The 42760-nt window shown below is 50.8% G+C and carries 36 protein-coding genes and 3 pseudogenes; 19 read left to right on the top strand and 20 right to left on the bottom strand.

Annotation, left to right across the window (positions count from 1 at the left end; all coding sequences use genetic code 11):
* The 10 genes and pseudogenes from BZG81_RS13535 to rpoC form a co-directional block, all read left to right on the top strand.
* Nucleotides 1–601: pseudogene (locus BZG81_RS13535) on the top strand (EF-Tu/IF-2/RF-3 family GTPase); the annotation flags it as partial.
* A gap of 137 nt (nt 602–738) precedes the next feature.
* The gene (locus tag BZG81_RS15950; protein WP_443216222.1) at nt 739–912 is read left to right on the top strand and encodes a hypothetical protein; all 174 of its coding nucleotides are present in this window, start codon (nt 739–741) and stop codon (nt 910–912) included.
* 222 nt (nt 913–1134) lie between these two features.
* Entirely contained in the window at nt 1135–1506 is a 372-nt protein-coding gene (secE, locus tag BZG81_RS13525; RefSeq protein ID WP_025744448.1) for a preprotein translocase subunit SecE, read from the top strand.
* A gap of 11 nt (nt 1507–1517) precedes the next feature.
* Entirely contained in the window at nt 1518–2063 is a 546-nt protein-coding gene (gene nusG, locus BZG81_RS13520) for a transcription termination/antitermination protein NusG (RefSeq protein ID WP_025744447.1), read from the top strand.
* A 122-nt stretch (nt 2064–2185) separates the two neighbouring features.
* On the top strand, nt 2186–2614 hold the full coding sequence (gene rplK, locus BZG81_RS13515; RefSeq protein ID WP_025674743.1) for a 50S ribosomal protein L11: 429 nt from the start codon (nt 2186–2188) through the stop codon (nt 2612–2614).
* A 4-nt stretch (nt 2615–2618) separates the two neighbouring features.
* Nucleotides 2619–3323 (top strand): 50S ribosomal protein L1, encoded by a 705-nt coding sequence (rplA, locus tag BZG81_RS13510; protein ID WP_025744446.1) that lies wholly within the window; start codon nt 2619–2621, stop codon nt 3321–3323.
* Between the two features lie 227 nt (nt 3324–3550).
* Entirely contained in the window at nt 3551–4039 is a 489-nt protein-coding gene (gene rplJ, locus BZG81_RS13505; RefSeq protein ID WP_025744445.1) for a 50S ribosomal protein L10, read from the top strand.
* Between the two features lie 57 nt (nt 4040–4096).
* Nucleotides 4097–4465, top strand: a complete 369-nt coding sequence (rplL, locus tag BZG81_RS13500; protein WP_025744444.1) for a 50S ribosomal protein L7/L12 — start codon at nt 4097–4099, stop codon at nt 4463–4465.
* 231 nt (nt 4466–4696) lie between these two features.
* Nucleotides 4697–8722 (top strand): DNA-directed RNA polymerase subunit beta, encoded by a 4026-nt coding sequence (rpoB, locus tag BZG81_RS13495; protein ID WP_025744443.1) that lies wholly within the window; start codon nt 4697–4699, stop codon nt 8720–8722.
* Nucleotides 8723–8805: 83 nt separating this feature from the next.
* The gene (rpoC, locus tag BZG81_RS13490) at nt 8806–13020 is read left to right on the top strand and encodes a DNA-directed RNA polymerase subunit beta' (protein ID WP_077461881.1); all 4215 of its coding nucleotides are present in this window, start codon (nt 8806–8808) and stop codon (nt 13018–13020) included.
* 143 nt (nt 13021–13163) lie between these two features.
* Here the strand turns inward: rpoC and BZG81_RS13485 are convergent, their stop codons facing one another.
* Nucleotides 13164–13649: an Rsd/AlgQ family anti-sigma factor gene (locus BZG81_RS13485; protein ID WP_025744442.1), complete on the bottom strand. Its 486-nt coding sequence runs from the start codon at nt 13647–13649 to the stop codon at nt 13164–13166.
* Nucleotides 13650–13793: 144 nt separating this feature from the next.
* On the opposite strand from BZG81_RS13485, the gene nudC reads away from it, so the two are divergent.
* Together nudC and hemE are read left to right on the top strand one after the other, a co-directional pair.
* Nucleotides 13794–14564 carry an NAD(+) diphosphatase gene (nudC, locus tag BZG81_RS13480; RefSeq protein WP_077677623.1) on the top strand — a complete coding sequence of 257 codons (771 nt, stop codon included), beginning with the start codon at nt 13794–13796 and terminating at the stop codon, nt 14562–14564.
* 235 nt (nt 14565–14799) lie between these two features.
* Complete coding sequence (gene hemE, locus BZG81_RS13475; RefSeq protein ID WP_077677622.1) at nt 14800–15864, top strand: uroporphyrinogen decarboxylase; 1065 nt, start codon at nt 14800–14802, stop codon at nt 15862–15864.
* 30 nt (nt 15865–15894) lie between these two features.
* On the opposite strand, the gene BZG81_RS13470 is transcribed toward hemE, so the two are convergent.
* Both BZG81_RS13470 and BZG81_RS13465 read right to left on the bottom strand, forming a co-directional pair.
* Nucleotides 15895–16509 carry a uracil-DNA glycosylase family protein gene (locus BZG81_RS13470; RefSeq protein WP_077677621.1) on the bottom strand — a complete coding sequence of 205 codons (615 nt, stop codon included), beginning with the start codon at nt 16507–16509 and terminating at the stop codon, nt 15895–15897.
* Nucleotides 16510–17415, bottom strand: coding sequence for a D-2-hydroxyacid dehydrogenase (locus BZG81_RS13465; RefSeq protein ID WP_077677620.1), 906 nt, complete (start codon nt 17413–17415; stop codon nt 16510–16512). It abuts the gene before it with no gap.
* A 91-nt stretch (nt 17416–17506) separates the two neighbouring features.
* Between BZG81_RS13465 and BZG81_RS13460 the strand changes: the two genes are divergently transcribed.
* On the top strand, nt 17507–18097 hold the full coding sequence (locus BZG81_RS13460) for a YjaG family protein (RefSeq protein WP_077461884.1): 591 nt from the start codon (nt 17507–17509) through the stop codon (nt 18095–18097).
* A gap of 58 nt (nt 18098–18155) precedes the next feature.
* Here BZG81_RS13460 and BZG81_RS13455 read toward each other — a convergent pair whose 3' ends face one another.
* Nucleotides 18156–19244: a CNNM domain-containing protein gene (locus tag BZG81_RS13455; protein WP_077646924.1), complete on the bottom strand. Its 1089-nt coding sequence runs from the start codon at nt 19242–19244 to the stop codon at nt 18156–18158.
* Nucleotides 19245–19467: 223 nt separating this feature from the next.
* Here BZG81_RS13455 and hupA point away from each other — a divergent pair, with 223 nt between their 5' ends.
* Both hupA and BZG81_RS13445 read left to right on the top strand, forming a co-directional pair.
* Entirely contained in the window at nt 19468–19740 is a 273-nt protein-coding gene (gene hupA, locus BZG81_RS13450; RefSeq protein ID WP_021024119.1) for a nucleoid-associated protein HU-alpha, read from the top strand.
* Nucleotides 19741–19800: 60 nt separating this feature from the next.
* The gene (locus BZG81_RS13445; protein ID WP_077677619.1) at nt 19801–20475 is read left to right on the top strand and encodes a DUF1481 domain-containing protein; all 675 of its coding nucleotides are present in this window, start codon (nt 19801–19803) and stop codon (nt 20473–20475) included.
* 147 nt (nt 20476–20622) lie between these two features.
* On the opposite strand, the gene purD is transcribed toward BZG81_RS13445, so the two are convergent.
* Complete coding sequence (purD, locus tag BZG81_RS13440) at nt 20623–21918, bottom strand: phosphoribosylamine--glycine ligase (protein WP_077677618.1); 1296 nt, start codon at nt 21916–21918, stop codon at nt 20623–20625.
* 21 nt (nt 21919–21939) lie between these two features.
* Nucleotides 21940–23529, bottom strand: a complete 1590-nt coding sequence (gene purH, locus BZG81_RS13435; protein ID WP_077677617.1) for a bifunctional phosphoribosylaminoimidazolecarboxamide formyltransferase/IMP cyclohydrolase — start codon at nt 23527–23529, stop codon at nt 21940–21942.
* A 270-nt stretch (nt 23530–23799) separates the two neighbouring features.
* Between purH and zntR the strand changes: the two genes are divergently transcribed.
* On the top strand, nt 23800–24225 hold the full coding sequence (zntR, locus tag BZG81_RS13430; protein ID WP_394329759.1) for a Zn(2+)-responsive transcriptional regulator: 426 nt from the start codon (nt 23800–23802) through the stop codon (nt 24223–24225).
* An 89-nt stretch (nt 24226–24314) separates the two neighbouring features.
* Here the strand turns inward: zntR and fis are convergent, their stop codons facing one another.
* The 9 genes from fis to BZG81_RS13385 form a co-directional block, all read right to left on the bottom strand.
* Nucleotides 24315–24611, bottom strand: a complete 297-nt coding sequence (gene fis, locus BZG81_RS13425; protein ID WP_021024113.1) for a DNA-binding transcriptional regulator Fis — start codon at nt 24609–24611, stop codon at nt 24315–24317.
* A 22-nt stretch (nt 24612–24633) separates the two neighbouring features.
* The gene (gene dusB, locus BZG81_RS13420) at nt 24634–25599 is read right to left on the bottom strand and encodes a tRNA dihydrouridine synthase DusB (RefSeq protein ID WP_021024112.1); all 966 of its coding nucleotides are present in this window, start codon (nt 25597–25599) and stop codon (nt 24634–24636) included.
* A 229-nt stretch (nt 25600–25828) separates the two neighbouring features.
* Nucleotides 25829–26716, bottom strand: a complete 888-nt coding sequence (gene prmA / locus BZG81_RS13415; protein WP_077677616.1) for a 50S ribosomal protein L11 methyltransferase — start codon at nt 26714–26716, stop codon at nt 25829–25831.
* A gap of 127 nt (nt 26717–26843) precedes the next feature.
* Nucleotides 26844–28187 carry an acetyl-CoA carboxylase biotin carboxylase subunit gene (gene accC / locus BZG81_RS13410; RefSeq protein ID WP_021024109.1) on the bottom strand — a complete coding sequence of 448 codons (1344 nt, stop codon included), beginning with the start codon at nt 28185–28187 and terminating at the stop codon, nt 26844–26846.
* 10 nt (nt 28188–28197) lie between these two features.
* Complete coding sequence (accB, locus tag BZG81_RS13405; RefSeq protein WP_077461891.1) at nt 28198–28665, bottom strand: acetyl-CoA carboxylase biotin carboxyl carrier protein; 468 nt, start codon at nt 28663–28665, stop codon at nt 28198–28200.
* Nucleotides 28666–28690: 25 nt separating this feature from the next.
* The gene (gene aroQ, locus BZG81_RS13400; RefSeq protein WP_077461892.1) at nt 28691–29146 is read right to left on the bottom strand and encodes a type II 3-dehydroquinate dehydratase; all 456 of its coding nucleotides are present in this window, start codon (nt 29144–29146) and stop codon (nt 28691–28693) included.
* A gap of 270 nt (nt 29147–29416) precedes the next feature.
* Nucleotides 29417–31366 carry an acetate--CoA ligase gene (acs, locus tag BZG81_RS13395; protein ID WP_077677615.1) on the bottom strand — a complete coding sequence of 650 codons (1950 nt, stop codon included), beginning with the start codon at nt 31364–31366 and terminating at the stop codon, nt 29417–29419.
* A 229-nt stretch (nt 31367–31595) separates the two neighbouring features.
* The gene (locus BZG81_RS13390; RefSeq protein WP_021024105.1) at nt 31596–32219 is read right to left on the bottom strand and encodes a 3'-5' exonuclease; all 624 of its coding nucleotides are present in this window, start codon (nt 32217–32219) and stop codon (nt 31596–31598) included.
* Nucleotide 32220: 1 nt separating this feature from the next.
* The gene (locus BZG81_RS13385) at nt 32221–34017 is read right to left on the bottom strand and encodes a DUF294 nucleotidyltransferase-like domain-containing protein (protein ID WP_077677614.1); all 1797 of its coding nucleotides are present in this window, start codon (nt 34015–34017) and stop codon (nt 32221–32223) included.
* Nucleotides 34018–34214: 197 nt separating this feature from the next.
* On the opposite strand from BZG81_RS13385, the gene BZG81_RS13380 reads away from it, so the two are divergent.
* From BZG81_RS13380 to BZG81_RS13370, 3 genes are all read left to right on the top strand, one after another.
* A complete protein-coding gene (locus BZG81_RS13380; protein ID WP_021024103.1) occupies nt 34215–35390 on the top strand; it encodes a 3-phenylpropionate MFS transporter in 1176 nt (391 codons plus the stop codon).
* A gap of 130 nt (nt 35391–35520) precedes the next feature.
* Entirely contained in the window at nt 35521–38970 is a 3450-nt protein-coding gene (locus tag BZG81_RS13375) for a hybrid sensor histidine kinase/response regulator (RefSeq protein WP_077677613.1), read from the top strand.
* Complete coding sequence (locus BZG81_RS13370; RefSeq protein ID WP_077461897.1) at nt 38970–39194, top strand: hypothetical protein; 225 nt, start codon at nt 38970–38972, stop codon at nt 39192–39194. Before BZG81_RS13375 ends, BZG81_RS13370 begins: the two co-directional genes overlap by 1 nt.
* Nucleotides 39195–39252: 58 nt before the next feature.
* On the opposite strand, the gene BZG81_RS13365 is transcribed toward BZG81_RS13370, so the two are convergent.
* From BZG81_RS13365 to BZG81_RS15725, 5 genes and pseudogenes are all read right to left on the bottom strand, one after another.
* Nucleotides 39253–39765 carry a hypothetical protein gene (locus tag BZG81_RS13365; protein WP_236719544.1) on the bottom strand — a complete coding sequence of 171 codons (513 nt, stop codon included), beginning with the start codon at nt 39763–39765 and terminating at the stop codon, nt 39253–39255.
* Between the two features lie 69 nt (nt 39766–39834).
* Complete coding sequence (locus BZG81_RS13360; protein ID WP_021024099.1) at nt 39835–41562, bottom strand: sodium:solute symporter family protein; 1728 nt, start codon at nt 41560–41562, stop codon at nt 39835–39837.
* Between the two features lie 12 nt (nt 41563–41574).
* Nucleotides 41575–41841, bottom strand: a complete 267-nt coding sequence (locus tag BZG81_RS13355; protein ID WP_021024098.1) for a DUF4212 domain-containing protein — start codon at nt 41839–41841, stop codon at nt 41575–41577.
* 180 nt (nt 41842–42021) lie between these two features.
* Nucleotides 42022–42561, bottom strand: a pseudogene (locus BZG81_RS13350) (MarC family protein); the annotation flags it as partial.
* Between the two features lie 27 nt (nt 42562–42588).
* Nucleotides 42589–42760, bottom strand: a pseudogene (locus BZG81_RS15725) (ISAs1 family transposase); the annotation flags it as partial.

The following is a 42760-nucleotide window of genomic DNA, read 5'->3' as shown; positions in this document are numbered from 1 at the left end:
GGTTGAAATGGAAGTCCGTGAGCTACTTTCAGAGTATGACTTCTCCCAGGTGACGACTGCCCAGTAATTCAAGGTTGCACTGGGTGCATTGAACGGTGAAGAGCAGTGGGAGCAGAAGATTGTTGAACTTGCTGAAGCCCTGGATTCTTACATCCCAGAGCCAGAGCGTGCGATCGACAAGCCGTTCATCCTACCAATCGAAGACGTATTCTCAATCCAAGGCCGTGGTACTGTTGTAACTGGTCGTGTTGAGCAAGGCATCATCACCGTGGGTGACGACGTTGAAATCGTAGGCATGAAAGACACCACCAAGACCACTTGTACTGGTGTTGAAATGTTCCGTAAGCTTCTAGACGAAGGCCGTGCGGGTGAGAACGTTGGTGTTCTTTTGCGTGGTACTAAGCGTGACGAAGTTGAGCGTGGTCAAGTACTGGCGAAGCCTGGTTCAATCACTCCGCACACCAAGTTCGAATCAGAAGTATACGTACTAGGTAAAGACGAAGGCGGCCGTCATACGCCGTTCTTCAAAGGTTATCGTCCACAGTTCTACTTCCGTACAACTGACGTGACCGGTACTATCGAACTGCCAGAAGGCGTCAAGTACTGGCGAAGCCTGGTTCAATCACTCCGCACACCAAGTTCGAATCAGAAGTATACGTACTAGGTAAAGACGAAGGCGGCCGTCATACGCCGTTCTTCAAAGGTTATCGTCCACAGTTCTACTTCCGTACAACTGACGTGACCGGTACTATCGAACTGCCAGAAGGCGTTGAGATGGTTATGCCTGGTGACAATATTAAGATGGTTGTAACGCTTATCGCGCCAATCGCGATGGATGAAGGCCTACGTTTCGCTATCCGTGAAGGTGGCCGTACTGTAGGCGCTGGTGTTGTTGCCAACATCGTTGAATAATGATTTGACGAAACACTAGTAAAAAGGGCATCATTTGATGCCCTTTTTCTGCGTTTGACACTCCTATTGGCGTAATTTTCGCCACTAGTGGTCGGTCAGCGCGGACTTTAGTGATCGTATCACCCTCTAACGAGAGATAAGATCACCACGTGCCTTGCAGAATACGGACCGTATGCTGTTATAGGCACTGCCGTCTATGTAGACTTGTTACAGGTAGAATGTATGAAAGCGAACGCTGAGACCCAATCCGGTTCGATGGACATCCTCAAGTGGGGTGTTGTTTTTGTCCTATTGGCCGCAGCCGTGGTAGGGAATAGCCTGTACAGTGATGTGTCTGTAGTAGTGCGAGCTGCTGCTGTAGTGGTGCTGGTTGCCGCTGCTGGCGGTGTGGCTGCACTCACGATGAAAGGAAAAGCTGCGATCACGTTTGCACGCGAATCGCGTATGGAAGTGCGTAAAGTCATTTGGCCTACGCGCCAAGAGACTTTGCAAACCTCTCTCATCGTTCTGGCTGTTACTGTCGTTATGGCGCTCATCTTGTGGGGCGTTGACGGAATCATGGTCCGTCTAGTCCGCCTAATCACTGGCGTGTGAGGTAAAAGTACATGAGCGAAGCTCCCAAAAAACGTTGGTATGTGGTTCAGGCTTTCTCTGGTTTTGAAAGCCGTGTGGCGCAATCATTGCGCGAACATATCAAGATGCACGAAATGGAAGACTATTTCGGGGAAGTATTGGTGCCAACCGAAGAAGTGGTTGAAATGCGCCAAGGTCAACGTCGTAAAAGCGAACGTAAATTCTTCCCAGGTTATGTGCTCGTCCAAATGGTGATGAACGATGAGTCGTGGCACCTAGTACGTGGTGTGCCACGTGTGATGGGCTTTATCGGCGGCACCTCTGATCGCCCAGCTCCAATTTCTGATAAAGAAGCGGACTCTATCCTCAATCGCCTTGAAAAAGCGAGCGAGTCTCCGGTGCATAAAACCGTATTTGAAGCAGGTGAAGTGGTACGCGTTACTGAAGGCCCATTTGCAGACTTTAACGGCGTAGTTGAACAAGTCGACTACGATAAAAACCGCCTTAAAGTTTCAGTGTCTATCTTCGGCCGTGCAACACCGGTAGAGCTTGAATTTGGCCAGGTAGAAAAAACCTGATCAAAAAAGCACCGCTAACGGTTGGCAAGGGCGCGAAATTTGACTATAATTTCGCGCCCTTTTGTTAAACGGGAAGTCTGTCACAAGATAGACGTTAGTACCCAAAATTAGGTAATTGAATAATGGCTAAGAAAGTACAAGCTTACATCAAGCTGCAGGTTGCAGCGGGTGCAGCTAACCCATCGCCACCGGTTGGTCCTGCTCTAGGTCAACACGGTGTAAACATCATGGAGTTCTGTAAAGCGTTTAACGCGAAGACTGAATCTATCGAGAAAGGTCTACCAACTCCTGTTGTTATCACTGTATATAGTGACCGTTCTTTCACCTTCGTAACCAAGACCCCACCAGCGGCGATTCTGCTTAAGAAAGCAGCCGGTGTTAAGTCTGGTTCAGGTCGTCCGAACACTGAAAAAGTGGGTACCGTTACTGACGCTCAGATCCAAGAGATCGCAGAAACCAAAGCGGCAGACATGACGGGTGCGGACGTCGAAGCGATGAAACGCTCCATTGCGGGTACTGCCCGTTCAATGGGCCTGAACGTAGAGGGTTAAGACAATGGCTAAAATGACTAAGCGCATGCGCGTAATCCGCGAAAAAGTTGATGTGACCAAAGAGTACGACATCAACGAAGCCGTTGCTCTACTTAAGGAACTGGCGACTGCAAAATTTGTTGAAAGTGTTGATGTTTCTGTCAACCTTGGCATCGATGCACGTAAATCAGACCAAAACGTTCGTGGTGCAACTGTACTGCCGAACGGTACTGGCCGTGATATCCGTGTTGCAGTATTCACCCAAGGTGCGAATGCAGACGCTGCGAAAGAAGCGGGTGCAGATATCGTGGGTATGGAAGATCTTGCTGAGCAAGTGAAGAAAGGCGAAATGAACTTTGACGTTGTCGTCGCTTCACCAGACGCAATGCGCGTTGTTGGCCAGCTAGGTACTATCCTAGGTCCACGCGGCCTGATGCCAAACCCGAAAGTAGGTACTGTAACGCCTAACGTTGCTGAAGCGGTTAAGAACGCGAAAGCAGGTCAGGTTCGTTATCGTAACGATAAGAACGGTATCGTTCATACTACTATCGGTAAAGTAGACTTTGACGCTGACAGCCTAAAAGAGAACCTTGAAGCGCTGTTGGTTGCACTGAAGAAGGCGAAGCCAACTTCAGCAAAAGGTACTTTCATTAAGAAAGTTAGCCTGTCGACCACTATGGGTGCTGGTGTTTCATTAGACCAGAACTCTTTGGACGCAAGCGTTAACTAATTGCGACAAGCGAGCGAGTAGTTTATACTCTCTCGCTTGGCAATTTTATGGCTGAGTTTGCTGCGGCAAACTTCGTCCAAGACCGTAGGTGTTCATAGCGAACTTAATCTCTCCTACGTAGACGGTGCCAGAACATGATAGATTTTCGTCTTTCTTGGATCTGCACCGTAAAAGCTCTCTCTACGCTATGTGGGGAGTGGTGTTAAACAATCCAGGAGCAAATCCAAATGGCTTTAAACCTTCAAGACAAAAAAGCAATTGTTGCTGAAGTCAACGAAGCTGCCAGTGGTGCCCTGTCTGCAGTAGTTGCTGATTCTCGCGGTGTAACCGTGGATGCGATGACTTCTCTACGTAAACAAGCGCGTGAAGCGGGCGTTTTCATGAAAGTTGTTCGTAATACACTGGCTCGCCGTGCAGTTGAAGGCACAGACTACGAGTGTCTGAAAGACACTTTTGTTGGCCCAACTCTGATTGCGTTTTCTAACGAGCACCCAGGTGCTGCTGCGCGTCTTTTTAAAGACTTCGCTAAAGAAAACAACGAGTTTGAGGTTAAATCTGCTGCATTCGAAGGCGTGATCACTGACCCAGAGGTATTGGCGACACTGCCAACGTACGACGAAGCAATTGCACGCCTAATGATGGGCTTGAAAGAAGCTTCTGCCGGCAAGCTGGTTCGTACTATCGCCGCTGTTCGCGACCAAAAAGACGCGGCCTAATTGCCCGCTTAATCTGGTTGCTTAATCCTTTTATTGTTGACTTTAAAGAGAATTGTTATGTCTATCACTAACGAGCAAATCCTAGACGCAATTGCAGACATGTCTGTAATGCAAGTTGTTGAGCTTATCGAAGCTATGGAAGAAAAATTCGGCGTATCAGCTGCAGCAGCAGTTGTTGCTGGTGGTGCTGGCGAAGGCGCTGCTGTTGAAGAGCAAACCGAATTTGACGTTATCCTAACTGAAGCTGGTGCGAACAAAGTATCAGTAATCAAAGCGGTACGTGGCGCAACTGGTCTAGGCCTGAAAGAAGCGAAAGCGCTTGTTGACGGCGCGCCAGCACCTCTGAAAGAAGGTGTTGAGAAAGAAGAAGCTGAAGCGCTTAAAGCTCAGCTAGAAGAAGCTGGTGCTTCTGTTGAAGTTAAGTAATTTATACTTAATTTCCTAGCCTGAAAGGGCATTGGCTGGTGGCTAGAAAGCCACCGGCCTTTTTGCGCTGTAGGGCAGTAGTGAAATTTCCACCCCGTTTTATCACTGCTGACCATGCAAAAAAGATCAAAGCACGCGCTTTGATTTTCCTACACTAAACGGTGGTTGTTTAGTCACTGTCCTTGTTTTATCGGACAGTTTGGGTCACTTATCAGCGAGCTGAGGAACCCTATGGTTTACTCTTATACCGAGAAAAAGCGTATCCGTAAGGATTTTGGTAAGCGTCCTCAAGTTCTGGACGTGCCATACTTGCTGTCGATCCAGCTTGAATCTTTTAAGAACTTTATCGAGCAGGATCCAGAAGGGCAATACGGTCTTGAAGCTGCCTTTCGCTCTGTTTTTCCAATTCAGAGCTACAACGGCAATTCCGAGCTGCAATACGTTAGCTATCGTCTCGGTGAGCCAGTTTTCGATGTCAAAGAATGCCAAATTCGTGGCGTAACCTATTCGGCCCCACTGCGCGTGAAACTGCGCTTGGTGATGTTTGATAAGGAAGCCCCGGCTGGTACCGTAAAAGACATCAAAGAACAAGAAGTCTATATGGGCGAAATTCCGCTCATGACTGAAAATGGTACCTTTGTCATCAATGGTACTGAGAGGGTTATCGTATCCCAGCTGCACCGTAGTCCGGGCGTCTTTTTCGACAGCGATAAGGGTAAAACCCACTCCTCAGGAAAAGTGCTATATAACGCACGCGTGATCCCATACCGTGGTTCATGGTTGGATTTCGAATTTGATCCTAAGGATATCGTATACGTTCGTATCGATCGTCGTCGTAAGCTGCCGGCTTCTATTATTCTGCGTGCGCTGGAATACACAACTGAAGAGATCTTGGATCTATTCTTCGAAAAAGTCGTTTTCGAAGTGAAGGGCAAATCTCTGGTGATGGAGTTGGTGCCTGATCGTCTACGTGGCGAAACGGCAAATTTCGACATTGAAGCCGACGGTAAAGTTTACGTTGAGCAAGGCCGTCGAATTACCGCGCGTCATATCCGTCAGTTGACGAAAGATAACGTTGATCACATCGAAGTGCCGGTGGAGTATATTGCGGGCAAGATTTCTGCACGTGAATATATCAACCAGGAAACTGGCGAAGTGATTGTCTCGGCTAACCAAGAGTTAAGTCTGGAGACACTGGCGCAGTTGTCGCAAGCAGGTCACAAACGTATCGAAACCCTGTTCACTAATGACCTGGATCACGGCCCGTACATGTCAGATACCCTGCGTATCGACAATACAACGGATCGCTTGACGGCGTTAGTTGAAATTTACCGCATGATGCGTCCTGGTGAGCCACCAACGCGTGAAGCGGCAGAGCAACTGTTCGAAAGTCTGTTCTTCTCAGACGATCGCTACGACCTATCATCTGTGGGTCGTATGAAGTTTAACAGCTCTCTGGGTCGTGATGATCTGACTGGCCCAGGCGTTCTGAGCAAAGAAGACATTATCGAGGTGATGCGTAAACTCATCCATATCCGAAATGGTATTGGTGAAGTTGATGACATTGATCACCTGGGTAACCGCCGTATTCGCTCTGTGGGCGAAATGGCAGAAAACCAGTTCCGTGTAGGTCTAGTACGTGTAGAGCGTGCAGTAAAAGAGCGTTTGAGCTTGGGCGATCTCGACAGTGTGATGCCACAAGACTTAATTAACGCTAAGCCTATCTCTGCGGCAGTTAAAGAGTTCTTTGGCTCTTCACAGCTGTCACAGTTTATGGACCAAAATAACCCGTTGTCAGAAGTGACGCACAAACGTCGTATTTCTGCATTGGGTCCAGGCGGTCTGACGCGTGAGCGTGCAGGTTTCGAAGTGCGTGACGTTCATGCCACCCACTACGGTCGTCTGTGTCCGATTGAAACACCGGAAGGACCGAACATCGGTCTGATTAACTCACTGTCTGCCTTTGCACGTTGTAATGGCTACGGCTTCCTAGAAACACCTTACCGTAAAGTCGTTGACGGTAAAGTGACCGATCAAATTGATTATTTGTCAGCGATCGAAGAAGGTCACTACGTGATTGCGCAGGCGAACGCTGCGTTGAACGAAGATGGCTCCTTCACTGATGAACTGATCACCGCGCGTGAAACCGGTGAGTCAGGCTTGCACCCACGTGATCATGTCCAGTACATGGACGTTGCGACCAACCAGGTCGTATCGGTGGCAGCCTCACTGATCCCGTTCCTTGAGCATGATGATGCTAACCGTGCCTTGATGGGCGCGAACATGCAACGTCAGGCGGTGCCGACACTGCGCGCGCAAAAGCCGCTCGTGGGAACAGGTATCGAGCGTAATGTGGCGGTTGACTCGGGTGTGACAGCGGTAGCGAAACGCGGTGGTACCATTCAGTCGGTCGACGCATCACGTATCGTGGTGAAAGTGAATGAAGATGAGTTGGTATCAGGCGAAGCGGGTATCGATATCTACAGCTTGGTGAAATACACACGTTCAAACCAGAACACCTGTATTAATCAGCGTCCAACTGTGATGCCAGGCCATGAAGTCGCCAAAGGTGACGTCTTGGCTGATGGACCATCAACCGATTTGGGTGAACTGGCACTCGGCCAGAACATGCGCATCGCGTTTATGCCGTGGAATGGTTATAACTTTGAGGATTCCATCCTTATTTCTGAGCGTGTGGCTCAGGAAGATCGTTTAACCACTATTCACATTCAAGAGCTTTCTTGTGTGGCGCGTGATACCAAGCTGGGCAGTGAAGAAATTACCGCGGATATTCCAAACGTGGGTGAAGCGGCACTGTCTAAGCTGGATGAATCTGGGGTTGTGTATATCGGGGCCGAAGTCAAAGGCGGCGATATCATGGTCGGTAAAGTGACGCCAAAAGGCGAAACACAACTGACGCCAGAGGAGAAGCTACTACGAGCAATCTTTGGCGAAAAAGCCTCTGACGTAAAAGATTCATCATTGCGTGTTCCTAATGGTGTATCTGGTACGGTTATCGATGTGCAAGTCTTTACTCGCGATGGCGTTGAAAAAGACAAACGTGCACTCGAAATCGAAGAAATGCAGCTGAAAGAAGCCAAAAAAGACCTAACCGAGGAGTTCTCTATCCTTGAAGGTGGTCTGATGGCACGTGTTCGCACACTGCTTTCTCAAGCCGGTTACACTGATAGTCAATTAGCCAGCATGGATCGTCAGACCATGTTGACGCAGACACTAGACGACGAAGCACAGCAAACGCAGCTAGAGCAGCTTGCCGAGCAGTACGACGAAATCAAAGCTGACTTTGACAAGAAATTTGACACCAAACGTCGCAAGATCACCCAAGGTGATGACCTTGCGCCAGGCGTGTTGAAGATCGTTAAAGTGTACCTTGCGGTTAAACGTCGCATCCAGCCAGGTGATAAAATGGCTGGTCGTCACGGTAACAAAGGTGTTATCTCGAAGATCAACCCGATCGAAGATATGCCTTACGACGAATCTGGTGAACCCGTCGACTTAGTGCTGAACCCGTTGGGTGTACCTTCGCGTATGAACATCGGTCAGATCCTAGAAACACACTTGGGTCTGGCAGCGAAAGGGATTGGTGACAAGATCAACCGCATGCTCAAAGAGCAGCAAGAACTAGCGAAATTCCGTGAGTTCTTGCAGAAGGTTTACGATCTCGGTGATACCCGTCAGAAAGTGGACATTAGCCAACTGACTGACGAAGAAGTACGCACCTTAATCGGAAACCTGCGTGATGGTCTGCCGACAGCGTCTCCTGTCTTTGACGGTGCGCCTGAACCAATTGTTAAAGAACTACTGAAATTGGGCGATCTGCCTGAGTCTGGTCAGCTTGACTTGTACGATGGCCGCACTGGTGAGAAGTTTGAGCGTCCGGTAACCGTGGGTTACATGTACATGCTGAAACTGAACCACTTGGTTGACGACAAGATGCACGCCCGTTCAACCGGTTCTTACAGCTTGGTGACGCAGCAACCGTTGGGTGGTAAGGCACAGTTCGGTGGTCAGCGCTTCGGTGAGATGGAAGTTTGGGCTCTGGAAGCATACGGTGCTGCCTATACCCTACAAGAAATGCTCACCGTGAAGTCGGATGACGTTAATGGCCGTACTAAGATGTATAAAAACATCGTAGATGGCGACCATCGTATGGAGCCGGGCATGCCGGAATCTTTCAACGTATTGCTGAAAGAAATCCGCTCGTTGGGTATCAACATCGAGCTGGAAGACGAGTAAGCCTCGAGCTACTCTCTCCGGTAAGAATATGAAGGCGCTGCCTGTCAGCGCCTTTATGGGTCAACTCCTCACAGGAGCCGATTGTGAAAGACTTACTTAAGTTTCTGAAAGCACAACATAAGACCGAAGAATTTGACTCGATCAAAATCGGTCTTGCCTCACCGGACATGATTCGTTCATGGTCGTTTGGTGAAGTGAAAAAGCCAGAAACCATCAACTACCGTACCTTTAAGCCTGAACGTGACGGTTTGTTCTGTGCACGTATCTTTGGCCCGGTCAAAGACTATGAGTGTCTTTGTGGTAAGTATAAGCGCCTCAAGCACCGCGGCGTCATTTGTGAAAAATGTGGCGTTGAAGTCACTCAGACCAAAGTGCGCCGTGAGCGCATGGGTCACATTGAGCTTGCTTCTCCTGTTGCCCACATTTGGTTCCTGAAGTCGCTGCCATCGCGCATCGGCTTGTTGATGGACATGCCACTGCGTGACATCGAACGTGTGCTTTACTTTGAGTCGTATATTGTTATTGAACCAGGCATGACCAGCCTAGAGCGCGGTCAGATGATGTCTGAAGAACAATATTTAGACGCACTCGAAGAGTGGGGCGACGAATTTGACGCGCGCATGGGCGCAGAAGCAGTCAAAGCACTGCTCGCGAACATGGATCTGTCGGTTGAGACAGAGCAAATGCGTGAACAGCTCGAAGAGACGAACTCTGAGACCAAGCGTAAGAAGATCACCAAGCGTTTGAAGCTGGTTGAGTCCTTCTTACAATCAGGTAACAACCCTGAGTGGATGATTTTGACCGTGCTGCCTGTGTTGCCGCCCGATCTGCGTCCATTGGTCCCGTTGGATGGTGGTCGTTTTGCGACCTCGGATCTCAACGACCTGTACCGCCGTGTGATTAACCGTAACAACCGCTTGAAGCGTCTACTTGATCTTGCTGCGCCAGATATCATCGTGCGTAACGAAAAGCGTATGCTGCAAGAGTCTGTCGATGCCATGCTGGATAACGGCCGTCGTGGTCGTGCCATTACCGGCTCGAACAAGCGTCCGCTGAAATCACTGGCCGACATGATCAAAGGTAAGCAGGGGCGTTTCCGTCAGAACCTGCTGGGTAAACGTGTTGATTACTCTGGCCGTTCGGTGATTACCGTGGGTCCATACTTGCGTCTGCATCAGTGTGGCCTGCCAAAGAAAATGGCACTAGAGCTGTTTAAACCGTTTATCTACGGCAAGCTTGAGACTCGTGGTCTAGCGACTACTATCAAAGCCGCTAAGAAGATGGTTGAGCGCGAAGAAGCGGTCGTATGGGATATCTTGGATGATGTCATCCGTGAACACCCAGTGATGCTTAACCGTGCACCAACACTTCACCGTTTGGGTATCCAAGCGTTTGAACCTGTGCTTATCGAAGGTAAAGCGATCCAGCTGCACCCGTTGGTGTGTGCGGCGTATAACGCTGACTTCGATGGTGACCAAATGGCTGTTCACGTGCCGCTAACGCTGGAAGCTCAGCTGGAAGCGCGTGCGTTGATGATGTCAACCAACAACATTCTGTCGCCAGCGTCTGGTGACCCTATCATCGTTCCGTCGCAGGACGTGGTATTGGGTCTCTATTATATGACCCGTGAAAAGGTCAACGGCAAAGGCGAAGGCATGTACCTGGCTGGTCCAGGTGAAGCAGAAAAAGTATACCGTACCGGTCATGCTGAACTGCACAGCCGTGTAAAAGTACGTATCAAGCAAATCGACATCGATGAGATGGGTACACGCACGGAAAAAGTGTCCTTGGTGGATACCACCGTGGGCCGTGCCATGCTGTGGACCATTGTTCCTAACGGCTTGCCGTATGACTTGGTGAACCAGCCATTAGGTAAAAAGCAAATTTCTAACTTGCTAAACACCTGCTACCGCAAGCTGGGTCTGAAAGATACCGTTATCTTCGCTGACCAAATTATGTACACAGGTTTTGCGTATTCAGCGCTGTCGGGCACGTCTGTCGGTATCGACGACATGGTGATCCCACAAGCGAAGTACGACTTGATCGAAGCTGCTGAAGCTGAAGTCGCGGAAATTCAAGAGCAGTTCCAGTCAGGCCTAGTGACGGCCGGCGAGCGCTATAACAAAGTGATCGATATCTGGGCGGCCGCGAACGAACAAGTTGCCAAAGCGATGATGGATAACCTGTCTACCGAGACAGTGATTAACCGTGATGGCGAAGAAGAAACGCAAACATCGTTTAACAGCGTCTACATGATGGCTGACTCAGGTGCACGTGGTTCTGCCGCGCAGATCCGTCAGCTAGCGGGTATGCGTGGTCTGATGGCGAAGCCGGATGGCTCCATCATCGAAACGCCAATCACGGCGAACTTCCGTGAAGGTCTGAACGTACTTCAGTACTTTATTTCAACGCACGGTGCCCGTAAGGGTCTGGCGGATACGGCACTGAAGACCGCGAACTCAGGTTATCTGACGCGTCGCCTGGTCGATGTCGCGCAAGACGTGGTTGTGACCGAAACCGATTGTGGTACCCAAGGCGGTATCCACATGATGGCGGTTATCGAAGGTGGTGACGTTAAAGAAGCCCTGCGTGAGCGTGTTCTAGGCCGTGTTGTGGCAGAAGATGTGCTCAAGCCTGGCTCGGAAGAAGTCCTGGCACCACGCAACACGCTGTTGGACGAAAAATGGTGTGACATTCTTGAGCATCATTCCGTCGATAAAGTGAAAGTGCGTTCTGTTGTAACCTGTGAAACCGACTTTGGTTGTTGTGCCAACTGTTATGGTCGTGACCTGGCACGTGGTCACCTGGTTAATCACGGTGAGTCTGTCGGTGTTATCGCAGCACAGTCTATCGGTGAGCCTGGTACACAGCTGACCATGCGTACGTTCCACATCGGTGGTGCAGCATCGCGTGCAGCGGCAGAAAACAACATCCAGGTGAAGAACAAAGGTTCTATGCACCTGCACAATGCTAAATCTGTTACCAACAGCGACGGTAAGCTCGTGATTACCTCGCGTGCGACAGAAATGACCATTGTTGATGAGTTTGGCCGTACCAAAGAAAGCTACAAAGTGCCTTATGGTGCAATCCTTGGCAAGCAAGACGGCGAAGCCGTGGTAGCCGGTGACGTAGTCGCTAACTGGGACCCACACACCATGCCAATCATCACTGAGGTAGAAGGTAGCCTTCGCTTCGTTGATATGATTGATGGCGCGACCATGCAACGTCAAACTGACGAGCTAACGGGTCTGTCTTCTATCGTGGTCATGGATGCCTCGGAGCGTCCAACATCCGGTAAAGACAAGCGTCCTGCGGTGAAGCTGGTGGATGCGCAAGGTAATGATGTGATGGTACCGGGTACTGATATGCCGGTTCAATACTTCTTGCCAGGTAAAGCCATCGTGCAACTGGATGACGGTGCGAGTGTTGGCATTGGTGACACCCTAGCGCGTATCCCGCAAGAAAGCGGCGGTACCAAGGATATCACCGGTGGTTTGCCTCGCGTTGCTGACCTGTTTGAAGCGCGTAAGCCGAAAGAGCCAGCGATTCTGGCAGAGATCACCGGTACGGTGTCCTTTGGTAAAGAAACCAAAGGCAAGCGTCGTCTGGTTATCACACCAGAAGAAGGTAAAGCGTACGAAGAGATGATTCCAAAGTGGCGTCAGCTCAACGTCTTCGAAGGTGAAAAAGTCGAGAAAGGTGATGTGATCGCAGATGGTCCAGAATCACCACACGACATCCTACGTCTGCGTGGTATCCATGCGGTGGCGGAATACATCACCAACGAAGTACAAGACGTTTACCGTCTGCAAGGCGTTAAGATCAACGATAAGCACATTGAGACGATTGTTCGTCAGATGCTGCGTAAGGTGACGATTAAGTCTGCAGGTGATACTGAGTTCTTGGAAGGCGAGCAGGTTGAATACTCTCGTGTCATGATTGCTAACCGTGATCTTGAAATCGACGGTAAGCAGCCGGCTACATTTGGCCGTGATCTCTTGGGTATTACCAAAGCATCGTTGGCGACTGAGTCCTTTATCTCAGCGGCTTCGTTCCAAGAAACCACGCGTGTGCTGACAGAAGCCGCGGTGGCAGGTAAGCGTGATGACTTGCGCGGTCTGAAAGAAAACGTGATCGTGGGTCGTCTGATCCCAGCCGGTACTGGCTTCGCGTATCACAAAGACCGTCAAGCTAAGCGTGCAGAGCCAGAACAGCCAGTCGCTCCTCAGGTCGATGCAGAGCAAGCATCACAAGACCTAGCGGCGTTGCTTAATGCGGGCTTGAACGACGACAGCTAAGCGAGTGAAATAATTAGCGCGATAAGCTAAGTCGAATAAAAAGGCATCTCTTCGGAGATGCCTTTTGTTTTTGTGTTCATTCAGCGCACAAAAAACGCCGCATCTCAAGAGGCGGCGTTTCTATTGATATTAGGTGATGCGTTTTAGGCGCCCGGCGGGTGAGCCAGACTGTCAGCAATCAATCGAATTAAAGTATCTTCCAACTCAAAACGTTGCTCAAGCCACTCACCAATTGCAGACATATCTTGGTCAAAATCGGTGGCGTCATAATCTTCGTCGTCCAAGTCTACCGCACTGAATTTATCATTAAAGTCTAACAGAGGGTCTGTCGTATCAACGATGCGATAATAAAGGTTATCGGTCTCTTTCGTCGCCGCGAACCCTGTTGACTGCCAACGCTCCATGACCATGTTGTAGATCTTGAAGTGGCCGGTCGAAATATAGTCGACAAGATGATCACAAAAATTATCGAGTTCTGCTTTCGTTGGCAGCGATTGTTTTTTTTTGGCGGCCACGCCGGCCACATTGTAATACTCCACCAATAATTGGCGGCGTAACTCAAGCCAGTAATCAATAACCTCGTCGTAACCGCTCCATTGGGCTTTGGTACGTTCAAGTTTTCTCAGCATGATCGGTGTCCTCGTGATCGATCAGCGAATGAATGGCACTATATAAGGCCGGCTGAAAATTAACGGGCTGCTCAATCCTTTGCATCACGTTATGAAACTAGATTGCCAGTATTCAAGTGTAGCTGCAAGGCTAAGGAAGTGACCATGTCTCAGAATCAAAAAGCCGTCTATGTATGTGTAGTTAGCAAGAGCAAACTTTGGCTGCCAGGTGGTCAATTGCCATGTATGCCCTTGTCGCAGCTGCCGTTTGCTGGTGGTGATACAGTGACTGTCGGTGACTATCAGCAGACACCGGTGGTGGGGGTATTTAATTGTAACGCCATGCTTCCCGATGACGAGATGGCAGGCTTTCGGGACTTACTCCCCTATCTGTCAGCGGACTTATTTGCGTTAGTCGGGCGGGTCGTCCAGCTCGATCATATGCGCCATCAGCAAGCATTTTGTGGTCGCTGTGGTCAGCGTACGGAATTTAACGTGCAGGCGATAGCGATGTGGTGCTCAAGCTGCCAGCGTCATGATTATCCACGCGTATCGCCGTGTGTGATTGTTGCCGTGCGCGATGGTAAACGTTTGTTGCTTGCTCAGCACCCTCGTCATAAAACGGGCATGTATACCGTGATTGCGGGGTTTGTTGAGCCTGGCGAAACGCTCGAGCAATGTGTGGCGCGTGAGGTGAAAGAAGAAACGGGCCTATCGATAACCAATATTCGTTACATGGAAAGCCAGCCCTGGGCGTTTCCTTCTAATGTGATGATGGGGTTTCTCGCCGATTATGCCGGAGGGGATCTAAACCCCGACTATGAGGAGCTCACCGATGCACAATGGTTTGATATGGACCAGTTACCGTTAGTCGCACCAACAGGAACGATTGCTCGACGCTTGATTGAGGCCAGCTGTACCTTGACACAGGCATAAAAAAACCCGGCCGTAGGGGAGCCGGGGTAAGATGCGAACATGTTGTCTTTTGTAGACCTATGTCTTTTGTAGATCTATTGTCGTTATAGGATGGTTTTACCATGCGGTTAAATCACCAGCAATCGTTCGTGGTCCTTGGGTGGCCGTTTTATGATCCTGTTAACAAAGCTTCGCTTTTGTTGCCATTTTACAGTGATACAATGGCGGCCACTTTTCGCACACAGGTTTAAACACAATGACCGAATTGAAAAACGATCGTTATTTACGCGCCCTTTATAAGCAACCGGTAGATTGCACGCCCGTGTGGATGATGCGCCAAGCGGGTCGCTACCTTCCTGAATATCGTGAATTACGTGCGCAGGCGGGTGACTTTTTGTCGTTGTGTAAAAATGCTGAATTGGCCTGTGAAGTGACCATGCAGCCGTTGCGTCGCTTTGATTTGGATGCCGCTATCTTATTTTCAGATATTCTCACTATTCCTGATGCAATGGGATTAGGGCTGTACTTTGAAACGGGAGAAGGCCCCAAGTTTTCTCGTCCCATCACCTGTAAAGCGGATGTCGATAAAATCGGTATGCCTGACCCTGAGGGGGAATTGCAATACGTGATGAATGCGGTGCGCACTATCCGCAAAGAATTGGCGGGTGAAGTTCCCTTGATTGGCTTCTCTGGCAGTCCATGGACACTGGCAACTTACATGGTAGAAGGTGGCACCTCGAAAGCCTTTACCAAGATCAAAAAGATGATGTATGCCGAGCCGCAGACGTTACACGCCTTACTCGACAAGCTCGCCGACAGTGTGATTAGTTATCTAAACGCGCAGGTTAAGGCGGGTGCGCAATCTGTCATGGTCTTTGATACCTGGGGTGGCGTGCTAACGCCGCGCGATTACAATGACTTCTCTTTGCAGTATATGCAGAAAATTGTCGACGGTCTGATCCGAGAGCATGACGGGCGCCGCGTGCCAGTGACCTTGTTTACTAAAAATGCGGGTATGTGGTTGGAACGCATTGCCGCGACCGGGTGTGATGGTGTTGGGCTTGATTGGACCATTAACATGGCTGATGCCAAAGCACGGATTGGCGACAATGTTGCTCTACAAGGTAATATGGATCCGTCGATGTTATATGCCAGCCCTGAGCGCATTCGCCAAGAAGTCTCGACGATTTTGGAAGGTTTCGGTGAAGGGACTGGCCATGTGTTTAACCTCGGCCATGGCATTCACTTGGATGTCCCACCTGAGAATGCAGGCGTCTTTATTGATGCGGTACATGAATTATCTAAGCCTTATCATCGCTAACGATCACGCTCGCCAATCGGCGAGCGTTTTTTATTTTAGGCGACCCTTACAACGGGGAGCGTCTCGTAAAGCCTGCTGAACTCGGTGTCGCATTGCGGGCACTACCTGCTCTTCAAACCACGGATTGCGGCGTAGCCAACGTGTGTTTCTGGGAGAAGGATGAGGCAGCGAAAAGGCATGAGGCGCCCACTGTTGCCATTGCTTGACGGTCTCGGTCAGTGTCTTAGGCTTGTTGGCTAAGTAGTACTGCTGAGCATATTGACCAATCAGCAAGGTCACCGCAACGTTAGGGAGATGTGCTTTGATTGCCTGGTGCCACACGGGGGCGCAGATACGCGCCGGCGGCAGATCGCCCGATTTACTTTTGCCGGGATAACAAAAGCCCATGGGCATGATGGCAAATAAATCTGGCTGGTAAAACTGCTCACGTGTGACCCCCAGCCATTCACGCAGGCGATCGCCACTAGGGTCGTTAAACGGCAGACCACTTTCATGCACCCGTCGCCCTGGCGCTTGACCGATAATCAGCACTCTAGAATCTGTACTCGCTTGGATAATTGGGTGGGGGCCGTTCGCCAGCCAGTGTTGGCATAGGTGGCACTCACGAGCGGTTACTAAGGCGGTCTCTAAATCGGAGAAAACCATTTAATACCCTTTGTTAAAATCGACCTGATGAGCCAGCGGCTTACCGGCATGCCAACGGCGATAATTGTCTGCAAAAAGGTCAAAAACTTGTTCGGGAAAACTAACGGCAGCAATATGTGGGGTAATGCAAACACGAGGATGCGCCCAAAAAGGATGCGCTTGAGGTAACGGCTCTTGTTGCATCACGTCCAATACTGCCAAGCGCAGTTTTTTCTCGTCCAGGGCCTTAATGAGCGCAGATTCATCGACCGTTGCGCCGCGACCGACATTAATAAACAAGAGGTCTTGTGCGTATTGCCAAAAATCAGCATTCACGTATTGGGCCGTTTCCGCTGTTGCGGGCAGTGTACTGACTAACACATCGACCTCGCCTAGCCGCTGACGCAGCACAGTCAGCGTCATGGTGTGCTCAAACCCCTCGACAGCACGCCCATCTTGGTTGGTGCCCAGCACGTGCATCCCAAACGCATGAGCCACGGTGGCAATATGCTGACCAATGGCGCCCGTCCCCAGAATAGCCAGTGTTTTTCCACGTAACGACGTGTAGTCGTGCGGTTGCCAAAGACGTTGCGCTTGCTGGTCTGCATATTGAGTAATATGTCGTGTTTCGTTGAGCAAATAGCCGAAGACGTATTCGGCCATTAAGTCACCAAAAATGCCTCTCACATTGGTTAATTGATAGCGTCGATAAGGTGCGTTGATCAGGGCGTCGATACCGGCGAATGTTGATTGTAACCAGCGGAGCTGATCGCCATAGCATAATTGAGGCGCCGCCAGTGGCGGATCGGCGAGCCAGATAGTGGCTTGATCGGGGCGATCCACGACGGTGAGTTCAGGTAGTGTGGCGTTATGCAGTAACCGGAGATAGGTCTCGGCATGCTCGCTGATAACGTAAACTTTATCCACAAAGGCTCCTTTTTATGCTGGGGGGAATCGAGTACACTGCCCTCATTGACCGAGGACGTTTGTCCTTCCCGCTATTAAAGATCAATTAGCTATGTTACGAAACCCTTTACAACTGCGTTTGGAAAAATGTGAGAATTGGCAACATATTAGTTTTATGGCTGCGCTGGTGGAGCGTATGGTGCCAAACTACGCGCTTTTCTGTGCGCAAACAGAATTTGCCGACCCGCAAGCGTTTCGCAATATTCTCGATGCGGTTTGGGAATCGCAAACGGTCAAAACGGCTAAAATTGACTTTGAGCGTCAATTAGAAAAGCTCGAGCCATTGATCCCTGTGGCTGATGACGATGCCATCTATCTGACGTATCCGGCGATTGATGCCTGTATTGCCTTGTCTCAGCTTCTTCACGCTTTGTTAGATCGTGATGAAATCTTGCCCATTACATTAAAAGTTTCTCAGCAGTCGGTCCTCAGTGTTGCCCAGCTTGAAGAAGCACAAACCGGTGAAACGGTAACCGATGACAATCAAAAGGCGTTTGAGGCGGTTTGTGAGGAATGGGATGCCCAGTGGGCAATCTTCCGTGTGCTGAAAAGTGCCGAAAGTCGTGATGTGGAGATGCTCAAAGGCATCCGACAAGAGCTTCGAGAAGCTGGCGTGAGTAATCTAGGGTTGCGTGCAGAGTAAGCGTAAATTGCCAAAACGTCAGTAAGAACAGAAAGGCGGCCTAGGCCGCCTTTTCGAGTTATGACTCATCGGTATGTCGTTGTACCGGAGGCTCGTCATCGTCTTGGCTTTCAATCATATTATGCTGCTTCTTCCAGGCGTCCCAGCGCTGATAAGCCAGTTGTTGCATGTCCGTCACGGTGTCCGCCTCATCAATGATTTCTCTTCCGGTGAGATACTCAAAAATGTCTTCGAGCGTGATAATCCCTTGTACCGTGCCGTATTCGTCGACAATCATCGCCAACTGAGCGCGGCGAATCATTAAAATATCAAATGCTTGTAAGACCGTATTACCGGGTAAGATCACCGCGAGTGGACGCATCAAGTTGCCTAACTGTGTTTGTCCTGCCCCTTCGGTTTTGACTTCATAGATATTGGATTTGTGGACAAACCCCAAAATATCGTCACGCTGCTCACCGTAGACAAGAGGACGTGAGAAGGGGCAATCGCCATGTTCCTTGAGAAAGGTGTTAACATCCATATCGGCGGGAACACGAAATAATACGGGACGTGGCGTCATAAGCTGAGTGGCAGGAAGATCGCGTAATTTAAGCATGTTATTGAGCATTTGCGTTTCATCTTCGCCCATTTCGCCACTTTCAGATGCCAGCATTGCCATCGCTGAAATTTCGTCACGCAGTTTGACATGCGTGGTATCTGCGCTCAGCCGCTTGGTGATTTGTTCGGACAGCCAAACAAACGGCGTTAATGCCCAGACCATCCACTTTAGAATGACGGCGGCACTGGGTGCCAGTTGAGGCCAGAAATTGGCGCCAATGGTTTTAGGAATGATTTCTGATAAAAGAAGAATCGCCAGTGTAAGAACGGCGGAGAATACCCCGACCCAAGCATCACCAAACACATGGGCAGCTTGCGCGCCTGCACCGGCGGCTCCAACGGTATGCGCAATGGTATTCAGTGTCAGAATGGATGCGAGTGGCCGATCAATATCTTTTTTAAGTGCGTTGAGCCGCTCTGCGGCTGGGTGACCTTGGTTTCTTAGATTGGCAATATAGCTCGGTGTGATGCTCAGCAAAATCGCTTCCAGTACTGAGCAGATGAAAGACACACCAATTGAAAGCGAGATAAAAAGGATCAGAATGAGCATAAATTTCCGAAGTTAAAAGTCAGTCAACACTCTAAAGATCAGGCCATTGGCGGGCGTTTACAACCTTTCAACTGAGAAAAAACGCAACAAATTGTGAGTTCGCGCTCAGTTTGTGGTTAAAGAGCCTCCATACAGCCACACAGAGCGCCACAAACCTTTGCCAGCCGGGCTTCTTTTGAATTAGAGTGACTTCGTCTCTAAAAAACCTAGAAGGGAAGACATAATGAACAAGACCCAACTGATCGACCTGATCGCAGAAAAAGCAGAACTTTCAAAAGCACAAGCGAAAACCGCTTTGGAAGCGACTTTAGGCGGTATTGAAGGCGCTTTGAAAGAAGGCGAGCAGGTACAACTGATTGGCTTCGGTACGTTTAAATTGAACCACCGTGCAGCACGCACAGGTCGCAACCCACAAACGGGTCAAGAAATTCAAATTGCGGCAGCAAACGTACCTGCGTTTGTCGCGGGTAAAGCGTTAAAAGACGCGGTTAAATAAGCGTTACTGCTCATGTCGCCATAGCCTTCTCGCTATGGCGTTTTTGTATGTGGACTCGTGATGCGTTCTAAATTTTGGATAGTCGCGTTGATGGCCATCCTGGTTGGGTGCTCAAGTGGGCAGCCTTCCAAGCCGGTTACGCATATGACCGCCGCTTCCGCCGGCGATTATCGCGCTGTTTACTGGTTGGATAGTCAGCAAGGGCAGGTAATTGGTTTAGCCGAGCAGGTGTGGCAGGGCGATTATGGTCGTTATCGTAGCGAGTATGTCTGGCGAGACGGCAGCTTGCGTGCAATCAAACGAGAGGGCACACAGCTGGCGGGCGCCGCATTAGCTCCCTTCTCTATCTATGTTCGATTTGATGCCAGAGGTGAGCCTGTCTTTCAGCGCTATCAGCAAGATGAAACCTTACTCCCCTTGAGTAGCGCGACACTGACCCGCCTTTATCAAGAAGCCAATCAAGTACAGCAGCAAGCAAAAACGCAGTTGTCACGTGATGTATCAGTGTGGCAAGCGCAGCGTCAGGGCGACCGTTGGGTCGATTGTCGTGGCGATACCCAGCGTTGGACATTTTCTGACACGATTGATCCCAGCGTGGTTTCGCAGATAAGTCAGCCCGGCACCTTTGTGGTAGCAGGTGGCGATTCAGGTATCCTACGCGATAACATCGACTTTCTTGTATATGTCGATAATAACAAAGCCTGTTTGCAGCGCCCTCGCTTACTTGACGAATAAAAGCTCGATGAATAGACGCTCGATGAACAAAACCCTATCGAAGCAAAAAAGCTCGTCGATACGTAAAAACCGCGGATATAAAAAATGCGCCTTGGTGGCGCATTTATCGGGTCTGGCTTGCTGGATGCGGCATGCCGCGATGTAACATTAAGTCGATAAATCGGCCTTTTCGCGAGATACCGCGCGGTGGGCGATGTCACTGCGATAAAAGCAGCCTGGCCAGTAAATCATAGCGGCAAGCGCGTCAGCGCCTTGTTTGGCGGCTGTTACCGTCTCTCCCAGTGCCGTTGCACAGAGTACACGCCCGCCAGATGTGACAATGCCGCCGTTGTTGAGCGCAGTACCGGCATGAAACACTTTGGCGGTATCGCTATCGGTAGGCAGCCCAGTAATACGATCGCCCTTACGATAGTCTCCTGGATAGCCACCTGCGGCTAAAACCACGCCGACGGCTGCACGTGGATCCCACTGAGAATCGACTTTATTGAGGCGTCCTTGCGTGCCAGCCAGGCAAAGCTCCACCAAGTCAGATTGCAAACGCATCATAATCGGTTGAGTTTCCGGATCGCCAAAGCGACAGTTAAACTCAATGACTTTTGGCGTCCCATCGGCGGCGATCATCAATCCTGCGTATAAAAAGCCGGTATAGGGCGCACCATCCGCATACATCCCTTTGACGGTGGGCATAATCACCTCGTCCATCACGCGTTGGTGAATGGCGTCGGTGACCACAGGGGCGGGCGAGTATGCACCCATACCGCCGGTGTTGAGGCCGGTATCGCCTTCACCTGCGCGTTTATGGTCTTGGCTGGTGGCCATTGGCAACACATGCTCACCATCCACCATGACGATAAAGCTTGCTTCTTCGCCTTGCAGAAATTCCTCGATGACCACGCGGTGGCCCGCTTCACCAAAGACATTGCCCGAGAGCATATCGCGCACGGCCTCAGTCGCTTCTTGCTCGGTCATCGCCACAATGACCCCTTTGCCAGCGGCAAGGCCGTCGGCTTTGACCACAATGGGCGCGCCTTTTTCCGCGATATAGGCTAATGCAGGCTCCACCTTGGCAAAGGTTTGGTAGTCAGCGGTGGGAATGCCGTGGCGCGCTAAAAAGTCTTTGCTGAACGCTTTAGACCCCTCAAGTTGCGCGGCCGCTTGGGTAGGACCAAAGATGGCTAAGCCGTGCTCACGGAAGGCATCGACCACGCCCAACACCAAGGGCGCTTCAGGACCGACGATGGTTAAATCAATCTGTTGCTCGCGGGCAAAGGCCAGCAACCCTTCAACGTCATCAGCTGCGATCGCAATGTTACTCAACTTGTTTTCATGCGCGGTGCCGGCGTTTCCCGGCGCGCAATATACGATCTCAACGTTGGATGATTGCGCGGCTTTCCACGCTAGCGCATGCTCGCGGCCACCGCCACCAATTACTAATACCTTCATGTCTTCTCCTTCATCGCCCACTTAGTGGCGGAAATGGCGCATACCGGTAAAGACCATCGCCATGCCATGCTCATTGGCGGCGGCAATCACTTCGTCATCACGCATCGAACCACCCGGCTGGATCACGCAGGTGATCCCAGCTTTTGCCGCAGCATCAATGCCGTCACGGAAAGGGAAGAAGGCATCAGAGGCCATTACACTACCGGCCACTTCGAGCTGCTCATCGGCCGCTTTGATGCCGGCTATTTTCGCCGAGTAGACGCGGCTCATTTGGCCGGCGCCGACGCCGATGGTCATGCTGTCTTTGGCATACACAATCGCGTTCGATTTTACGTATTTTGCCACTTTCCAGCAAAATAGGGCATCGCTTAGCTCTTTGTCTGTGGGCTGACGCTCAGTGACAATGCGCAAATCGTCTAAACCGACCATGCCTTGGTCGCGTGCTTGAACTAACAAGCCGCCATTGACGCGCTTGCTATCCCAACCTGTGGTGCGTGCTTGCCATTGGCCACACTCGAGAAGACGGACATTTTTCTTCGCCGCGACTACCGCTTTGGCGGCGTCACTGACGCGCGGCGCGATGATCACTTCGACAAATTGACGCTCAACAATGGCGTGTGCCGTGTCGCCGTCCAGCTCACGGTTAAAGGCAATAATGCCACCAAATGCTGAGGTAGGATCGGTTTGATAAGCGCGCTGATAGGCACTGAGTAAGTCTTCACCGATAGCAACGCCACAGGGGTTGGCGTGTTTTACAATCACGCAGGTAGGTTGTTCAAACTCTTTCACGCACTCTAATGCCGCATCGGTGTCAGCGATATTGTTATAAGACAGCGCCTTGCCCTGCAGTTGGGTAGCCGTGGCCACCGAGGCTTCTTGCGGGTGGGCTTCAGTATAAAAGGCGCCCGCCTGGTGGCTGTTCTCGCCATAGCGCATGTCTTGCTTTTTAACCCAATGTTGGGTCAGGGTGCGTGGGAATGGCGACTCTTGGCTGTCTTCTGCGTGATGATAGGCAGGCACTTGGGTACCAAAGTAATTCGCAATCATGGCATCGTAGGCCGCGGTGTGCTCAAACGCGGCAATCGCTAAATCAAAGCGCGTGGCATGTGTCAAAGACTGCTGGTGCTGATCCATCTCGGTGAGCACGCGATCATAGTCTTGGCTGTTTACCACAATGGTGACATCAGCATGGTTTTTCGCCGCTGAGCGCACCATGGTTGGGCCGCCGATATCGATATTCTCGATGGTTTGATCACGTGTGCAATCTGGGTTGGCAACGGTTTGTGCGAACGGGTAGAGGTTCACTACTACCATATCAATCGGTGCGATCTGATGCTGTTCCATCACCGCATCATCTTGACCGCGCCGGCCCAGAATACCACCGTGAATTTTCGGGTGGAGGGTTTTCACGCGGCCATCCATCATTTCTGGGAAGCCGGTATGCTCGGAGACTTCGGTGACCGCAAGGCCGTTTTCTGCGAGCAAACGGGCCGTGCCGCCGGTCGATAGCAGTTCGACACCGCGTTGGGCGAGTGCTTGGGCAAACTCGACCACACCGGTTTTATCAGACACGCTCAGTAACGCGCGACGAATAGGACGCAGATTTTCCATGGCTTAGTTCTCTTCACTGACAGATTGAATGCTTATCAAAGCCCACCATGGCTAACCACATAGGTAAACTTTATTAAACGGCCAATTGTCAAAGCGGCGCCATTCTATCTGATTTTATTTGCGCAATCGATTGCTATTTGCTGATGGCGACATTTTTATTGTTTTTATCGGGCTGTCGTTGCTTGCCTTGATGCAACGCTGGTCATAAGGGCCCGCCTTTGTTACAAAAAGAGAGTTCATCCAACATGAAAAGGAGCGGTGATGACCAAGTTGCTGCAAATAGGTGAGCTAGCCAAGCACTGTGGTGTCTCCACCGATACGCTGCGTTTTTATGAAAAGTCCGGTCTACTGGCCCCGAGTGCGCGTACAGAGGGTGGATACCGGCTTTATGCCGATGATGCCATTAGCCAAGTCATGTTCATTTTGCGCGGCAAAGAAATGGGATTATCGCTTGATGAAATTCACGAGCTGTCTGACATTCGCGAAGAAGCGACGTTACACACCTGTGCAGAAGTGAAAGGGATCACCCAGCGGCGCCTGAATGAGGTCTCAGAGAAGATAGCCGCGCTAGAGCGGGTCAAGCATGCCCTGACACGTTTAAATGCCGCCTGCTGCGGTATGGACGACGATGACGCGACCCATTGCTCAATATTGGAAACCCTAGCGGACAGTGAAGATTCCAACTCATGCTGTTAAGGAAAGGTGCGTTGCACCATCAGAGAAAACAAAAACGGGCTAACCGATTGACGGCTAGCCCGTTTTATAACAGCCAAACCAATGATTGATTAGTTCATGCCGTATTTTTTCAGTTTCTTACGCAATGTACCGCGGTTGATGCCCATCATGGTGGCTGCGCGGGTTTGGTTACCGCGGGTGTATTGCATGATGGTATCCAGCAGTGGCTGCTCAACTTCTGCGAGGACAAGCTCATACAGATCGTTGACTTCCTGGCCATTCAATTGCGCGAGGTAGTTCTTCAAGGACGCTTTTACAGAGTCACGAAGTGGCTTTTGCGTAATTTGATCTTGTGAAGTTACAGTTGTTACTGTCAATGTTTCGGAAGTCAGGTTTTGTTCGAACATATTCTGTCAGCTCTTCTCGTATTTATGCAACGTTGTCGAAGTAGCCTTGCAGCGCATCGATCTGCTGTTGTGCATCTTCGATTGCGTTGAAGGTGCGGCGAAAGTCGCCAATTTGATCATGCTCTTTGAGGTACCAGCCCACGTGCTTTCGGGCAATACGTAATCCTTTGAGCTCCCCATAAAATTGATGAAGCTCTTGAACATGACCCAACAAAATCGTCCTAACCTCTTCTAATGAAGGGGCAGGCAAGTGCTCACCTGTGGTGAGATAGTGGTGGATTTCGCGAAAAATCCACGGGCGTCCCTGAGCAGGGCGACCAATCATTACGGCATCTGCCCCTGTATAGTCGAGAACATACTGGGCCTTTTCTGGTGAATCAATGTCGCCATTGGCTATCACCGGAATCGATACCGCTGCTTTCGCAGCTTTAATGCTGTCGTACTCTGCCTCACCTTTGTACATGCAAGCACGCGTGCGGCCATGCAGTGCAAGGGCTTGGATACCACAATCTTCCGCCATCCGGGCGATCGTTACACAGTTCTTATTGTCCGGATCCCAGCCTGTACGCGTTTTAAGCGTCACGGGAACATCCACCGCGTTTACCGTGGCTGTTAGGATTTGCTCAATCAGATCGGGTCGAGTTAGCAATGCAGAGCCTGCTAGCTTTTTATTGACCTTTTTCATTGGGCAACCCATGTTGATGTCAATCACTTGCGCCCCGTTCTCGACACAAAATCGCGCCGCCTCAGCCATAAGCTCGGGTTCAGCCCCCGCGATTTGCACTGAGCGTAGACCGGATTCGTCAATATGAACCATGCGCTTTTGCGATTTGTTCGTCCGCCACAATGCTGGATTGGATGACATCATTTCACTGATAGCCATACCGGCACCATGCGCAAGGCATAGCTCACGAAATGGTCGGTCCGTCACGCCGGCCATTGGGGCGACGATCAAAGGGACATCCAGGGTGTAAGGTCCGATACGCAAAAGCTCTAAATCCTCTTCAGCCGCTCTGAGTCAGCAAGGGCGCGCATTTTACGCATTTTTGCTGCGTCTGAAAAGGACAATATTTGAGCATTGATGGCTTGATTTTTCTCGCACTTTTTGTATCAGCCGCGTTTCGCTGATTAATCAAGCATTTCAAGTAGCACGTCAACCATGGCTTACCGACAAAAGTTACTTGTGCGGCAAGCTCATAGCGCGACGATCTGACCGATTAAGTGAGCAACTGGCCGCTTATCCGGCACCACTCTTCACGTTCGACGATCGGGTTAATATCGAGACGATCGCGATAGTGATTAGCAACGTCTTCGGCTTGAGAATCGAGAACGCCAGACATCGCTAGTTGACCATTTGGTTTGATCAGCCCTTTGATCACGCCAGAAAGCTCACGGAGTGGGCCAGCGAGAATATTGGCCACGACCACATCTGCTTTCAGATCGGCCGGTTGGTCTTTCGGGAGATACAGGTGCAGTTGATCGGCAACACCATTACGCTCAGCGTTGTCCTTGGAGGCGAGCAGGGCTTGGGGATCGATATCAATGCCAATGACCCGCTCAGCGCCCAGCTTGATAGCCGCAATGGCTAGAATGCCTGAGCCACAGCCAAAATCAATCACGGTTTTTCCGTTTAGATCCAAGCTATCAAGCCATTCCAAACAAAGGGCCGTGGTTGGGTGAGAGCCGGTGCCAAAGGCGAGTCCAGGATCCAGCATCACGTTGACTGCCGTGTCATCGGGGACCTCACACCAGGTCGGACAGATCCACAGCCGCTCGCCAAATTGAATCGGCTTAAAGTTATCCATCCATGCCCGTTCCCAGTCTTTGTCTTCGAGCTGCTCGATCTTGTGGGCAAAGTTGTCAGCCAGCAATGGGCTCGTGTTTAATACCGCTAATACGGTATCCATATCGGCTTGTGCATCATACAACGCCATGATGTCAGTTTCGCCCCACAAGCGGGTTTCGCCGGGTAAAGGCTCAAAAACCGGGGTGTCTTTGGCATCAAGGAAGGTCACAGACAACGCGCCGGCTTCTTCCATCAGTAGATCGCCAAGTGCTTCAGCATTGTCGGCATTGGCGTTCAGTTTTAATTGGATCCAAGGCATGGTGAGTCTCGTGTCAGGATAAGGAATACTGAAGATTTTATCAGATCAACACTGTGCATGCTGCAAACAAAAAGCGGCCTACTAATATGCAGGCCGCTTTGCGTCTATTTATCGTTCTACGCTCTGGTCATGACAAGCCGAGCTTCTTCTCGAGGTAATGAATGTTGGCACCACCGCGTTGGAAGTGCTCGTCATTCATAATGTCGATCTGGAGTGGGATATTGGTTTTTATGCCGTCGATCACCGTCTCAGCGAGCGCATTTCTCATGCGAGCAATCGCAACGTCGCGGTTTTCCCCATAACAAATAAGCTTGCCGACCATGGAGTCGTAATGGGGAGGCACGTGATAGCCCGTATAGACATGGGACTCCCAGCGTACACCCATGCCACCTGGCGAATGAAAGCGTTGGATTTGTCCCGGGCTGGGGATAAAGCGCTCTGGATCTTCGGCGTTTATCCGGCACTCGACCGCATGACCACGAATCTGAATATCGTCTTGCGTAAACGACAGCGGCTGACCGGCAGCGATACGCAGTTGCTCTTTAACCAAATCGATACCCGTGACCATTTCTGTCACAGGGTGCTCAACTTGAATACGTGTATTCATCTCGATAAAGAAGAACTCGCCGTTTTCATACAAGAATTCAAAGGTACCGGCGCCGCGATAGCCAATTTCAACACACGCGCGGCAGCAACGTTCACCAATAAACTTACGCATTTCTGCAGTGATCCCTGGTGCAGGGGCTTCTTCGACCACTTTTTGATGGCGGCGTTGCATTGAGCAATCGCGTTCACCGAGATGAATGGCACCACCTTGACCGTCTGCGAGTACCTGCACTTCAACATGACGTGGGTTTTCAAGGAATTTTTCCATGTAAACCATGTCGTTGCTGAACGCGGATTTTGCTTCAGAACGCGTCATGGCAATGGCGTCAATCAGTTCCGATTCGGCACGAACCACACGCATACCACGGCCACCGCCGCCGCCAGACGCTTTGATAATGACGGGATACCCGATACGCTTGGCGATCGCTTTGTTTTTCTCTTGATCGCTACCCAGAGGGCCATCTGAACCTGGCACACAGGGCACGCCCGCTTTTTTCATCGACTCGATCGCGGAGACCTTGTCCCCCATCAGACGAATGGTTTCTGCTCTAGGGCCAACAAACACAAACCCTGAGCGTTCAACTTGCTCGGCGAAATCGGCATTTTCTGATAAGAAGCCGTAGCCAGGATGAATGGCAACAGCACCGGTGATTTCAGCGGCACTGATAATGCGAGGAATGTTCAAGTAGCTTTGATTGCTTGGCGCGGGGCCAATACAGACGGTTTCGTCGGCTAACAAGACATGCTTAAGATCGCGATCTGCGGTGGAATGCACCGCCACGGTTTTAATGCCGAGCTCTTTACAAGCACGCAAAATCCGCAGTGCAATTTCACCACGGTTAGCAATTACAATTTTATCTAACATGCGCCCTCGCTTATTCGATGATCACGAGTGGTTCGTCGAATTCAATGGGCTGGCCGTCTTCACACAGAATCGCTTTCACCACCCCGCTCTTATCGGCTTGGATTTGGTTCATCATTTTCATGGCTTCAACGATACACAAGGCGTCGCCTTCTTTCACTTGGCTGCCGACTTCGACAAATGCTGCCGACTCTGGGCTCGGTGCACGGTAGAAGGTGCCAACCATGGGTGACAGAACCTGATGGCCAGTCGGTTTAGGTGCGCTTGCTGGCTCTGCGGCAGAAGCCTCGGGGGCAGGCGCGGGTGCTGGCGCAGCCGGTGCTGCGTATTGTGGTGCGTACTGTGGCGCAGCCATTTGGGCTGGCGCTGCGGGTGCTGAGCGACTGATTCGTACTGACTCTTCACCTTCGGCAATCTCGAGTTCGGAGATGCCCGACTCTTCGACAAGTTCGATCAGTTTTTTAATCTTGCGGATATCCATGATACGTCTCTTCTTATGTTTTGTTTTACTGGGCCGCAAACGCGAGGTGGCGTGCGGCAGCTGTTAAGGCGAATTCGTAACCATCAGCCCCTAGGCCACTGATCACGCCGACCGCTTTATCCGACAAATAGGAATGATGTCGGAAGGGTTCGCGGGCGTGAACATTAGATAAATGCACTTCAATAAAGGGAATGTTGACCCCGAGCAGTGCATCGCGCAATGCAACCGAGGTGTGCGTCAAAGCGGCTGGGTTAATAATAATAAAATCCACGCTTTCCATCGCTTGGTGGATTTTATCAATGAGGCTAGCTTCACTGTTGGATTGAAAGTGCTCAAGGGTCAATGCCAACCCTGTGGCTTGGGCCTCTAACGCGGCCATGATTTGCGCGAGGGTCTGAGAGCCATAGTGTTCAGGCTCACGGCGTCCGAGCAAGTTAAGGTTCGGGCCGTTTAAGACTAAAATGTGGTTTCTTGTCGGCATCTTGAGGCTTACTTCTCCTATTCGCTAACATCGTGTCAGCTTAGTGTGAATTCCTGCTGGTACGCATGCTGTGATGGTACGCTACATGCGATTTTATCCTTTGTGATAGCAATTATAGAGAATTCACCGCAAATCGCAGCAAAATACTGGTCTAATCAGCACACTTCGTCCTGTTGGTGTTGAAAAAATGCGCGCTAAAGCAGGTTTAGCGGCAAGAATAAAAAAGCCGCCCGTGGGCGGCAAAGGTTGCTAAGCAATCTTTCGTTAGGGTTACACCACACTCTCTTTTTCTGCAATAAGCTTATCCACCACACTCGGGTCGGCAAGGGTAGACGTATCTCCCAAGCTTCCGGTTTCGCCTGTGGCAATTTTACGCAGAATTCGGCGCATGATTTTACCGGAACGTGTTTTAGGGAGCGCATCGGTCCAATGAATGAAATCTGGCGTGGCGATCGGTCCGATTTCTTTTCGCACCCATTCTTTCACTTCTTTATGCAACTCGGCGCTCGGCACTTCACCGGCGTTGAGGGTGATATAGGCATAAATGGCTTGGCCTTTGATATCATGAGGTACCCCAACAATTGCGGCTTCGGCAATTTTATCGAATGCGACGAGCGCGGATTCGACTTCGGCGGTGCCCATTCGGTGCCCGGATATATTGAGTACATCATCAACCCGGCCGGTGATCCAGTAATAGCCGTCTTGATCGCGGCGCGCGCCGTCACCGGTAAAATACATGCCTTTAAAGGTGGAGAAGTAAGTCTGCTCGAAGCGATCGTGGTCACCAAATACGGTCCGCATTTGACCGGGCCATGAGTCCAGCATCACCAAGTTACCTTCTGTCGCGCCATCAAGAAGATTGCCCATGTTGTCCACCAGCGCTGGCTGAACACCAAAGAAAGGACGCGTCGCTGAGCCCGGTTTAAGTGGCGTGGCGCCAGGGAGGGGCGTAATCAAAATCCCGCCCGTCTCTGTTTGCCACCAAGTATCGACAATTGGACAGGCTTGATTACCGATGGTGCTGTGATACCACTCCCAGGCCTCGGGGTTAATAGGCTCGCCGACCGATCCCATGATCCGTAGCGAATTACGTTGGGTGCCGGCAACGGCTTCATTGCCTTTGGCCATCAGTGCGCGAATCGCGGTGGGGGCGGTGTAGAGGATATTGACCTGGTGCTTATCGACCACTTCACTCATTCGCGCCGTGGTCGGGTAGGTGGGGACACCTTCGAATAAAAGGGTTTTTGCCCCGTTCGCGAGCGGGCCATACACCAGATAGCTGTGACCGGTAATCCAGCCGACATCGGCCGTACACCAGAACACCTCGCCGTCTTGATAATCGAAAACATATTTAAAGGTCATTGCGGCGTAAACTAAGTATCCGCCTGTGGTGTGGAGAACGCCTTTGGGGGTGCCGGTGGAGCCGGAGGTGTAGAGAATGAAAAGGGGATCTTCAGCCTGCATTTCTTCTGCGGGGCAATCCACCGATGCGTTTTCCGTGACGTCATGCCACCAAACATCGCGGTGATTATGCCAATCAATGTCGCCACCTGTGCGCTGGTAGACCACCACTTTTTCGATTGATTTCACGTCGGGGTGGGTTAGCGCTTCATCGACATTTTGCTTTAATGGGACGGCACGGCCACCGCGTACCCCTTCATCCGCAGTCACCACCACTTTCGCGTTAGAGTCAATGATGCGGCCTGCAAGCGCTTCAGGGGAGAAGCCACCGAATACGACGGTATGCACCGCCCCAATGCGCGCACAAGCAAGCATCGCGATGGCCGCTTCCATGACCATCGGCATATACAAGCAAACCACATCGCCTTTTTTAACCCCTTGCGCTTTTAGGGCGTTAGCAAAGCGACCCACGTGCTCGTAAAGGGCTTGGTAAGTCAGGGTCGCATCGTCGTTGGGATCATCGCCTTCCCAAATCAACGCGATTTGATCGCCTTTGTCTTTTAGGTGGCGATCAATACAGTTGGCCGCCACGTTGAGTGTGCCATCTTCAAACCAGCGAATATCGACATGCCCCGTATCAAATGACGTGTGCTTGACGTTGCTGTAAGGTTTTATCCAATCAATTATCTGGCCTTGTTCTCGCCAAAATCCCTCAGGGTCGGTAATTGACTGCTGATAGAGAGCTTGATATTTGGCCTCATCAGCGTGTGCCTTTTGTGCAATTGAAGGCATGACGGGATATACGTGACTATCGCTCATCCTGTTTCTCCTCGTGTCCGCGATGCTCCGCGCGGCGCTTCCATGTCGTGAGATGTCAGGCGTTACCGCGGCCTGGCAAACGTAAACCATGCAGTAAAGGTGTGACAGATAAGGCTATCCGGCAATTAGACTTTAGGATGAGCCCCTTGATTTTTAAGTGGATTGTGGTGTTGTCGGGCCAGTTACTGGGCGCTGGATCGCACTTTTATTGCGATTCAAGGGCGCTGGATTACCGAGATTGAGGGATTGGCATCTCGCCTTGCGTCAGGCGAACATAAATCAGGGCCGCTGCTAAGGCATCGTCTAAAGCATCATGGCGAGCAGGAAGGGGAATCTCTAGATGGCGACTGATCGCTTCCATGCTGATGTCATGATAAGCATTAGGGAGTAGGCGCTCTAATTTGCGTTGATAAATGTCGCTGACTTCAATCAGTGGGTTGGGCAGCGGGAAACCAAGATATTGACGGGCATAGCGATCCAAAATGCTTTTGTCGTAGCGGATATGGTAGCCAACCAAAGGATGATTACCGATGAAGTGGATCAGTGAGGTCATGGCCTGCTTGGCACTGACACCATGGACAAGATCTTGATGACGCAATTGATGAATGCGCACGGAGCTGGCGCTTAAACTTTCGGGCGCGGCAAGAGTGAGTGTCAGCGATTGACTGGTCAGAATACGATTGCCTTTGATCGGTGTCGCCGCAATCGTGACTAACTCGGCATGAGCTGGGTCAAGGCTGGTGGTTTCACAATCCAGTGATATCAGGGTACGTTTATCTGGCGGTAAAAAGAGCGCGCGATAAGGAGAGTGGCGCAACCGATAGCGATACCAATAGCGAGCTAGCTCGTTCACGTTAATCCCTCACATGATAGTGGAATGCGAGGGATTGTTTAAACTTTTTCACCACGTGCAACCCGTGGCGCAACAGATCGCGTTCACTCGACGGTAAGTCGGCCACATCCAGACGGTTACTTTGCTGCTCACCACGAAGTTGTTGGCGTAGACGAAGACGAATAAACAGTTTTAGCGCCTCTGACAGGTTTTCTGCCGTCTCGTCGGCAAGTGTGCCTAACTGGGCCAGTTGCGCGAGCCTCTCAAAGGTATTGGTCTCGGTGATCCCTTTTTCTAAGCTCATGGTGCGAACACCGTGGACGATCGGGAAAATGCCGCCTTTTTTAATATCTAGCCCTTCTTTACTGCTTTTAAGCGAGCCAAACACGGTCAAAGGAACCCGGAAGGCCAGCGCGGGACGCACAAAGGTATTAAGCGCCAACATATTGTCACTTAACGCCTCGTGAAGTGGTGTTTGGATCGCATTAATCAAGCTGAGATCCCCAGCAATCGCCTGGCTATCGGCTAAGATGGCCAAATCCATCACGCTTTGTTCATTGGCACTTTGGACGAGGTTGCGCACGGTTTGTTGCCATTGCGAGGCGGTTTTTACCCATTTGGGGTTGCTGACCATCACATTGCCGGGGCAGGGCGGGTAGCCCAGTTGATAAAGCGTGTGTGAAAAGGTCGCCATGACTTGCTGACAATCCGGCCAGTCCAGGTCATCGGCGAGAATAAGCGCATTATCTTGATCGGTTTTAAGTACTTGCTCGCCCCGTCCTTCTGAGCCCATCACCACCATGCAGCACTGGTTTTGATAGTTCTCGGGCACCAACAAGCGAAAGGCTTTTTCCATGATTTGTTCATTCACGGTAGCGATGAGTTGCATCACAAAGCGGGTATGGATGCCGTTATTAAATAGGGTATGCACCAGTTTGCTCTGGCTATTGGCGGCGATAACTAACTCATCAATGGTTTGGGCGCGCGCAATTTGCAAGTTGAGCACGTGTGAGTGGGTTGAAAATAGGCTCAGCACTTGCGGCAGGTCAAGCATCCCCGCGGTTTGCCCTTGCTGGTCGACCACACGCACACGCTTCACGCGCTGGCGCGTCATACTGATCATGGCGTGAAAAAGAAAGTCACCGCGCTCAACACTGACCACAGGGCGCGTGGCCACCTCGCCAACGGGGGCAGATTGATCATAGCCATCGAGCACCAAAGCGTGTAATAAGTTCGTCCGGGTAATGATCCCGCAGTCTCCATCATCAAACGTCACCAATGCACAGTCACAGCGTTCGGCTTTCATTTGCGCGGTCGCGGCTTTTATCGTCAGCGTTGGGGAAATACATAACGCAGGTTGAATATTACTATCATCAATCCTGGTGAGCATAAATTCGGCGAGGTTTTGTTGCTGACGTGCCTGGACCATTAACGCTTGTCGGCGTTGTAAGTTGGTCTCAAAGTAATCGCGGAAGTCTTGATTACTATGGTATATCGCAAGAAACACCTCGGCCGGTAGTAGGTGACAAAGCGTATCTTCTAGGGCGCGGTATTGATGTTTGGCGGTGCCGTGCACGAGCGTGGGGACGTCAAATAAATCCTCAGACGTATAGTGAGAAAACACTTCTTTGCCGTCTTCTGAGACTTCTTCGACACTGCCTTTAATAATGATAAACAGCTGCTCACCCGTATCGCCTGCATGGATCAGGCTGTCACCACGTCGAAAATAGCCAACATCCAGCGCTTGTCGACATTGTTTGGCTTGTGCGGGCGTTAGGCAATCAAACGGTGGCTGCGAGGTGTCAAAAGGTTCAGGCATAATCGCACTCCTCACTATGATAGCCTCAGTGTGTCCTAGCCCTCGCGATCCTGCTAGCCGACTTTAGTCTAGCCAGTTACGACGGTTTCATCGACGAGATCAATGTTTTGCCATCAATAAGCGCCGCTTGTGTCTTTTTTTCCCGTCCTATTACTGCGACACTTAGCGCCGTATGTCTCTTAATATGAAGTAATGATATGGCATTAACCCAATGTTCCCCCTTTCGTTGGTTGTCAGAATATTTTGGCGGCTTCTTTTTTTCGTATGGCGTGTATTTGCCGTTTTGGGCGATATGGTTTGAGTCTCTAGGCCTTAATTCGGGTGTGATCGGGACCTTGATTGGGCTTGGTTTTGCTACCCGATGTGTCGCCAACTTAGTGTTTACTCCGCGTGTGCAACAGGTTGAAGCTTTGTTGCCGGCTCTGCGGGCGTTGACCTTGATGGCGTTGGTGACCTGTGCCTTGCATCCTATGATGGGCGCCAATGTGTGGTGGCTAGCTTTCGTCACTGTGTTGTTTAATTTAGCCATTGGTCCAGCGGTGCCCTTGTCTGATGCGTTAGCGAACTATTACGCGCGTCATCGGTATATCGACTATGGTCGTACGCGTCTTTGGGGGTCGATTGCCTTTATTGTCGGTTCGAGCTTAACGGGCTGGTTGGTGACCGAGCAATCGGCGGCAATTATTCCTTGGGTGGCAATCGGTGGCTTATCGGCATGTTTACTGCTGACCTTGCGTCGTCCGACCATCATGCCGCAAAGCGAGCATGATATGACAGGCAGCAAAGTGTCGATGCGTCAGCTATTCCGTGATCGTCAGGTCATTGTATTTTTGCTGATCGCCTCTTTGTTGCAGGGCAGTCATGCCGCCTATTACAGCTTTAGTGCGATTTATTGGAAGCAGGCCGGTTACAGCGAGAGTATCGTCGGCTATTTATGGAGCTTGGGCGTCGTATCAGAAGTGGCCGTATTTGCTCTCGGCGCCCGGCTTTTTAGCGGTTGGTCGTCCAAGTCGTTATTCCAATTGGCTGCGTTAGGCGTATTGATCCGTTGGGGGATAACAGGCACCACCACCGCAGCCATTCCCGTTGTGTTGGTTCAGTTACTCCATGGCGTCACCTTTGCCGGTGCGCACTTGGGTGCCATGCAGTATATTCAGCGTGAATGCGGAACGCGGTTGGTCGCTGCACAAGCTGCTTATAACGCGTTGCCGATGGGCGCGGTGGTCGCGGCTCTTACTACTACAAGTGGGTGGATTTATGCGGTTTCGCCATCGGGAACCTTTTACGCAATGGCGCTGCTTGCGTTGCCTGTTTTTGTGCTCCCATTACGTGAGCCCGAATTTCGACGCGCCAAGCATGCCAGTGTGCAATAAACGGCTTACCGGCTTGCAATAAAGTTAGCTAGAGCGCCCACAAAGCCAGCATTGCATGATTGAGTGGGCGCCGTTGCCGTGGTACACCCAGCCAAAGGATTTGGCACATTATGGCGTCAGGAAGGGAGTCATGACACAAGGCTGGGTAATTGTCTCTGTTTCACTGCTCTATATGGGGGCATTATTTGCCATTGCCTGGTATGGCGATCGCCAGCCGCGCTGGCTTCACAAATGGCGGCCTTGGATTTATAGCCTTTCCATTGCCGTTTATTGCACCTCTTGGACCTTTTTTGGCACCGTCGGCCAAGCGTCCAGCTCTCCATGGTCCTTTTTGCCGATTTACCTGGCGCCGATGTTGGTGTTTACCCTCGGATGGCGCTTTCTCGCTCGTCTCATTCTGATTGCCAAACGCGAACATATCACTTCGATCGCTGACTTTATTGCGGCGCGATATGGCAAGTCTCAGGGACTGGCTGTGATGGTGACGCTGATCGCTGTGGTGGGGGTGCTCCCTTATATTGCGTTGCAACTACGCGGCATTGCCATGGGCCTTGACGTGCTCTCGCCGGAAATGGGGCGGAGTGTTGGCTTAGAACAAACGCAAATTGCGTGGTTGGTGTGTGTCGTTCTCGCCGTTTTTACGGTGTTATTTGGTACTCGACACATTGATAGCACCGAACATCATCGCGGTATGATGATGGCAGTGGCGTTTGAATCTGTCATTAAGCTGGTGGCTTTTCTCGGGGTTGGCGTGTTTGTTGTTGCGCTGTTATTCCAAGCGCCGACGTTGCCAATAACGCTTGAAGCATCAGGCGTTATCGGTGAGCCCGATGTCGGTAGTTTAATCATTCACACCTTTTTAACGGGCGCCGCGATTATTTGTCTGCCGCGCCAGTTTCATACCATGGTGGTGGAAAACACGCGTGCAAGCGATTTGAACATGGCACGTAAAGTCTTCCCAACCTATCTACTCCTGATGCTAATTTTTGTCCTTCCCATGGCTTATGCCGGGCAAGCGTTATTGCCCGGTACACCGGCGGATGCCTATGTGATCCGCTTGCCCTTATCTGTGGGCGCGGAAGGCATGGCATTACTGGCGTTTATGGGCGGTGCCTCGGCAGCCAGTGGCATGGTGATTGTTTCTACCATTGCGCTGGCCATTATGGTCTCCAATGATCTTGTTATGCCGCTGCTGTTACGGCGTATGAAAATGGCCTCTCGCAATTTCGCGCAATTTTCTGGTTTATTACTCAACGTCCGTCGCGCGCTGATTTTCTTGATTTTGATTGCCGCTTGGGGCTTCTATCATTTGATTTTAACTGTCCCAACCTTGTCAGAAATTGGCTTTCTGTCTTTTGCTGCCATCGCGCAATTTGCACCTGCCATGGTTGGCGCCTTGTATTGGCGGCAAGGTAATAAAAAAGGGGTGTACGCTGGGCTAACGGTCGGATTTTCGCTTTGGTTGGTGACCATGATGGTCCAAACCGGGATGCTGGCAGGGGATGGGCAATCCAATATGCTTATCTGGCTGATTACGCCACCATCATTACCTCCACTCGCCGGGCTTAATATCATTGATTGGGGGTTGGCCTTTAGCGTATTGATGAATGCCGTCAGCTTTATCTTTGTGTCTTTATTAACACGACCGTCACTGAGTGAGCGCTTGCAAGCCGCCGCATTTGTCGGCATGCCATTACCCGAAAACGATGGTGCGCGCTTGTATCAAAGCCGAGTCACGGTCGCAGAGCTTGAGATGCTGGCGTCACGTTTCGTGGGGCGTCGACGCATGCGCCAGGCTTTTAGCCAATTTGCTGAGCAGCGCGGTGAGGAGTTAATGCCACAGCAACAGGCCAGCGCCCCTTTAATTCGTCATACCGAGCGGGTGCTGGCGGGCGTGTTTGGATCGTCATCCGCTCGGCTGGTGCTGTCTTCTGCACTACAAGGACGAAATATGCAGCTGGAGGAAATTGCCACCATCGTGGATGAAGCCTCTGAGTTGTTTGATTTTTCTCGCGGTCTTTTGCAAGGCGCCATTGAGCATATCAATCAAGGGATATCGGTGGTGGATAAACAATTACGGCTAGTGGCGTGGAATCAGCGTTATATCGATATGTTCCAATTCCCACCTGGGCTTATTCAAGTCGGACGACCGGTCGCAGACTTAATCCGGTTCAATGCTCAGCGGGGATTGTGTGGGCCGGGCGATCCGGAGGATCATGTGAGCAAACGAGTGATGCACTTAACGCGACGAAAGCCGCATACGTCCTCGCGTGTTCATCCCGACGGGCGCGTGATTGAATTGCAAGGTAATCCGATGCCGGGCGGGGGCTTTGTCATGACCTTTACCGATATCACCGCGTTCCGCGATGCCGAAGCCGCGCTCAAACAGTCAAACGAAACCTTGGAAGCGCGTGTGACTGAGCGAACCCAGGAATTGGAGCGCTTGAATAGCCGTTTAATCGACGCCACCCGTAAAGCGGAATCTGCCTCGCAGTCAAAAAGCCGTTTTTTAGCCGCAGTGAGTCACGACTTAATGCAACCGCTCAATGCGGCGCGCTTGTTTGCCTCATCACTGAGTGAAATGGCGGTCAACCGTGAAACAGAAACCGCCGCGCAGCATATCGAAAGTGCGCTCGAAAGTGCTGAGGTATTGATTGGAGACTTATTGGACATTTCTCGTCTTGAATCGGGCAAGATGAAAGCCCGGATTGAATCCTTTCCATTGAGTGAAGTCTTTGATGCGCTTGAAGCGGAATTTGGAGTGTTAGCACATCGACAAGGCCTCGATTTTCATGTCTGCCGCAGCCGGGCCATTGTCCGCTCGGATAAAACCCTCCTGCGGCGAGTATTGCAAAACTTCTTAACCAATGCCTTTCGCTACAACCCAGACGGACGGGTGTTATTTGGCGTGCGCCGTACCGGCCATGATTATCGAATCGAGGTTTGGGATGATGGGGATGGGATCCCGTTGGCTCGCCAGCAAGATATTTTTCAAGAGTTCACTCGGATTGAGCGCCAAGGTGCAGAGCAGGGGCTGGGACTGGGGCTGGCTATCGCGAAAGGCATTAGCCAAATCTTGTCTCAACCGTTGGGACTGAAGTCATGGCCAGGCAAGGGGACTGTTTTTTCCATCACTGTTGATGGCAGTGATATCCGCCAAGTGAATGCTATTCCGAAAGGCGCCACACCAACGCTGCACAGCGCCCAGGTGTTGGAAGGGTGCCGAGTATTATGCGTTGATAATGAACAAGATATTTTGACCGGAATGACCCAGCTTTTATCACGTTGGGGCTGTGATGTGCGGTGCGCGCAAGATGTTGGCGAGGCAATGCAGCAAATCAGTGAACAATGGCAACCTGAATTTGTGCTGAGTGACTATCATTTAGCCAACCAACAAACGGGCCTACAAGTATTACAGCAATGCCAGCTAAAGTTGGGCGCTTGTTTTCATGGCGTAATGATCAGCGCTGACCGCAGTACTGAAACACAACAGGCGGTAACTGGACTAGGCTTTACGTATCTGTCTAAGCCCGTGAAGCCGCTGAAGCTACGGACCCTATTACAACAGCGAGGAAAATAATGACGCCGTTTGCATTCGCGCGCCTTGAAACCGATATCGGTACCGTCAAGGTCGAAGGACGATTTGATCCTATTGATGGCCATATTGAAGTCGATGAACTTGCTCACTTGGATGGCGACGGATGGGCCGATGTGAACCATTGGCTTGCTGAACAAGCTTATGAACACAAAATCGCTGTGATTATTGCCGCGATTCGACCTGCCGTGATGTCGCTGAATAGCTAGTGGCTCCCTTCGCTGGGGTCATCATGGTATCATCAATTATGACGCATTTTGTCGTCGACTATGATGCGTCTTGGGCTTGCTGGTGTTCGGTGTAAAAGGTCTTGTGCTCGATAAACGTAGCAGGCGTTTGCGCAAAATAATGGCTACCCGCCATGCTCACCGCGACGCGGATTTGTGCATCATTACTCTTTGGTGCCGGCAGTGATACGAGCCAGTGGGTACCTTTATTACCGGTGGCTTGCATTGCTTGGGGCGAGGTCTGTGCCAGGCCAATACGAACACCTTCTAAAGGCAACTCACTGATCAGCCGCAACGTCAGCTGATTATCCTCGATCCCTTGTGACTCCAGTTTGAGTTTCATATCACCATTTTCGAGCTGACAAAATCCGCTGGTATAGCGACAGTTGGAACGGACAGCAAGCGGGTAGCTTTTCCCCGGTTGGGCCGCCTTGGGCGCTTCAGACACACTGGCATCGACCGCAAAATAGGCTATCACTGCGAGCACCGGCGCGACTAGCATCGCGATAACTACATGCTTGTTGGTTAATAAACGCGTTATCGTTGACATCATGCCTCTCCTTGGCTGGACATAATCGGTCGTTTAAAAGCCCCCGAAGGGGCTTGATAGTTTAACACTGTATCAATGTGATTGCGCATCACCCGCACCCGATGGCATGCGAACGTGTTCGACTAAGTCTTGCACCTCTTGCGGTGTTTCCTTCGTCATGCGTGACACAATGATAGCGACGACAAAGTTGCAGACTGCCCCGACTGCACCAAAGGCATTGGGTTCAATCCCTAAGATCCAGTTGCTGCCTAAGCCTTCGAAGTAGGTCCAATCAGCGACAAACAGAATCCCTTTATGTTGGAAGACATAGAACAGGGTGACACTGATCCCCGCTACCATACCCGCAATTGCGCCCTCTTTATTGATGGTTTTGGTGAAGATCCCCATCATCAGTACCGGGAATATCGATGACGCGGCCAAACCAAAGGCAAGTGCCACTGTCCCGGCCGCAAAGCCTGGTGGATTGAGCCCCAAGTATCCAGCGCCGGCAATCGCTAATGCCATGGATATCCGGCTCGCCATCAGCTCGCCTTTTTCACTGATATTCGGATTGACGACCCCTTTAATCAGATCATGGGATATCGCGGACGATATAGCCAATAATAACCCGGCTGCGGTCGATAAAGCGGCCGCCAGGCCACCGGCGGCAATCAAGGCGATCACCCAGTTAGGCAGTTTGGCGATTTCGGGGTTGGCCAGGACAATAATATCGCGGTCAACGCGTAATTCGTTGGTTGCCGGATCCGACGTGTACTGAATTTTTTGATCGCCGTTTTTATCATCAAAACCAAGTAGCCCGGTTTTTTCCCAGTTTTTGAACCAGTCTGGACGCTCGTCATAGACAAGATTGTCGCCATTAGGCAGATTCACAGTGTCCATTAAGTTCAAGCGCGCCATTGCCGCGACCGCAGGTGCTGAGGTGTACAAAATCGCGATAAAGAACAGCGCCCAACCCGCAGAAGCCCGAGCATCACGTACCTTAGGCACGGTAAAGAAACGGATAATGACGTGGGGTAAGCCAGCAGTACCAATCATCAGTGACATGGTGTAGGCAAACATATTGAGCGTACTGCCACGCACTGCGGTGGTGTATTCCACAAAGCCAAGTTCGGTGACCACCTGATCCAGTCGATCGAGCAGATACTGATCGGTGCCCGCCATGGTGCTACCGAGACCCAGTTGTGGGAACGGATTACCAGTCAAGTTAAGGGAAATAAAGATTGCGGGAATGGTGTAAGCTAAAATGAGTACGCAATATTGAGCAATTTGGGTGTAAGTAATGCCTTTCATCCCGCCCATCACGGAATACATAAAGACGATTACCATACCGATTAATAGCCCGGTGGAGTAATCCACTTCTAAAAAGCGACCAAAAGCCACCCCAACCCCTTTCATCTGACCGATAACATACGTCACTGAGGCGATGATTAAGCAGATGACAGCGACGATACGTGCGGTTTTTGAATAAAAGCGCTCACCGACAAACTCTGGCACGGTAAATTTGCCAAACTTACGGAGATAAGGCGCGAGCAGCAATGCAAGAAGCACGAAGCCGCCAGTCCAACCCATTAAAAACACCGAACCGCCATAACCCATAAAGGCAATTAAGCCGGCCATTGAAATAAAGGAAGCGGCTGACATCCAGTCTGCAGCGGTGGCCATCCCGTTTGCGATGGGGTTGACCCCGCCGCCCGCGACGTAAAACTCCTTGGTGGAGCCTGCGCGTGCCCAAATTGCAATCCCGATGTAGAGTGCGAATGTGAACCCGACAACAATATAAGTAATGGTTCTTAAATCCATGTGTTTATCCTCTTACTCGTCGTCAACACCGAACTCGCGATCGAGTTTGCGCATTTGTTTGGTATACACAAAAATGATGCCGAGGAAGGTATAAATCGATCCCTGCTGAGCAAACCAGAATCCTAATTTGTAGCCGCCAATTTGAATGGTATTGAGAGCATCAACGAATAAGATCCCGCAGCCAAATGAGACCACAAACCAGACAATCAGTAAGCTGATCATCAGTTTTACGTTTCTGTCCCAGTAGGCTTTTGCGTGTTCCTTGCTTTGAAACGCCATCGCCTTCTCCTTGTTTATTACGTTAATGGAATGTTACGTAATGACGATAGCAGGGGTTAGGCAAAGCGACATTGCAACTTTAGTCGAGCTTAGTTGTAGGCAATCGCAGGAAAAATCAGGTGTTTTGTGAGGTAGGTTGGGCTGGCTCCGTGTGAGCCAGCCAAGGCTTTCGCCAAAGGTCTAACTTAAGTGGTAAAACTTTTGGACCCCTTCGAGTAAATTAGCCACTGCCACCGAGGCGAGAATCAGCCCCATTACGCGACTGATAATAGAAGCGCCCACATTACCAATCACCTTGTGAATCACATTGGCCCCGAGGAGTAAAGCCAAGGTCGCGAGCAGAACTAAAAACATCACTCCCGCTGTGATCGCTTGTTCAGCAATGGCATAGCGGTTGTTATCGGTGAGCATCACAATGGCCATCATGGCGCCAGGGGAGGCAATGGAAGGCACAGCCAAGGGGTAAACGGCCGTTGCCGCTATCTCGGCTTTATCCACGTTTTCGCTCAGCATTTTGGCCTCTTGGCTGGGTTTGCCTTCGCCGAAAATCATGGTCAGAGCAAAAAGAAGGAGTACTAAACCGCCCGCGGCTTGAAATGCGGGCAGTGGAATTTGCATCGCTTCTAACAAAATCTGACCAATAATGAGAAAGAAAAGCAAAATCGCAAAGGAAATAGTGACGGCTTTAATCGCAACGCGGCGTTTTTGTTTCGCTGTCATATCACGGAAAACGCATGAACATCCCCGTCATGAAAGGCTTCCCAGCACGGTCGCTAAGTACTCTTGGTCCATCGCACACATCATTCGCTTGCGTTGAATGCCGGCTTTGAAACTCTTCTCTTGCTTTAATAAATTCAAAACCATTTGCCTTATTCGTGCAAAAACTTCAGCTCGGTCATCTACCCTAATTCTCGGCATG

Origin of the sequence: Salinivibrio sp. MA607 (assembly GCF_001996245.1) — a bacterium.
GTDB classification, from domain to species: domain Bacteria; phylum Pseudomonadota; class Gammaproteobacteria; order Enterobacterales; family Vibrionaceae; genus Salinivibrio; species Salinivibrio costicola.
This window is presented reverse-complemented; position numbering and strand designations above follow the sequence as displayed.

Bases quoted from the DNA above. Each gene is read 5' to 3' on its own strand.
- secE (WP_025744448.1), top strand. From the start codon at position 1,135: ATGAAAGCGAACGCTGAGACCCAATCCGGTTCGATGGACATCCTCAAG.
- nusG (WP_025744447.1), top strand. From the start codon at position 1,518: ATGAGCGAAGCTCCCAAAAAACGTTGGTATGTGGTTCAGGCTTTCTCT.
- rplK (WP_025674743.1), top strand. From the start codon at position 2,186: ATGGCTAAGAAAGTACAAGCTTACATCAAGCTGCAGGTTGCAGCGGGT.
- rplA (WP_025744446.1), top strand. From the start codon at position 2,619: ATGGCTAAAATGACTAAGCGCATGCGCGTAATCCGCGAAAAAGTTGAT.
- rplJ (WP_025744445.1), top strand. From the start codon at position 3,551: ATGGCTTTAAACCTTCAAGACAAAAAAGCAATTGTTGCTGAAGTCAAC.
- rplL (WP_025744444.1), top strand. From the start codon at position 4,097: ATGTCTATCACTAACGAGCAAATCCTAGACGCAATTGCAGACATGTCT.
- rpoB (WP_025744443.1), top strand. From the start codon at position 4,697: ATGGTTTACTCTTATACCGAGAAAAAGCGTATCCGTAAGGATTTTGGT.
- BZG81_RS13485 (WP_025744442.1), bottom strand. From the start codon at position 13,649: ATGCTGAGAAAACTTGAACGTACCAAAGCCCAATGGAGCGGTTACGAC.
- nudC (WP_077677623.1), top strand. From the start codon at position 13,794: ATGTCTCAGAATCAAAAAGCCGTCTATGTATGTGTAGTTAGCAAGAGC.
- hemE (WP_077677622.1), top strand. From the start codon at position 14,800: ATGACCGAATTGAAAAACGATCGTTATTTACGCGCCCTTTATAAGCAA.
- BZG81_RS13470 (WP_077677621.1), bottom strand. From the start codon at position 16,509: ATGGTTTTCTCCGATTTAGAGACCGCCTTAGTAACCGCTCGTGAGTGC.
- BZG81_RS13460 (WP_077461884.1), top strand. From the start codon at position 17,507: ATGTTACGAAACCCTTTACAACTGCGTTTGGAAAAATGTGAGAATTGG.
- BZG81_RS13455 (WP_077646924.1), bottom strand. From the start codon at position 19,244: ATGCTCATTCTGATCCTTTTTATCTCGCTTTCAATTGGTGTGTCTTTC.
- hupA (WP_021024119.1), top strand. From the start codon at position 19,468: ATGAACAAGACCCAACTGATCGACCTGATCGCAGAAAAAGCAGAACTT.
- BZG81_RS13445 (WP_077677619.1), top strand. From the start codon at position 19,801: ATGCGTTCTAAATTTTGGATAGTCGCGTTGATGGCCATCCTGGTTGGG.
- purD (WP_077677618.1), bottom strand. From the start codon at position 21,918: ATGAAGGTATTAGTAATTGGTGGCGGTGGCCGCGAGCATGCGCTAGCG.
- purH (WP_077677617.1), bottom strand. From the start codon at position 23,529: ATGGAAAATCTGCGTCCTATTCGTCGCGCGTTACTGAGCGTGTCTGAT.
- fis (WP_021024113.1), bottom strand. From the start codon at position 24,611: ATGTTCGAACAAAACCTGACTTCCGAAACATTGACAGTAACAACTGTA.
- prmA (WP_077677616.1), bottom strand. From the start codon at position 26,716: ATGCCTTGGATCCAATTAAAACTGAACGCCAATGCCGACAATGCTGAA.
- accC (WP_021024109.1), bottom strand. From the start codon at position 28,187: ATGTTAGATAAAATTGTAATTGCTAACCGTGGTGAAATTGCACTGCGG.
- accB (WP_077461891.1), bottom strand. From the start codon at position 28,665: ATGGATATCCGCAAGATTAAAAAACTGATCGAACTTGTCGAAGAGTCG.
- aroQ (WP_077461892.1), bottom strand. From the start codon at position 29,146: ATGCCGACAAGAAACCACATTTTAGTCTTAAACGGCCCGAACCTTAAC.
- acs (WP_077677615.1), bottom strand. From the start codon at position 31,366: ATGAGCGATAGTCACGTATATCCCGTCATGCCTTCAATTGCACAAAAG.
- BZG81_RS13385 (WP_077677614.1), bottom strand. From the start codon at position 34,017: ATGCCTGAACCTTTTGACACCTCGCAGCCACCGTTTGATTGCCTAACG.
- BZG81_RS13380 (WP_021024103.1), top strand. From the start codon at position 34,215: ATGGCATTAACCCAATGTTCCCCCTTTCGTTGGTTGTCAGAATATTTT.
- BZG81_RS13375 (WP_077677613.1), top strand. From the start codon at position 35,521: ATGACACAAGGCTGGGTAATTGTCTCTGTTTCACTGCTCTATATGGGG.
- BZG81_RS13370 (WP_077461897.1), top strand. From the start codon at position 38,970: ATGACGCCGTTTGCATTCGCGCGCCTTGAAACCGATATCGGTACCGTC.
- BZG81_RS13365 (WP_236719544.1), bottom strand. From the start codon at position 39,765: ATGATGTCAACGATAACGCGTTTATTAACCAACAAGCATGTAGTTATC.
- BZG81_RS13360 (WP_021024099.1), bottom strand. From the start codon at position 41,562: ATGGATTTAAGAACCATTACTTATATTGTTGTCGGGTTCACATTCGCA.
- BZG81_RS13355 (WP_021024098.1), bottom strand. From the start codon at position 41,841: ATGGCGTTTCAAAGCAAGGAACACGCAAAAGCCTACTGGGACAGAAAC.